Raw genomic sequence first — 57671 nt, forward strand, 5'->3', positions numbered from 1 at the left:
GCATCAGCGTGCCCGGCGCCCCGCCCTATATTCAGGCCCTGGCCGACTGGGTGACCGAGCGCAGCGGCGGTCACGGCGCCGTGCGCGAGATCTGCGACACCCTGCTCGAGGCCCAGGGCCATCGCGACGCCCTGGTCGACACCTACCTGCACCTGCAGCACTGAGCCATGACGCTGCGCCTGCCCCGTCCCGGCTTCCGGCTCTGGCTGCTGCTGGTGCTGCTGGCCCTCGGCGGCCTGCTGGTCTGGCTCGACCCCCGCGACACTCCGCGGCCCGGCCCGGTGCCCAGCGACGCGGCGGGAGAGCCGGGCCACTACCTCGAGGAGGTGCGGCTGACCCGCTTCAACGCCGAGGGCCGGGCCCACCAGCGCCTGGAGACGCCGCGCCTGGTGCACACGCCCCAAGATGACGTGACCCGCGCCGAGACCCCGGTCGCCCACGTCCACGACAGCGAAGGGCGGCTGTGGATCGCCCAGGGTGACGAGGGACGGCTCGGACCGGGCGGGGGCCCCTTGACCCTGAGCGGCAGCGCACGCCTGTTCGCCCCCGAGGAGCGCTGGCAGCTCGACACCGAGATCCTCCACGTGGATGCCGACCTGGGTCACGCCTGGAGCGAGACCCCGGCGCTGCTGCAGCAGCCCCCCCAGCGCATGAGCGGCGAGCGCTTCGACGCCTGGTTCCATGACAACCGCGCCCGCTTGACGGACAATGTGCGGGGCTACCACCCTCCGGAAGAGCCCGGCGCCACCCACGAGGACCCCGAGTCATGAGCCGACCCGTACTTCCCTCCCTCACCGCCCTGGCGCTCGGCGGCCTGCTGCTGGCCGGCACCGCGCTGCATGCCACGACGGCCACGGCCCACGACGCCCGCGCGCCCATCGAAGTCGAGGCCGACCGCCTCGACCTGGACGACCGGGCCGGCACCGCCGTCTACACCGGCGAGGTGGACATCCGCCAGGGCACCCTGCGGGTAACCGGCGACCGGGTCGAGATTCAGCGCAACGCTGCTGGCGAGCTGTCGCGGGCCATCGCCACCGGCGAACGCGCCTACCTCGAGCAGCAACCGGACCCCGCCGAGCCGGTGGTACGCGGCTGGGGTCGCACCATCGTCTACCACGTGGCCGAACGCCGCATGGAGCTGATCGACCGCGCCGAACTCCACCAGCGCGGCGACACCTTCGAGGGCGGCTATCTCGAATACTTCCTCGACCGTCGCGTGGTCCAGGCCCGCGCCGAGAGCGAGGGGGTCGAAGGCCGCCAGCGTATCCGCATGACCCTGCAGCCCGAGCAGTAAGGCAACCCCATGAAGACCCTGCGGGCCAGCCACCTGGCCAAGAGCTACAAGCGCCGCCGCGTGGTACACGACATCAGCCTGTCCATCGAGCAGGGCAGCATCGTCGGCCTGCTCGGCCCCAACGGTGCCGGCAAGACCACCTCCTTCTACATGATCGTGGGCCTGGTGCGCGCCGATGCCGGCACGGTGCATATCGACGAGCGCGACCTCTCCGGCGCCGCCATGCACGAGCGCGCCCGTGCCGGTATCGGCTACCTGCCACAGGAGGCCTCGATCTTCCGCAAGCTGTCGGTGGCCGACAACATCATGGCGATTCTCGAGACACGCAAGGACCTGGATCGCGGCGGCCGCCAGGCTCGCCTCGAGCAACTGCTGGAGGACTTCCATGTCACCCACATTCGCGACAACCTCGGCATGAGCCTCTCCGGCGGCGAGCGCCGGCGCGTGGAGATCGCCCGCGCCCTGGCCACCGAGCCCGCCTTCATCCTGCTCGACGAGCCCTTCGCCGGCGTCGACCCCATCTCGGTGGGCGAGATCAAGGGCATCATCCGCCAGCTCAAGGCCCGCGACATCGGCGTGTTGATCACCGACCACAACGTGCGCGAGACTCTGGACATCTGCGACACGGCCTATATCGTTGGCGACGGCCAGATCATCGCCGAGGGCAGCGCCGAGGCCATCCTCAGCAACCGACGGGTGCGCGAAGTCTATCTGGGCGAGGATTTTCGACTCTAGCCTTTTCTCGGCAACAACCTTCTGATATTAAGACAATTTAAACAAACCGGCACGCACATTGCGGCTGGTATGCTTATTGCAGGAAAATCAACTCCCAGCCTCTTGCAAGTCGCCCTGCCGCAGTCTAGGGTGGAGCTTTTCGGCAAATGAGCAACGCCCCTCATGGCCATGAAAGCGTCCCTGCAACTGCGTGTCGGCACCCAGCTGACCATGACTCCCCAGCTGCAGCAGGCCATCGCCCTGCTGCAGCTCTCCACCCTGGACCTGCGCCAGGAGATCCAGCAGGCGCTGGAGTCCAACCCCATGCTGGAGCTCGACGACGGCTTCGGCGAGCAGGCCGCCGGCGAGACGCCCGAGGACGACTGGAACAGCGAGATCCCCACGGAGCTCGCCGTCGACAGCGACTGGACGGACACCTATCCCGATCATGCCGCCGCCCCCAGCGGCTCCGGCGAGGGCCCCGACTTCGAGCGCCAGGCCGAGGGCCAGAGCCTCAACGGCCACCTGGCCTGGCAGCTGGCCATGACCGACCTGGAGCCGCGCCAGCGGCTGATCGCCGAGAGCCTGATCGACGCCGTCAACAGCGCCGGCTACCTGGCCCAGCCGCTGGAGGAGATTCGCGACGGCCTGCGCCAGCAGGGGCTCGACGGCCTGCCGACCCGCGAGGTCGAGCAGGTGCTGCTGCGCCTGCAGCAGTTCGAGCCCACCGGCATCTTCGCCCGGGACCTGCGCGAGTGCCTGATGCTGCAGTTGGCCACCCTGCCCGACGACACCCCCCTGCTGCCCCAGGCGCGGCGCCTGGTGCGCCAGTTCCTGGAGGCGCTGGCCGCCGATGACCGCCGCCTTCTCAAGCGTCGCCTGAGCCTCGAGGACGCGGAGCTGGACGCTGTGATCGGCCTGATCCGCACCCTCGACCCCCGCCCCGGCAGCGCCTACGGGGAGGTCGGCAGCGACTACGTCATCCCCGACCTGGTGGCCCTGCACGACCAGCGCGGTTGGCGCATCGAGCTCAACGCCGAGGCGCTGCCGCGGCTGCGCATCCAACCCGACTACATGGCACTGGTGCGCCGCGCCGACAAGAGCCAGAACAACCAGTTCCTCAAGGATCACCTGCAGGAAGCGCGCTGGCTGATGAAGAGCCTGACCAGTCGCAACGACACCCTGCTGAGAGTCGGCCGCGAGATCATGACCCGCCAGATCGACTTCCTCGAACAGGGTGAGGAGGCCATGAAACCGCTGGTGCTGGCCGATATCGCCCAGGCCGTGGAGATGCACGAATCCACCATCTCCCGGGTCACCACCCAGAAGTACATCCACACCCCGAGGGGCGTGTTCGAGCTGAAGTTCTTCTTCTCCAGCCACGTCGGCGGCGAAGGCGAGGGCGACGCCCACTCCAGCACGGCGATCCGCGCCCGCATCCGCAAACTCGTGCAGGGCGAACCCCCCCGCAAGCCGCTGTCGGACAGCCGCCTGGTGGACCTGCTCGCCGAGGATGGCATCCGCGTTGCCAGACGCACGGTGGCAAAGTACCGCGAGGCCCTGGGGATTCCCTCCTCGAGCGAACGCAAGCGCTTCAAATGAGCCCCCGGCGGGGCCATCGCCGATGCGGTGAAAAGCCGCTTTTCACCGGTCTGCGATGAACCGAAAAAAGGCGGCCGCAACAGGGGGTTTGCAAGGCAGGAAAAAGGGTTACAATCGAATCACCACACGAAGGACGAAGGAGCCTGCCATGCAAGTCAATATCACCGGCCACCATGTAGAGCTGACCGATGCCCTGCGCGACTATGTTGACGAGAAACTCACCCGCGTACAGCGTCATTACGACAACATCACCAATGTGCAGGTCACGCTCTCCGTGGAGAAAGAACGCCAGCAGGCCGCCTGCACTCTGCATGCCGCCGGTGCCGACCTTCACGCCGAGGCCATGGACTCCGACATGTACGCCGCCATCGACGCCCTGACCGACAAGCTCGACCGTCAGCTGGTCAAGCACAAGGAAAAGGCTCAGGCCCGCGCCCAGGGCGCCGGCGCCCGCTGATCCCCCATGACACTGGAAACCATTCTCCCCCCCGAACGCACTCTGTTCGGGGTTCCCGGCGGCAGCAAGAAGCGCGTGCTGGAGTTCTTCAGCACCTTCATCGCCCAGAACACCCCGAGCCTGGATAGCCAGGAGGTCTTCGACCGGCTGATCGGGCGGGAGCGACTGGGCAGCACGGGCATCGGCAACGGCGTGGCCATTCCCCATGCCAGAAGCCCCCACTGCCATGCCCCGGTGGCCGCCTTTCTCAAGCTCGCCGACCCCATCGACTTTGACGCCATCGACGGGGAGCCGGTCGACCTGGTCTTCGTGCTGCTGGTGCCCGAGGAGGCCGACGACACCCACCTGGCCCTGCTGGGACAGGTGGCCGGCATCATGAACGACGTCGAGACCCGCTCGGAACTGCGCAAGAGCGCCAGCCAGCGCGAGCTGCATGAGCGTCTCATCGAGGCAGTCCGACGACAGGCGGCGACCTGATACCCACGGAATCGGGCCACCCGGCCAGCGCAACGACCAGGAGACCCGCATGCAGCTCGTGATCATCAGCGGCCGCTCAGGCTCGGGCAAGTCGATTGCCTTGCAGGCCCTAGAGGACCTCGGCTTCTATGCCATCGACAACCTGCCCGCCATGCTGCTGGGCTCATTGGCGGACGAACTGCACAGCGGCCCCACCGAGCAGTCCAACGTTGCCGTCAGCATCGATGCCCGCAACCTGCCGCATGCCCTGGAGCGCTTCCCGCGCCTGCTCGAAGAGCTGCGCCAGCGTGGCGTCGAGTGCCAGGTCATCTACCTGACCACCGATGCCCGAATCCTGCTGGAGCGCTACTCCGCCACCCGCCGCCGTCACCCGCTGACCAAAGGCAGCAACATGACCCTGGCCGAAGCGATCGACTCCGAGGAGCAGACCCTCACTGACATTCGTGACCTGGCCGACCTGATCATCGACACCTCGCGACTGTCGGTACACGAGCTGCGGGGACGCATCGCCGACCAGGTCGCCAGCCATCGCGCCAGGCAGCTGACCCTCACCGTGGAGTCCTTCGGCTTCAAGCGCGGCGTGCCGATGGATGCCGATATCGTCTTCGATGCCCGCTGCCTGCCCAACCCCTACTGGGATCCGAGCCTGCGCTCGGGCACCGGTCAGGATGCCAATATCATTGCCTTTCTCGAGCAATATCCGCTGGTGGCCGACATGTACGCCGATATCCTGGGCTGGATCGAGCGCTGGCTGCCGGCCTACCGAGACAGCCACCGTAGCTACCTGACGGTAGCCATCGGCTGCACCGGCGGTCAGCACCGCTCGGTCTATCTGGCCGAAAAGCTGGCTCGGCAGCTGGCCAACCAGCAACCCGCGGTGCGCCTGCGTCACCGTGAGCTGGGCATCCATCGGGCCCTGACCGCCGCATCCCCGGCGCCCTCGGCACCCCCCGACCGCGAGGGATTTTGAGCGTGGCCAGTCGCAAGCTGACCCTGACCAACAAGCGCGGCCTGCACGCCCGGGCCGCCACCCGGCTGGTCCAGTGCTGCCAGCCCTTCTCCGCCCGAGTCACCGTCACCCGCGGCAGCCAGATAGCCGACGCGGCCAACATCATGTCGCTGCTGATGCTGGCCGCCCCCAACGGCACCGAACTGACCGTCAGCGCCGAGGGCGAAGACGCCGATGCGGCACTGGACGCCATCGAGGCGTTGTTCGAGGCGCGCTTCGACGAGGACCTCTAGACAACTAGCCGCCGGCGACCGTCATCTCATCGATCAGCCAGCTGCCGCTGTGGATGCTGCCGCGGGTGTCGATATCGCTGCCCACCCCCGCCAGCCCCCGGTACATGGCCTCGAGATTGCCGGCGATGGTGAACTCCTCCACCGGATACTGGATCTCGCCGTTCTCCACCCAGAAGCCGGCGGCGCCGCGCGAGTAGTCGCCGGTGACACCGTTGACCCCCTGCCCCATCAGCTCGGTGACCAGCACCCCGCGCCCCAGGCGCGCAAGCAGTGCCTCGCGGGATTCCAGCGGGGCGGCGATACGCAGGTTACGCGCCCCGCCGGCGTTGGCGGTGGTCTCCATCCCCAGGCGACGGGCACTGTAGGCAGAGAGCATGTAGCTCGCCAGGCGCCCCCCCTCGATGAAGACGTTGTTGCGGGTCTGCACGCCATCGTTGTCGAAGGGACTGCTGGCCATGGCGCCTCTTTCCATGGGCCGCTCTTCGAGACGGAACCACTCGGGAAACAGCGGCGTGTCGAGGCGCTCACAGAGAAACGACGCCTGGCGATACAGGGCGCCGCCGGCGATGGCGCTCATCAGATGGCCGATCAGCCCACTGGCCAGGCTGGGGTCGAACAGCACCGGGAGCCGCCCGGTGGCCGGGCGCCGCGCCCCCAGGCGACGCAGGGTGCGCTCGGCGGCGCTCTTGCCCACCCGTTCCGGCGCCAGCAGCTCACGCGGATCGCGGGCACTGGTGTAGTCGTAGTCGCGCTGCATGCCGCCCGCATCCTCGGCGATCAGCATGCACGACAGCGAGTGCCGGCTGCCACGCTGGCTACCCAGAAAGCCGTGGCTGTTGGCATAGACCCTCACCCCTTCGCCGCTGGACAGCGAAGCACCTTCCGACTGGCGGATGCCCGGCTCGTGGCGTCCGGCCGCCTCGCAGGCCAGTGCCAGGTCGATGGCCTGCTCGGTGGTCAACGGCCAGGGGTGGTGGACGTTGAGGTCAGGCAGCTCGGTGGCCATCAGCGCGGCATCGGCGAGCCCCGCGGCGGGGTCCTCACCGGTATGCCGGGCGATCGCCACGGCCTTTTCCACCACGGCACGAATCGACGCCTCGCTGGCATCGGTGGACGAGGCGCTGCCCTTGCGGGCCCCCACGTAGACCGTCACCGCGATCCCCTGATCGCGGGACAGTTCGACGGTCTCCACTTCGCCCTCGCGGACGCTGACACCGACCCCCTGGTCGACGCTGGCGCCCACCTCGCAGGCATCGGCGCCCAGACGGCGCGCCAGCGCCAGCGCCTGTTCGGCGCCCGCCTCAAGCTGGGTCTGCTGGGCGGCGGCATCAAAAGCCTGTGTCATGCTGGTCTCCCTTTCTCCGGCCCCGGGCCGGATCTTCTTGATGTGGCTATCAAGCCCGCCGCTGCGGGCTGGTATACTGTGCGAATTCTCAAGCCTCAATGATGGATGCGGCATGTCCCAGGATTCCCCCCGCGAGCTGCTCGCCCAGATCACGCTGTCGGATGACGACGAGCGCCCCAGCAAGTCCCAGCTCAAGCGCGAGATGCACGCCCTGCAGGCGCTGGGCGAGGCGATCATCGCCATGACCCCGGGCGAGCGCGCCCGTTTCCCGCTCTCCGACGACATGCTGGCGGCCGTCGAAGAAACCGCACGGATCCGCTCCCACGAGGGGCGGCGGCGGCACATGCAGTACGTCGGCAAGCTGATGCGCCGCGAAAACCTCGAGGCGATCCAGGCGGTCTTCGACGAGGTCGAGCACGAGGCGCGTCGTCGCGACCTGGCCTTTCACCGGCTCGAAGCCTGGCGCGACCGCCTCATCGAGGAGGGCGACGCCGCCGTTGAAGCCTTCGTCGCCGACCATCCCGACGTCGACCGCCAGACGCTGCGCCAGCTGATCCGCAATGCCCAGCGCGAACGCGAGAAGGGCAAGCCCCCCGCCAGCGCCCGCAAGCTGTTCAAGCTGATCCGCGATACGGCCGGGCTGTAGGCCGCTCGGGGCTGATCCGGCGGCAGGCCTGCGAGGAGGCGCTGTGAATACTTCCCTGTACGCTACCGATTCCCTGCGGCGCTCTCGCATCCTGCTCCGCTTGCAGGGCCGGTGCTGGCCATCCATGGCCAGCCCGTTCGGAGCAGTGCTCCTCACCCCTGGAATCGGACCTCCTCTTCGGCCTGCCCCCGGCGCCCCTCGCGTCATGGCGCCTCCAAGATTTCCCCTCCCCCCGCAAACGACGCCGAGCGAAGGCCAGACACGGCGGCGTTCGGCGAGCCAGCGGAGTTTAGGAGCCCTAAATGAGCATGGCGAGCCGAGCGCCAACGCCGTATGGGCGAGCGCAGGCACGTTCACTCACGAGGCGGTGCCACCCACGGTCAGCTCATCGAGCTTCAAGGTCGGCTGGCCGACGCCCACCGGGACGCCCTGCCCCTCCTTCCCGCAGACGCCGATTCCGGTGTCCAGTTCCATATCGTGGCCGATCATCGACACCTGGCCCATGGCCTCGGGGCCGTTGCCGATCAGGGTCGCGCCCTTCACCGGGGCGGTGATCTTCCCATCCTCGATCAGGTAGGCTTCGCTGGCCGAGAACACGAATTTCCCCGAGGTGATATCCACCTGGCCGCCGCCGAAGCTCACCGCATAGATCCCCCGCCGCACGCTCTTGATGATATCCGCGGGGTCATCCTGGCCGGCCAGCATATAGGTGTTGGTCATCCGCGGCATTGGCAGGTGGGCGAAGGACTCGCGACGGGCGTTGCCGGTGGGGGCCATACCCATCAGTCGCGCGTTGAGCTTGTCCTGCATGTAGCCGGTGAGGATGCCGTCCTCGATCAGCGGGGTGTACTGGCCCGGCGTCCCTTCGTCGTCCACGCTCAGCGAGCCGCGGCGGTCGGCCAGGGTGGCGTCGTCGACCACCGTCACCCCCGGGGCCGCGACCCGCTGCCCCATGCGCCCGGCGAAGGCCGAGCTGCCTTTGCGGTTGAAGTCGCCCTCCAGGCCGTGGCCCACCGCCTCGTGGAGCAGGATGCCGGGCCAGCCCGGCCCCAGCACCACCGGCAGCTGGCCGGCCGGGGCATCCACCGACTCCAGGTTGACCAGCGCCTGGCGCACCGCCTCCTTGGCGAAGCGCTCGGCGACGTTCTCATCGCGCAGCCGGGCCATGGCGTAGCGGCCACCGCCGCCGGCGCTGCCGCGCTCGCGGCGGCCGTTCTTGACGGCGATCACGCTGACGTTGAAGCGCACCAGCGGACGCACGTCCGCCGCCAGGCTGCCGTCGCTGGCGCGCACCAGCACCACCTCGTGCACCCCGGTGAGGGAGGCGCTGACCTGGGCCACCGACGGGTCCGCGGCGCGAGCCACCCGGTCGGCCTGCTTGAGCATGGTGATCTTCTCTTCTGCGGTGAGCCCGGAGAGCGGGTCGAGGGCCGCATAGCGTACCGTGGACTGACTGATCACCCGCGGCGCCACGGCCAGCTGGGTCCCGCTGCGCACGATGCCGGCGGCGGTGCGGCCGGTCTCGGCCAGGGCATCGGCGGTGATCTGGTTGGAGTAGGCGAACCCGGTCTTCTCGCCGGCCATGGCGCGCACCCCGACGCCGCCGTCGATGTTGTAGCCAGCCTCCTTGACCTCGCCGTCCTCCAGCACCCAGCTCTCGTGCCAGCTGCGCTGGAAGTAGAGATCGGCGTAGTCGACCCCCGGGGCCAGGACATGGCCGAGGCCGACGTCGAGGGCCTCCAGGTCCAGGCCCCCCGGGGTCAGCAGGATCTCGGCGGCGGTATCGAGCAGGGCATGCGGTCGTGATGTCATTCGGCACTTTCCAGTGTGATCTGCGGCGCGTCCCAGGGACCGCGCACGCGGTAGTGAATTCGGGTGACCCGGTCGATGGCACCGCCAAACAGGCGGTCGGCGATGAACAGCGCACCGCCCACCACCGGCGCACCGGCGATGACCGCGGCCAGCGCCAGATTGCGACTCACCGGGACTGTGACGCCCAGGCGCTGATCGAGTTCCCGTCGCACCAGGTCGACGCTGCCCTCCAGGGTGAAGGAGGTGGCCGGCCCCTCGATGGCGACCGGCCCACGGGTTTCAAGAACGCCCTCGTAGAGGGTAGCGCCTCCGTCCACGCTGTCGAAAGCGGTACCCTGCCCGGTCACGTCGGAGAAGTCCAGCCGCAGCCGACGCACCAGGTTGTCCACGTTGAACAACCCGATCAGCCGCGCCGAGGGCGACTCCACATTGACGAAACGCCCGTTGCGCAGCGCCACATCGACACTGCCACGCGAGCGGGCCAGGGCAAACTGCCAGGGCGCACCCGGCCAGGCCAGCTGGCTGCGTACCCGGGTCTCGCCGCTGCGAATGGTCACCGGCTGCCCCAGCCGCTCCAGCGCCGTGCCCAGGTCGCGCCCATCCAGGTCGAGCCGGGCCCGGGTCAGGCTGGAACCGGCCCCGGCGGCCTCCCACACCAGATCTCCCCGCGCCGACACCTGGCCCAGGGTCAGGCCCAGCGGGGCGATGCTCAGCCGATCACGGCCGGCGGACCAATAGGCGGTGAAGGGCCCGAAACGCCGACCCCGACGCTCGATATCGGCGATACGCAGCCGGCCATCGGGCAGACGGGTCACCCAGCCCGGCAGCGCCACCGGCTCGGGCGCCGCCACCGCCACTTCATCGAGCAGCTCACCGGGCGAATCGTCCTCCTGGGCCAGAAAACCGTCCAGCGACAGCCGCGACAGGGCGATATCCAGCGGCATGTCGAGCCGTGGGCGATAGTCGAGATGGCCCGCCACCAGGCTGCCGTCCAGGGCCACTCGCCAGCCGCCGCCCACCTGCGCCTCGGCCCTGGCGTCCAGCGAGCCGATACAGCCGTCGGGCCCCATCAGGCAGGAGACCCATAGCTCCAGGCGGCGCAGCGCCGCTCTTTCTGCCGTGGGAAGGTGCGCCTCATCGACCAGGGGCGCCAGGGCCCGCCCCCAGGCGACAGGGTCGAGGCGCGGCTGCTCGATCGCCACCTCCCAGCCTTCGGCCTGGGGCCAGCTCGGCGCCGCAGGCAGGCGCCCCAGCCACAGCTGGCCCTGCCCCACGGTCGAGCCGGGGCGGTGGCGGCGCCAGCGCAGCAGGACATCACGTCCCAGCTCCGCACGCAGCTGCGGCCCGTCGAGATCCACGTCCACACGCAGGGGGCGAACCGCACCGGCCGACTTGCCCAGTGGCTCGGGCAGGTCGATGGCCACGCCGCTCAGGTCGCTGCGCAGCGCCAGGGAGTTGCCGGCATCACCCAGCGCCAGCCGGCCTCGCCAGGCCAGGCGTCCGGAAAGGCGCTCGTCGAGTGCCCCCGCGCCGCCCAGGGCGAGGAATCGTGCCACCTGGGCGGTGCCCGACAGGTCGATGCCGCCGGCCCGGGTATCGACATCGGCCGATACGGGCCCGCCCAGCAGCTGCGCCTGAAGCCGACCCTCGAGCCCGCCGTCCTCACCGCGCTGCCGCCAGGCCAGCGGCCCACTCAGGTCCTGGAACACCAGGCCCAGCGAGCGCTGCTCGAGCCGCTCGAACGCCACCTCGGTGTCGATATCGAGTTGGAAGGCCTCGGGCGCTCCCAGGCGCATGTCCAGCGCTAAGTCCCCCTCGGCGCGTCCCGCTCCCCGCCAGTCGTCGAGCAGGCGCATGCCGTCCACCGGCAGCGCCCGCAGATAGCGGCGCAGGGACTCGGCATCGGCGGCCAGCTCGCCGCTCACCCGCAGACGATCGTCATCCAGGGTCACCCGCCCCCGGCGAGCCTCGACGCCGTGGCTCTCGGCGTACGTCACCTCGCCCTCCAGGCTGCCCACGCCCACCCGCAGCTGCCCCTCTACCGCCTCCAGCGCCGGCCAGCCGGGGGCAAAGGCCAGGCGCCCTCGCTCGATGGCCAGGTTGAGATCCAGCTTGGGGGCGAGCGGCTCGGCGGCGGCGAACAGCGGCAGGTGCAGCTGCAGGCTGCCCGCCGGCACATAGCCCGCTACCCCGTCGGCCAGCCAGTCGTTGAGGGCATCGCCCAGTACGCCCACGGGCAGCCAGTCGACCAGCGGCCGCTCCAGGGCGTCGGCATCACGGAAGCGCAGGTCCAGGCCGAGACCGCCGGCGACGCCCCCGCCCACCGCCAGGCCGAACCCGCCCTCGACCTCGGCGCCCTGCCAGCCGGCGCGCAGCCCTCGTCCGCTAACGAAGGTACGCGGTCCGTCATAGGACCAGGCCACCTCGCCGCTGGCATGGGACAGCGCCATGGGCGCGGCGAACACCTCGGGGAAATTCAGGGTGGCGTCCCCCGCGCCGACGAAGCGCACGCGGCCGGTGAGGTCGCGGGCTTCGACCCAGGCGTCGATGGGGCCGCCGCCCGGGGCCTGCCCCCAGGGCGACACCTCGACGCCGTAAACCGCCGCACGAGCCAACCAATGGCCCTGCTCGAGGCCGAACCCCAGGCCCTCGACGCGGCCGCGCGGCGCCAGGGTCTCGATCACTCGCGTCAGCCCCTCCGGCAGCGGGACCCGATCGCGCCAGGCCGCCAGCGAGGCCAGGTCGAACTCGCTAGTGTTGAGCCACCAGTCGTCGCCGCGATGGCGCAGGTGCCAGTGCCGCGGCAGCGCCGGGCCCGGCGCCTCCGCCAGTTCGCTGGGTTCGGCCCAGTCGACGGTGCCGGCATCCCCCTGCAGCCAGGCGTCCCAGCCGGCCTCGCTGCGCAGCCACTGGCCGCGAGCCTCGACGCCCTCCAGAGCAACGATCTCGTCGTCATGGCGAAATGCCAGGCGCGGCACGTCGAGATCGAGCCGCGCATCGACCAGGGCGCCGCGGTGCCAGCGTCCCCACAGCCGGGCCTCCCCCTGGGCCTCCTCCAGTCGCAGGGGGTCATTACGGGTGAATACCTCCACCAGATCGATCAGGGTATCCAGGCGCATGTCGGCCTGCAGTGCGGCGCTGAAGTCGCTCAGCCCACCGGGGCCGGGGAAGACCTCCAGGACCGCCTGCAGCGAGGCCTCCCGCTGGCCGGCCAGATGCACCTCGCCCTCGAGATGGGCGTGGCGGGCATCGCCGGTCATCAGCACCCGCGGGGCGAGCAGTTCGACACGGCGCTCGCGGCCGTGCAGCACCAGCCTCAGGTCCTCGACCCAGGCGCGCTGGCGCAGCAGCACCCCGACCCAGAAATCCAGGCGCTCGAAGTTAAATTCGGTCTCGGGGCGCAGCTCGGGGGGAATCTCAGCGGGATCGGGCCAGTGCCAGCCGCCCCGTTCATCCTGATAGAGGTGCAGGGTGAGCCCGCGCAGCCGGGCATCCTCCACCACCGGGATGCCTTCGCGCAGGCTGGCGCCGGTGTCCAGGCGCAAGCGGGCGTGCTCGGCTTCCAGTAGCGGAAGCGACCCGCGGCTTTCGGCGGTGCGGATGGTCAGCTCCCCGGCCTCGAGCTGGGGGTCCAGGCCGTAGAGCCCCGCCTGCAGATGCCCCAGCTCGACCTGGGCGTTGAAGCGCGCCGCCAGCAGCGACTCCAGCCGCGGCGCCTGGCTATCCACCTGCATCAGTGCCAGACGCAGCACCAGCAGGGCCAGGGCCAGCAGCGTCAGAACGATCGCCGCCAGGGTCAGCGTCCAGCGGCTCAGCAGGCGTATCGGATGCATCGGCTCACATCAGCACGATGTCGTACTGCTCCTGGGAGTAGTGGTTTTCGACCTGGAAGCGAATGGTCTTGCCGATGAAGGTCTCCAGGTCGGCCACCGCCGCAGAGTCCTCATCGAGCAGGCGATCCACTACCGCCTGGGACGCCAGCACCATGTAGGTTTCTGCATTGTAGGCGCGCTCCTCGCGCAGGATCTCGCGAAAGATCTCGTAGCACACCGTCTCGGCGGTCTTCAGGGTGCCGCGCCCGCTACAGGTTGGACAGGCTTCGCACAGCGTCTGCTCCAAGCTTTCGCGGGTGCGCTTGCGCGTCAGCTGGACCAGCCCCAGCTCGGTGACCCCGGTGCACTTGGTCTTGGCATGGTCGCGCTCCAGCGCCTTCTCCAACACCCGCAGCACCTGGCGCTGGTGCTCGGGATCCTCCATGTCGATGAAATCGATGATGATGATCCCGCCCAGGTTGCGCAGGCGCAGCTGGCGGGCGATGGCGTTGGCCGCCTCGAGGTTGGTCTTAAAGATGGTCTCCTCGAGGTTGCGATGGCCCACGTAGCCGCCGGTGTTGACGTCGATGGTGGTCATCGCCTCGGTGGGGTCGATCACCAGGTAGCCGCCGGACTTGAGCTGCACCTTGCGCCCCAGGGCCTTCTGGATCTCGTCCTCGACGCTGTAGAGGTCGAAGATCGGCCGCTCACCGGGATAGTATTCGATGCGCGCCGAGGAGTCGGGCATGAACTCCCGGGCGAACTCCACCAGCTTGACGTAGTTCTCACGGGAGTCGATGCGCACCTTCTCGATATCGTCGCGCATCAGGTCCCGCAGGGTGCGGATGAACAGCGGCAGGTCGTCGTAGATCACGCTGGGCGCCGGGGCGGTGATCTTGCGCTCGCTGACCTTGCGCCACAGCCGCAGCAGGAAGTGCATGTCGGCGTAGAGCTCCTCGTTGCCGATGCTCTCCGCCGCGGTGCGCACGATGAAGCCGCCGGTCACCTCCAGCTCCTGCTCGGCCTGCACCTGTTCGAGGCGTTCGCGCAGGCGCTCGCGTTCGCGCTCGTCCTCGATGCGCTGGGAGACCCCGTGGTGCGGCGAGTCGGGCATGTAGACCAGGTAGCGCGACGGCACCGACAGGTGGGTCGTCAGCCGCGCCCCCTTGGAGCCGATGGGGTCCTTGGTCACCTGCACCACCAGCGCCTGGCCCTCATGCAGCAGTTGGCCGATGGAGACCTGCTCATCGGCCGGGGTGCCGACGGGCATCACCTCATGGGCGTGGATGAAGGCCGCGCGATCCAGGCCGATGTCGACGAACGCCGCCTGCATGCCCGGCAGCACCCGCACCACTCGCCCCTTGTAGATATTGCCGACGATGCCGCGCCGCCGGGTCCGCTCGATGAGCGCCTCCTGCAGCACGCCGTTTTCCACCACGGCGACGCGGGTTTCCATCGGCGTCAGGTTGATCAATACTTCGCCGCTCATGCGGAAATCCTTATCCAGTCCAGTCTCGGGGCATTATGACACACTGTTATCGCGAGTCGGCCCTGCACCAGAGGGGAACCCCCTGGCGCGCCAGCAGCTCGGCGGTCTCGAACAGCGGCAGCCCGACCACCGCCGAGTGACTGCCCTCGATGCGCGCGACGAACACCGCCGCCAGCCCCTGGATGGCATAGCCGCCGGCCTTGTCGGCGGGCTCACCGGTGGCCCAGTAGGCATCGATCTCGGCGGCGGCGATCTCGCGCATCACCACCCGGGTCGTCACGCAGCGCTCGAGCACACCGGCGGGGCCGCTCACCGCCACCGCGGTGAGCACCTCGTGGTCGCGTCCCGACAGCGAGCCCAGCATGGCGGCGGCGTGGGCCTGGTCGCGGGGCTTGCCGAGGATCTCACCGTCGCACACCACGGCGGTGTCCGAGCCCAGGGTGGGCAGGGTCGTGCCGCGGGCGCCGGCGCAGGCCTTCTCCCGGGCCAGGCGGGTCACATAGGCCACCGCCGCCTCTCCCGGCCGCGGCGTCTCGTCGATGTCCACTGGCCTGACCTCCACCGCCACGCCGATCGACGCCAGCAGCTCGCGGCGGCGCGGCGAGGCCGACGCGAGGCATAGCACCGGCGGACAGGGGGCGGCAGGGGGGCGATGAATGGCGGCCATAATGACTCCCGGACTCACGCAGCGCCGGCCAGCCGACGCTCCATGGCCTGGAACATGGTGGTCAGCCAGGGCCACAGGACGGCGCCGATCAGCGACGGCAGCAGAAAGGAAAGGTGCATCGAGAAGGGACCGAACAGGGTGCGCAGCCACTGCTCGACCAGCTGTACCAGCCCCAGCAGCACCAGGATCAGCAGCGACTGCTGGAGCAGCGAATAGGCACGAAAGCGCGGATAGATCAGCGCGGCCAGGAAGGCCAGCAACGACAGCGTCAGGGCGTTCTGGCCAAGCGGCGCCCCCTCGATCAGGTCGAGCAGGATCCCCAGCACGAAGCCGTGAAAGACCCCGACCCGGGACGGCGCCGACATGCACCAGTAGATCAGCATCAGCCCCAGCCAGTCGGGGCGCCAGATCTGCCAGCCATCGGCCAGCGGCATCACCTGCAGGCACAGCGCCAACAGCAGCGTCAGCCACACCCAGGGCAGCGCGGTAGCGGGGGCAGCGGCCATCAGCCGGATTCCTCCGTGTCGGGCGCCTCGATCAGCGCATCAGGGGGCTCGTCGCCGGGCAGCTCGCGATCCCAGCCCGCATCGTCGGGCACCGGGGCGGGCTCAGGCGGAAACAGCAGCAGGAAGTGGCGCGAGCGCTGCAGCCGGGCCACCGGCGCGGCCGCGACGCGGGCGAAGGGCTGGCCGGGGTCGTGCTCCACCTCGGTGACCCGCGCCACCGGGTAGCCCGGCGGAAAGCGTCCGGCCAGCCCCGAGGTGACCAGCAGGTCGCCCACGCGAATATCGGCGGTATCCGGCACGTGGAGCACACTCAGGGCATCGTACTGGCCGGTGCCCTGGACCACGAAGCGCAGGCCGTTGCGGTTGACCTGAACCGGCAGCGCGTGGCTGGCGTCGGCCACCATCAGTACCCGGCTGGAGTAGGCCGACACCGCCGTGACCTGGCCCACCAGGCCCGAGGCATCCATCACCGGCTGGCCGACAAAGACCCCGTTGCGGCGCCCGCGATCGATCACCATCTGCTGGGCGAAAGGGTCGCTGTCCAGGGAGAGCAGCTCGGCGGTGATGTAGGGCACTTCGTTGCGCGCCGCCGCTCCGAGCAGTTCACGCAAGCGGACGTTCTCGGCGGTCAGGCTCGACATGTGCTGTACGCGGTGGGAGAGGTGCAGGATCTGCTCGCGCAAGCGACGATTCTCCTCCACCAGGGCACGCTGCTCGGACAGCGCCAGCGCCCCCCAGGTCAGGACATCGCTGGGCACGCTGACCACCCACTGGATCGGCGCCACCACCGTGGAGAGCTGGGCCCGCACCTCTTCCATGCGGGTGAAACGGTGGTCAACGAACATCAACGCGGAAGCGGCGATCGCACACAGCAGCATGCGATAGCCCGGCACCGATCCGTGCGAGAACAGCGGTTTGATAGCAGCCCCCCTCCCCCTTAACTCTCTTGCATCATATCACCTCAGTGAAGCGCTGAAGCCGTCGCCGAGCGAGATGAAGCACGAGGCGCACGGCGCCCAGCAACCGGAGCCTATGGGATATAGGTGAGGATTGCGTGATACGGCATCCCGGGCACCGCGCAACGAAGTGATTCGCTCGCGCGGGCAGGATTCAGTGCTTCACTAGTCGCTGGACAATAGCTCGAAGGTATGCCGGTCGATCATCTCCAGCGCCTTGCCGCCGCCGCGCGCCACGCAGGTCAGCGGATCCTCGGCGACGATCACCGGCAGGCCGGTCTCCTCGGCGATCAGCTTGTCCAGGTCGCGCAGCAGGGCGCCGCCGCCGGTCAGCACCAGGCCCCGCTCGGCGATATCCGAGGCGAGCTCCGGGGGCGACTGCTCCAGGGCGCTCTTCACCGCCGAGACGATGGAGGCCAGGGTCTCCTGGAGGGCATCGAGAATTTCGTGGGAGTTGAGCGTGAAGCTGCGCGGAATGCCCTCGGCCAGATTGCGGCCGCGCACGTCGATCTCGCGCAGCTCGCCGCCGGGGTAGGCGCAGCCGATCTCTTCCTTGATGCGCTCGGCGGTGGCCTCGCCGATCAGGCTGCCGTAGTGGCGGCGCACATAGCCGGTAATCGCCTCATCGAAGCGGTCGCCGCCGACGCGAATCGACTCGGAGTAGACCACGCCGTTGAGCGAGATGATGGCGATCTCGGTGGTGCCACCGCCGATATCCACCACCATCGAGCCCTGGGCGTCGTCCACCGGCAGACCGGCGCCGATCGCCGCAGCCATGGGTTCTTCGATCAGGAACACCTCGCGGGCGCCGGCGCCTTCCGCCGACTCCTTGATGGCACGCCGCTCGACCTGGGTCGACATGCAGGGCACGCACACCAGCACCCGCGGGCTCGGGGTAAGGAAGGTGCTCTGATGGACTTTGCGGATGAAGTGCTGGAGCATCTGCTCGGTGACGGTGAAGTCGGCGATCACCCCGTCCTTCATGGGGCGAATGGCCGTGATATTGCCCGGCGTGCGGCCCAGCATGCGCTTGGCATCGGCGCCCACCGCGGCCACGCTGCGCATATTGCCGGACTGGCGAATTGCCACCACCGACGGCTCATCGAGCACGATGCCGCGACCGCGCACGTAAATCAGTGTATTGGCCGTTCCCAGATCGATCGAAAGATCGCTGGAGAACAGCCCCCTCAAACGTTTGAACATGGACGTGGTTACCTAGTGCAGACCGGGGACCCTGTGCGGAGGCAAACGGTACCATCGCGGCCCCCCCGCGGCAAGCGAGATGCCGCGGCCGCAGCGCCCCGCCAAGACTGCCCGTGACCGGCTCAATGTGGTACATTTTGCGGTTATTTCCCACCTGCAACCCTTGCGAGGACACCCAGCCCATGGCGCTTGAACACGCAGACGTGCAGCGGGCCGCCCACCTGGCCCGCCTCGGCCTGAACGACGACGATGCCGCCCGCTATGTCGACGACCTCGGCCGCATCCTCGAGATGGTCGACCAGCTGCAGGCGCTGGATACCGAGGGCGTCGCCCCCCTGGCCCACCCGCTGGACGCCACCCAGCGCCTGCGCGCCGACGAAGTCACCGAAACCGACCAGCGCGAGCGTTTCCAGCACTGCGCCCCGGCGGTGGAAAACGGTCTCTATCTGGTGCCGCGGGTGGTCGAGTGATCGACGCTCTCTCCGCGCTATCTCCGTTAACGGCACGCCTTCATGGAGCCATGCCGCATGCATGACAAGACCCTTGCCGAACTCGCCCGCGGCCTCGACGCCGGCGAGTTCTCCAGCCGCGAGCTGACCCAGCATCTGCTCGGGCGCATAGACCGCCTCGACGGTGAACTCAACAGCTTCATCACCGTGACCTTCGACCAGGCCCTGGCCGAAGCCGAAGCCGCCGACGCGGCGCGCGCCAAGGGCGACGCCGGCCCGCTCACCGGCCTGCCGCTGGCGCTGAAGGACATCTTCTGCACCCGCGACGTCAAGACCAGCTGCGGCTCGAAGATGCTCGACAGCTTCGTCTCGCCCTACGACGCCACCGTGGTGGAACGGCTCAAGGCCGCCGGCACCGTGAGCCTGGGCAAGACCAACATGGACGAGTTCGCCATGGGCTCCTCCAACGAGAACAGCTTCTTTGGGCCGGTGAAGAATCCCTGGGACCTCGCCGCCGTCCCCGGCGGCTCCTCCGGCGGCAGCGCCGCGGCGGTAGCCGCGGGCCTGGTACCGGCGGCCATGGGCACCGATACCGGCGGCTCGATCCGCCAGCCGGCGGCCTTCTGCGGCATCACCGGCCTCAAGCCCACCTACGGACGGGTATCGCGCTACGGCATGATCGCCTATGCCTCGAGCCTCGACCAGGCCGGCCCCATGGCGCGCAGCGCCGAGGACTGCGCCCTGCTGCTGGGTGCCATCGCCGGCCACGACCTGCGCGACTCCACCAGCGTGGCCCGCGGCGTGCCTGACTATCTCGCGGAGCTCAACGCCCCACTCTCCGGTCTCAAGATCGGCCTGCCGCGGGAGTATTTCGGCGACGGCCTGGATCCCGAGGTGGAGGCCGCCACCCGCGCGGCGATCCAGGCGTTCGAGACGCTGGGCGCCACGGTGCGCGAGGTCAGCCTGCCGCACACCCACTACGCGATTCCCGCCTACTACGTGATCGCGCCGGCCGAGGCCTCCTCGAACCTGTCACGCTACGACGGGGTGCGCTTCGGTCACCGCTGCGACAACCCCGCCGACCTGATCGACCTCTACAAGCGCTCCCGCGCCGAGGGCTTCGGCGACGAGGTAAAGCGGCGCATCCTGATCGGCACCCATACCCTCTCGGAGGGCTTCTTCGATGCTTACTACAAGAAGGCCCAGCAGGTACGCCGACTGATTCGCCAGGACTTCCTCGACGCCTTCGAGGAAGTGGACGTGCTGATGGGCCCCGCCTCCCCTACCCCGGCCTTTGACCTGGGTGCCAACAAGGACCCGGTGTCGATGTACCTGCAGGACATCTACACCATTGCGGTGAACCTGGCGGGCATCCCCGGCATCAGCGTGCCGGCGGGCTTCGTCGGAAACCGCCCGCTGGGGCTGCAGATACTGGGCACCCACTTCGCCGAAGCGCAGCTGCTCAACGTCGCCCACCAGTTCCAGCAGGCCACCGACTGGCACCGCCGCCGTCCCGCCTTCGCCGAGGAGACCGCCTGATGCAATGGGAAACCGTGATCGGGCTGGAGGTGCACGTCCAGCTCGCGACCCGCTCGAAGATCTTTTCCGGCGCCTCCACCGCCTTCGGCGCCGAACCCAACACCCAGGCCTGCGCCGTGGACCTGGGCCTGCCCGGCGTCTTGCCGGTGCTCAATGAGCAGGCGGTGGCCATGGCCGTGCAGTTCGGCCTGGCGATCCACGCCGAGATTCCCGAGGTCTCGGTGTTCGACCGCAAGAACTACTTCTACCCCGACCTGCCCAAGGGCTACCAGACCAGCCAGATGTACCATCCCATCGTTGGCGCCGGCGAGGTGGAGATCAGCCTGGAGGACGGCACCACCAAGCGCATTCGCGTCCATCACGCCCACCTGGAGGAGGACGCCGGTAAGTCGCTGCACGAGGATTTTCATGGCATGACCGGGGTCGACCTCAACCGGGCCGGCACCCCGCTGCTGGAGATCGTCTCCGAGCCGGACCTGCGCTCGGCGAAGGAGGCAGCGGCCTACCTCAAGGCGATTCACTCGATCGTGACGTACTTGGGGATCTCGGACGGCAACATGGCCGAGGGCTCCATGCGCTGCGACGTCAACGTCTCGGTGCGCCCTAGCGGCCAGGAGGCGTTCGGCACCCGCGCCGAGATCAAGAACGTCAACTCCTTCCGCTTCGTGGAGCGTGCCATCGCCTTCGAGGTGGAGCGCCAGATTGAGCTGATCGAGGATGGCGGCCAGGTGGTCCAGGAGACCCGCCTGTTCGACCCCGAGCGCGACGAGACCCGCAGCATGCGCACCAAAGAGGAAGCCAACGACTATCGCTACTTCCCCTGCCCCGACCTGCTGCCGGTGGTGCTCGACCAGGCCTACGTCGACCATCTGCGCGACAACCTGCCGGAGCTGCCCGCCGACAAGCGCACCCGCTTCGAGACCGAGCTCGGGCTCTCCGCCTACGACGCCAGCGTGCTCTCCGCCACCCGCGAGATGGCCGACTTTTTCGAGGAAGTGAAGGACGTCTGCGGCGATGCCAAGCAGGCCGCCAACTGGGTCCAGGGCGAGCTGGCCGGCGCGCTCAACCGCGAGGGGCTCTCGATCACCGACAGCCCGGTCTCGGCCCACCAGCTCGGCGAGCTGGTCGGCCGCGTGATCGACGACACCATCAACGGCAAGGCCGCCAAGCAGGTCTTCCAGGCCCTGTGGAACGGCCAGGGGGCCAGCGCCGACGAAGTAATCGAAGCCAAGGGACTCAAGCAGGTCACCGACAGCGGCGCCATCGAAGCGATGATCGACCAGGTGATCGCCGACAGCCCGGCCCAGGTGGCCCAGTACCGCGACGCCGAACCCGAGAAGCGCGGCAAGATGATCGGCTACTTCGTCGGCCAGGTGATGAAGGCCTCCCGGGGCACCGCCAATCCCCAGCAGGTCAATGCGCTCCTCAAGGAGAAGCTCGACGCCCTCTGCTGAGCCGCTCCGAGCCCGTGCCGTTCGGCGGTTCGCCGCCGACCGGCACGCGCACACTTTGGGGCCCCACCACACTGCGAGAGGAGACCCGGATGTCCGATGATGTGGGCGCTAGGCTGCGCGCCCTGCGCACCCTGCGCGGCATTTCCCAGCGCGAGCTGGCCAAGCGCTGCGGCGTGACCCATTCCAGCCTGTCACTGATCGAACAGGGCAAGGTCAGCCCCTCGATCAGCTCACTCAAGAAGATCCTCGACGCCATTCCCATCAGCGTTGGCGACTTCTTCACCATGGACCTGGAGAGCCGCGACCAGGTCTTCTACTCCGCTGGCGAGCTGGCCGACATGGGCAGCGGCGAGGTGATTTTCAAGCTAGTGGGGGCCAATCGGCAGGCTCGGGCACTCTCCTTTATGATCGAAACCTATCCGCCGGGCACCGACACCGGCCGCGAGATGATCGCCCATCAGGGCGAGGAAGCCGGCGTGATACTCGAAGGAGAGATCGAAATCACCGTGGGCGCCGAGACCCGAGTCCTGGGCCCCGGCGAGGCCTACTATTTCGACACCAATGTGCCCCACCGCTTCCGCAACACGGCCAAGGCACCCTGCCGACTGGTGAGCTGCTGCACCCCTGCCAAGGCGTTCTAGCCCACCGGTAAGTCCGACGACTCCCACTAGCGCACCCATAAAAAAGCCGGCCCCGTCGCCGAGGCCGGCAAGCCACAATGGGCAGACAACCCATCTCAGTGCATCGCTTCGTTCTATAGCGTCCCTCAGCCCTGCAGGGACATCCACACGGTCTTGAGTTCGGTGTACTCCGCCAGGCTATGGTGCGACTTGTCGCGACCGTTGCCGGACTGTTTGACGCCGCCGAAGGGCACCGTCTGATCGCCCCCGGCCCAGTTATTGACGAAGACCTGGCCGGAATGAAGCCTGCGCGACACCCGCATGATGCGATCGATATCCTGGCTCCAGAGCCCCGCGGCCAGGCCGTAGTCGCTGTCGTTGGCCATGGCCACGGCCTCCTCCTCGCTGTCGAAGCCGAACACCGAGAGCACCGGACCGAAGATCTCCTCGCGGCCGATGGTCATGGCCGGGGTGACGCCGTCGAAGACGGTGGGCGGAATAAAGTAGCCGGGGCCTTCGAGGGACGCACCGCCGGCGCGCAGTTGGGCGCCCTCCTCGCGGCCCTTGGCGATATAGTCCAGCACCCGGCGATACTGGGTCTCGTCCACCATGGCGCCCATAAAGCTCTCGGGATCCAGGGGATTCCCGGGCTGCATGGCCTTGGCGGCCTCGACCACCTTGTCGACGAAGGCCTCGCGGATCGAGTTCTCCACCAAGAGCCGGGAGCCGGCGATGCACACCTCGCCCTGGTTATGGAAGATCGCCGCGGCGGCGCGCTTGGCCACCTTGTCCAGGTTCTTGCAGTCGGCGAAGACGATATTGGGGCTCTTGCCGCCACACTCCAGATAGACCCGCTTGAGGTTGGACTGACCGGCGTACTGCATCAGCTGCTTGCCCACCTGGGTGGAGCCGGTAAAGGACAGGCAGTCGACCTCCATGGAGAGCGCGAGTGCCTTGCCCGCGGTATGGCCGTAACCCGGCAGCACCTGGAAGACGCCCCTTGGCAGGCCCGCCTCCTTGGCCAGCCCGGCCAGGCGCAGGGCCGACAACGGCGACTTCTCCGAGGGCTTCAAGATCACGCAGTTGCCGGCGGCCAGCGCCGGGGCGATCTTCCAGGCGGTCATCATCAGCGGGAAATTCCACGGCACGATGGAGGCCACCACCCCCAGGGGCTCGCGCAGCACCAGGCCCAGGCTGTCGTCGCCGGTGGGGGCCACCTCGCCATAGACCTTGTCGATGGACTCCGCCTGGTGACGAATGCTGCCGATGGCACCGGCCATATCGCCGAGCGAGCTCGACACCGGCTTGCCCATGTCCAGGGTATCGAGCAGCGCCAGCTCGTCCTTGTGGGCCTCCATCAGCTCGGCGAGCCGGAGCAGCACCCGCTTGCGCTTGGCCGGCGCCAGCCGCGCCCAGTCGCCCCGGGCATGGGCGGCCCGGGCCGCGGCCACCGCGAGCTCGGCATCGGCGGCGTCACAGCTGGCGACATGAGCCAGGGTCTCGCCGCTGGCCGGGTTGAGGGTTTCCAGGGTCTCACCGCTGGCGGCATCGACGAAGGCGTCGTCGATAAAGGCGCGGGTCTCCAGGCTCGGGATCAGCGTCTCGGCCAGGGCCTGCCAGTCGGCGCGGTTCTGGGGGCGTTTGCTCGTGGTCATACGGTCTCCTCCGGCTGCGGGGTCCGGGCCAGGCGCGCTGCGGTAGCGTCCAGCGCCGTCCGGGCCTTGCTCACCAATTCGTCGATTTCGGCGTGGCTGATCACCAGGGGCGGTGAAATGATCATGGTATCACCCACCGAGCGCATCACCAGGCCACTCTCGAAACAGAGGTCGCGGCACAGGTTGCCGGCCTCCAGGGTCTTGTCGAAGCGCTCGCCGCTGGCCGGATCGACAAGCTCCACCGCGCCCATCAGCCCCAGGGAGCGGGCCTGGCCCACCAGCGGATGCTCGGCCAACTCGCTCCAGCGCTTGGCCAGGTAGGGACCGAGATCGTCACGGACCCGCTGCACCACGCCTTCGGCCTCCATCAGCTCCAGGTTCTTCAGCGCCACGGCGGCACAGGCGGGGTGCCCGGAGTAGGTGAAGCCGTGGAAGAACTCGCCGCCCTCCTCGATCAGGGTCTCGGCCACCCGATCGCCCACCAGCACCCCGCCGATGGGCAGGTAGCCGGAAGAGAGCCCCTTGGCGATGGGCATCAGATCCGGCTTGAGGTCATAGTGAACGCTGCCGAACCACTCGCCCAGGCGCCCGAAGCCGCAGATCACCTCATCGGCCACCAGCAGGATGTCATACTTGGCCAGCACCGCCTTGACCGCCGGCCAGTAGCTCTCCGGCGGCATGATGGCGCCGCCGGCGCCCTGCACCGGCTCGGCGATAAAGGCGCCTACGTTCTCCTCGCCGAGCGCCTGAATCTTCGCCTCCAGGGCCTCGGCACACTCGCGGCCGAAGGCCTCGGGGCTCATATCGCGCCCTTCACCAAACCAGTAGGGCTGGCGAATATGAGCGATATTCGGCACGCAAGGACCGCCCTGGCCATGCATGGGCGCCATGCCGCCCAGGCTCATGCCGGCCAGAGTGGAGCCGTGGTAGCCGTTTTCGCGGCCGATGATCCACTGCTTCTCCGGCTTCCCCTTGAGCGCCCAGTAGCGGCGCACCATGCGCAGCACGGTGTCGTTGGCCTCGGAGCCGGAGCCGGTAAAGAAGACATGATTGATATGCGCCGGTGCCAGCTGCACCAGCTTCTCGGCCAGCCTCACCGCCGGCGGATGGGTGGTCTTGAAGAAGTTGTTGTAGTAGGGCAGCTGTTCCAGCTGGGCCGTGGCCGCCTCCACCAGTTCCCGGCGACCATACCCCAGGTTGACGCACCACAGGCCGGCCATGCCGTCGAGGATGCGGTGGCCTTCGCTGTCATAGATATAGACGCCCTCGGCGCGCTCTATGATACGGCTGCCCTCCTCGCCCAGCGCCTTGAAGTCGGTGAAGGGGTGCAGGTGATGGGCACGATCCAGGGCCTGATAGTCACGGGTATTCATGGTATGTCTCCGCAAAGGGCCCTCAGGCCAGTTGGGTGGTGGAGTGAGCGGCGCCCCGATGGGCGCGGCAGGCCGCGGCAAAGCCGCGGAACAGGGCGTCGTGGAGGGCATGCTCCCGGGGCTGCCACTCCGGGTGCCACTGCACCGCTAGGGCGAAGGTGACGGCATCCGCCACCGATACCGCCTCGATCAGGCCGTCCGGCGCCCAGGCCTCGGCCACCAGGCCCTCGCCCAGGCGGTCGACGCCCTGCTGGTGCAGGGAGTTGACCCGCGAGCGGGTGTCGCCGAACAGCCGCGCCAGGGCACCCTCGGCGCGCAGCTCCAGGTCGTGCGCCGGCGCATACTGAGCCGCCTTATCGGCGCCGCCGGGCTCGCGGTGATCGAGCATGTCGGGCACTTCCTGCACCGCCTGATGCAGGCTGCCGCCGAAGGCCACATTGAGCTCCTGGAAGCCGCGACAGATGCCGAACAGCGGCAGCTTCAGAGCCAGGGCCGCGTGGATCCAGGTCAGGGCGGCGGCGTCGCGATGCCGGTCGTCGCGGGTATTCTGCAGCGCGCGCTCGGCGCCATAGCGATGGGGCTCCACATTGGTATAGCTGCCGGTCAGCAGCAACCCATCGATCCGGGAGAGCAGGGCCCGGGCCGCCTCGCGATCGTTCTCCTGATCGCTCCATACCGGCAGGATCACCGGATTGAGCCCATACTCACGCAGGGCGCTCAGGTACTTGTCGGTCACCATCTGGGCGGCGTGCCCCTCCACCACACGGCGGCAGGCGATCACCCCCACCAGGGGTCGTGTCGTCATGGCTGGCTCCTCGCAGGGTCGCTCAGGCGTTGTTATGGTTTACTCAACATACCGACGTTGATTTATCTTGCCAAGCCTCCTGACGAGAAAATCCGCATGATTGACATTAAATACTTGTTTTTAAAATGAATTAACCCAGATAATCCAAAAGTCTAAGATGCGGAAAAGCGTAAAGAATTTGACAACATCCACCCATCAAGAAAGGATAAAGGTCATCAACAACGACCATAAGCCCATAGGTGAGTGCCATGTCTTCCCCCCCCACCGATGACGTCCAAGTCTTTCTCGACCGCCACCCTGAGATCGACAGCTTCGACCTGCTGATCAGCGACCTCAATGGCGTCATCCGCGGCAAGCGCATCCCCCGGGACAACCTGGTCAAGGCCTATAGCAGCGGCATCGCCCTGCCCGCTTCCGTCTTCGCCCTGGATATCAACGGCAATACCATCGAGGAGACCGGCCTGGGACTCGCCACCGGCGACGGCGACCGCCTCTGCCGACCGATCCCCGGCAGTCTGATGCCGGTACCCTGGCTGCGCGGCGGCCGCCAGGGTCAGCTACTGATGACCATGGTGGAGCCCGACGAGTCGCCCTTTTTCGCCGACCCCCGCCAGGTGCTCACCCGGGTGCTCAAGCGCCTGACCGCCATGGGCCTGACCCCGGTGGTAGCCCTGGAACTGGAGTTCTACCTGGTGGATCGCCAGCGTAACGAGGCGGGTCTGATCCAGCCGCCCCGCTCTCCGGGCAGCGGCGAGCGGGCCACCCAGAGCCAGCTCTACTCCATGCTGGAGCTGGACGAGTACGCCGACTTCCTGGAGGAGATCCAGAGCGCTGCCGAAATCCAGGGCCTGCCCCTGGACACCGCCCTCAAGGAGTGCGCCCCGGGGCAGTTCGAGGTCAACCTGATCCACTGTGACGATGCTCTCAAGGCGTGTGACAGCGCAACGCTGCTTAAGCGGCTGATCAAGGGCGTGGCCCTCAAGCACGGCTTCGAGGCCACCTTCATGGCCAAGCCCTATGGCCAGGAGGCCGGCAACGGCACCCATGCGCATATCAGCCTGCTCGACGCCGAGGGCAACAACGTCTTCAGCGAGCCCGGCGACGATGTGCTCGGCAGCTCCCGCCTCAACCAGGCGGTGGCCGGTCTGCTCGAGCGCATGCCCAGTTCCATGGCGCTCTTCGCTCCCAACCTCAACTCCTTCCGGCGCTTCCAGCCGGGACTCTACGTGCCCATGGCCCCCACCTGGGGCTTCGACAACCGCTCGGTGGCCCTGCGCGTTCCCTCCGGGCCGCGGGCGGCGCGACGCATCGAGCACCGGGTGGCCGGCGCCGACGTCAATCCCTACCTGCTGCTGGCCACCCTGCTGGCCTCCCTGCATGACGGCCTGACCCGCGAGCTGGCCCCGCCACCGGCGATCACCGGCAACGCCTACGAGCAGGTGGAGAGCAGCCTGACCAACAGCTGGCAGCAGGCCCTGGACCAACTGGAGGCGGACGAGGTGTTGGGCGAGGCCCTGGGTCGCGACTTTATCCGCGTCTTCGTGGCCAACCGCCGCGCCGAGCGGGCCCAGGCCATGCAGGCGGTGAGTCAGCTGGAGTACGACTGGTATCTACGCCACGTCTGATCGCTGGCTGAAAAGTGGCTGCGCTCGGCCATGCGGCGTTAAAAATCGGCTCGCACGCGAGCCCGGTCCGTCTTTTCGCCGATTTTTGCCTTGCGACCCACAAGGATGTGGGAAGTGCGTGGGCCCGTCGGGAACGGGCCTAGCCTGACCATCGCTCGCTCACTTTTCACCTCAGCGACTCTCTCAGCGCACAACACCAAAAAAACACGGATTCTCCGGCTCGCGATGCGAGCCGGCGGGCCGGGATTTGCCCATCCAACGACCACCACAACAACGAGGCAACCTCCATGGAAACCCCAAAACGACGACTCTGGCTGACCGGCCTGCTGCTCCTGCTGTTGATGGCCGCCGGCCCCCTGCTGGCCGATGAGCGCCTGTCGCCCCCCGGCCTGCTCCTTCAGGGCGTGGGCTTCGAGATCACCGTTGGCGCCGACGCCGATCACCGCCTGTCCCTGAATGGCCGGCCGCTGACACTGGTCGAAGGCGAAGACGGCCAGTGGTTCGCCGAGGCGACCCTCGGCGAAAGCGCCGGGGTGTTGGAGCTCTTCGATGGCCAGGGCCAGCTGCTCGAACGCCAGGAACTCTCGGCGATTCCCGCCTGGCTCTCCCTGGTGCCGGCGCTGACCGCCATCGGCATCGCCCTGGTCTTCCGCCAGGTGATCGTGGCGCTCTTCCTGGGCATCCTGCTAGGGGGCTGGATCTACCACGGCATGAGCGCCGCGGCCCTGTTCACCGCCTTCAACGAGACGGTCAGCGTGCACCTGCTGGAGGCCGCCAGCGACAGCGAACATATGGCGGTGGTGCTCTTCTGCCTGCTGATCGGCGGCATGGTGGGGATCATCTCGCGCAACGGCGGCACCCAGGGCATTGCGGCGCGCATCACCCGCTATGTCCGCAACCGCCGCCAGGCCCAGACCACCACCGGCCTGCTGGGGCTGGCGATCTTCTTCGACGACTACGCCAATGCGCTGATCGTTGGCAACACCATGCGCAATATCTGCGACACGCTGCGCATCTCCCGGGCCAAACTCGCCTATATCGTCGACTGCACGGCGGCGCCGGTCTCGGCGGTGCTGCTGGTGACCACCTGGATCGGCTTCCAGGTGGGGCTGATCCAGCAGGCCATGAGCGATATCGACGGCTGGAACGAGTCCGCCTACAGCGTCTTTATCCAGGCCCTGCCCTATAACTTCTACCCCTTCCTGGCGGTGGCCTTCGTCTTCATGCTGGTGTGGAGTCGTCGCGACTTCGGCCCCATGCTCGCCGCCGAACGCCGTGCTCTGGCCGGCCAGGCCAGCCGTTCGCCGCTCACGGCCCGCGAGGCGGTGGTGGAGGAGGCCGAGATCGAGACCAAGCCGGGCATCGCCCTGCGCGCCGTCAACGCGGTGATTCCCATGCTGGTGCTGGTGGCCTTCACCATCGGCGGGATCTACACCACCGGGGTCGCCGAACTGGGCGCGGGGGATCACGGCCTCTGGGACATCTTCGGGGAGGGCGACGCCTTCGCCGCCATGATGTGGGGGTCGCTGGCCGCCTGCGTCACCGCCGTGGTGATGACCCTGGCCCAGCGCCTGATGACCATGAGCGAGACCACCCACTACTGGTTCGAGGGGGTCAAGTCGATGCTGCTGCCGCTGACCATCCTGATGATGGCCTGGGCCCTGGCCAACGTGAACGCCAGCCTGGGCACCAGCGACTTCCTGATCGCCGCCTTGGGCGAGGCGCTCTCGCCCCAGTGGCTGCCGGCCGCCATCTTCACCCTGGCCGCCTTTACCGCCTTCGCCACCGGCTCCTCCTGGGGGGTAATGGGGATCATGATGCCGCTGACCATTCCCCTGGCCTGGGCGATCCTCGACCTGCATGGCCTGGCGGGCACCGCCGAGGGCATGCCGCTGCTCTACGCCTCGGTGGCCGGGGTGCTGGCCGGTGCGGTCTGGGGCGACCACTGCTCGCCGCTGGCCGAGTCGACCCTGCTGGCGGCCATGGCCAGCGGCTGCGACCTGATCGAGCATGTGCGCACCCAACTGCCCTATGCCCTGCTGGTGGGCGTGGTGGCGCTGCTGTTCGGCACCGTGGCGGTGGGCCATGGCGTCAGTTGGTGGCTGGGCCTGATCGCTGGCCTGGGCGTGCTGACCCTGGCCCTGCGCCTGCTGGGCAAGCGCGCCGAGGAGAGCGTGGCCGAGGCGAGCCCCGCTCTCGCCAAGTAAGGGCATCGCCCACGGAAACGCCCAGGGACCGCGACTGCGGCCCCTGGGCGTTTTGGGTATGGTTCGGGCGTCGCTGTAGGGTTGCCCGAATGACGGGATCTAGATCCCCAGCTTATCGCGGGTGGAGTAATACCAGGCGCCCAGCGCCGAGAAGGGCACCCGCAGCAGGCGCCCGCCCGGGAAGGGCAGGTGCGGCAGACCGGCGAAGGCGTCGAAGCGCTCGCTCTCGCCGCGCAGCGTCTCGGCGATCAGCTTGCCGGCCAGGTGCGAGCAGGTGACGCCATGACCGGAGTAGCCCTGAGCGAAGTAGACATTGTCGTTGAGCCGGCCGAACTGGGGCAGGCGATTGAGCGTCAGCAGGAAGTTACCGCTCCAGGCGTAGTCCACCTTGACGTCGGCCAGCTGCGGGAAGGTCTTCGCCAGCTTGGGACGAATCACCGATTCGATGCTGGCCAGGTCCTGGCCGCCATAGCTGACGCCGCCGCCGTAGAGCAGGCGATTGTCGGCGGTGAGGCGGTAGTAGTCGAGCAGGTAGTTGCAGTCCTCCACCGCCATGTCGTTGGGCAACAGCGCCCGGGCGGTGGCCTCGTCCAGGGGCTCGGTGGTGATGATCTGGGTGCCGCAGGGCATCGACTTGTTCTCAAGCTGCGGCAGCAGGCCCTGCATATAGGCGTTGCCCGCCATCACCACCCGCTGGGCGCGCACCTCGCCGCCGGGAGTGGTCAACACCACCGGCTCGCCGTGGGTCAGCTTGGTCACCGGGCTCTGCTCGAAGATCACCCCGCCCAGGGACTCGAAGGCGGCAGCCTGGCCCAGCACCAGGTTGAGGGGATGGATATGGCCCCCGGAGTGGTCGATCAGGGCGCCGGTATAGCGCTCGCTTCCCACCTCCCGCTTGACCGCCTCGCCCTCCAGCAGCTCCAGCTGGTCGTGACCGTAGCGCTCCCAGAGCGCCTTGTGCTCGCGCAGCCCCTCGAGCTGCTTAGCATTGCAGGCGGCAAAGAGGTTGCCCTCCTTGAGGTCGCAGGCAATCTCGTACTCGGCGATTCGGCTGCGAATGATGCGATTGCCCTCGAAGGCCATGCTGCCCAGGGCCCGGGCGGTCTCGTCGCCATACTTGGTCTCGATTACGTCCATGTCGCGGCTATAGCTGTTGACCAGCTGGCCGCCGTTGCGCCCGGAGGCGCCGAAGCCGACCCGGGCCGCCTCCAGCACCACCACCGACTGGCCCTGTTCGGCCAGGTGCAGGGCGGCGGAGATGCCGGTGAAGCCGGCCCCCACCACGCAGATATCGCACTCCACCCGGCCGCTGACCGGAGGGCGCTCGGGACTGGGGCTGGCGGAGGCGGCATAGTAGGAGGCCACATGATGGGCAGGCTGCTGGGCGGACATCGATCGCTCCTCTGGATGTTGATTATTTTAACCATGCTAGCATAACCCATCGGCGCAATGACCCGCCAGGCAGCTAAAATAATCGAAAAAATCCCGACAGCATCAAGCCATCGGGATATCAAGGCGACGCCCTGGCGTCGAACATTCCACTACACTCTATTGACGGTCAGGCCTCCTGGGCCTGCATCTTCAGCGCCTGTCGGCGCTTGGCCTCGCTGCGGCGCATAAAGTACCAGGCCAGGAAGGTGGCCAGCGATACCGCCAGGATGATCAGGGTGGCCAGGGCATTGATCTTCGGCGAGACGCCCAGGCGCACCGAGGAGAAGACCACCATGGGCAGGGTCGTGGCCCCGGGCCCGGAGACGAAGCTGGCGATCACCAGGTCGTCCAGGGAGAGGGTGAAGGCCAACAGCCAGCCGGCGGCCAGCGCCGGGGCGATCACCGGCAGGGTGATCTGGAAGAAGGTCTTCACCGGGGGGGCCCCCAGATCCATGGCCGCCTCCTCCAGGGAGAGGTCCACCTCGCGCAGCCGTGACGACACCACCACCGCCACATAGGCGCTACAGAAGGTGGTATGGGCGATCCAGATGGTCACCATGCCGCGATCCGCCGGCCAGCCGATCAGCTGCGCCATATGCACGAAGAGCAGCAGCAGCGACAGGCCGGTGATCACCTCCGGCATCACCAAAGGCGCGGTGATCATGCTGGAGAGCGCCGTCTTGCCGCGAAAGCGCCCGAAGCGCACCATCACGAAGGCGGCGAGCGTCCCCAGGCAGACCGCCATGCTGGCGGAGAAGAAGGCGATACGCAGGCTGGTCCAGACCGCCGAGAGGATCTGCGGGTCACGCAGCAGCTCGAGATACCAGTGTCCGGAGAAGCCCGCCCAGACCGTCACCAGCCGCGAGGCGTTGAAGGAGTAGATCACCAGGATCAGCATCGGCAGGTAGAGGAACACCAGCCCCAGGATCAGCATCACCGTGGTAAAGGATGGCTTTCTCATGGTCACTCCTTGAGTTCACGGGACTGATAGCGATGGAAGAGCGCGATGGGAATCAGCAGCAGGCCCAGCATCACCATGGCCAGCGCCGAGGCCACCGGCCAGTCGCGGTTGTTGAAGAACTCCTCCCACAGCACCTTGCCGATCATCAGGGTATTGGGGCCGCCCAGCAGCTCGGGGATCACGTACTCCCCCACCGCCGGAATGAAGACCAGCATGGAACCGGCGATGATCCCCCCCTTGGAGAGCGGCAGGGTCACCTTGAGAAAGGTATTGAGGCTGCGCGACCCCAGATCCGAGGCGGCCTCCAGCAGGGAGCCGTCGAGCCGGGTCAGGTTGGCGTAGAGGGGCAGCACCATAAAGGGCAGGTAGGCGTAGACGATGCCGAGAATCACCGCGAAGTTGGTGTTCATCATGCGAATCGGCGAGTCGATCAGCCCCAGCCACAGCAGGGTGTTGTTGATCAGGCCGTTGTTGCTGAGGATGCCCATCCAGGCATAGACCCGGATCAGAAAGGAGGTCCAGGAGGGCAGCATCACCAGCAGCAGCAGCACCAGCTGCCAGTGGGCCGGGGCCCGGGCCATGGCATAGGCCATGGGGTAGCCGATCAGCAGGCAGACCAGGGTCGAGACAAAGGCGATCTTCAGCGAGCCCCAGTAGGCCGTCACATAGAGGCTGTCGGACATCAGGAAGAGGTAGTTGCCGAAGGTCACCACCAGGCTCAGGGTCTCGGCGCCGAAATCCAGCATGGTGCTGTAGGGCGGAATGGCGATGGCCGCCTCGGAGAGACTGATCTTGAGCACGATGCCGAAGGGCAGCAGAAAGAACAGGGTCAGCCATAGCAGGGGCACGGCGATGACCCAGCCACGGCGGGGCTTGAGCCACCGCCGCAGGCGTTGCGACGTCAGGGCAGGCATAATGGGCCTCCGAAGGGGAAGGAAGAACCAGGGGCGCGGCGCGTCCAGCGAAAGTGGTAGCGAGCTAGTCGCGCAGGACCACGGCGCTGCGCTCGTCCCAATGGATATAGACCGCATCGCCCCAGCTGGGGCGCTCGCTGCGCCGGGTGGTGTTAGCCAGACTCACCTTGACCAGGTGCCCCTGCCCGGTGCGCACGAAGTAGACCGAGAGGCCGCCCAGGTAGGCGATATCCTCCACCGTCCCGGCGGCCCAGTTGAAGTCCCCCGCGGGCCGCTCACGGCTCATCAGGGTCTTCTCCGGACGCACCGCCACCCAGACCCCGCGTTCATCGGCGGGGGTGCTGATGCCGTGATCGATGCGGATGCGCCGCCCCAGCTCGGGGCTGTCGATGACGCAGTGGTCCGCCTCGTCCACCACGATCTCCCCGGCGAACAGGTTCACGGTGCCGACGAACTCCGCCACCATGCGGTTGGCCGGGCTCTCGTAGACGTCCATGGGCGAGCCCACCTGGACGATCCAGCCGTCGGACATGATCGCCACCCGGTCGGCCATGGTCATGGCCTCCTCCTGGTCGTGGGTGACCATGATGCAGGTCACCCCGACCCGCTCGAGGATCTCCACCACCTCCAGCTGCATCTCGGTGCGCAGCTTCTTGTCCAGTGCCCCCATAGGCTCGTCGAGCAGCAGCAGGCGGGGACGCTTGGCCAGGGAGCGTGCCAGGGCCACTCGCTGGCGCTGACCGCCGGAGAGCTGGTGGGGCTTGCGCTTGGCATAGCCCTCCATATGCACCAGCTTGAGCATCTCGGCGACCCGCTCACGGATCTCCGCCTTGGGCAGCTTGTCCTGCTTGAGGCCGAAGGCGATATTCTCGGCCACCGTCATATGCGGGAAGAGCGCATAGGACTGGAACATCATGTTGATGGCCCGCTCGTAGGGGGGCGTACGGGAGATATCCTGCCCCTCCAGCAGGATCTGCCCTTCGCTGGGCTTCTCGAAGCCGGCCAGCATGCGCAGCAGCGTCGATTTGCCGGAGCCGGAGCCCCCCAGCAGGGCGAATATCTCGCCGCGGCGAATGGTCAGGTTGACGTCATCCACCGCCAGCACCTCATCGAAGCGCTTGCTGACGCGGCGGATCTCCATCAGCGTCTCCTGCTGGACACGCGAACTCTTGCCCGATGACGGCGTGGTCTCGCTCGTCGGGCGCGCCTGGGCCTGGGTATCGGCCAGGGTCATGGGTTGGGTCATTGCACGTCTCTCCAGGACATCCGCGAAGGAAAAGCGGCCGCCCCGCTGGTCGGGGCGGCGCGCCGATCAGTTACCGGACTTGACCCGGTTCCAGGTGCGGGTGATCACCCGCTGGGCGGAGAGCGGCTTGGCCTGGGCCACGTAGAGCTTCTCCATCACCTCCTCGGTGGGATAGATGGAGGGATCATTGAGGATCTCCTCGGGCAGGTACTCATTGGCCGCCCGGTTGGGGTTGGCGTAAAGCACATACTCGGTGATCCCGGCGGCGACCTGCGGCTCAAGGATGAAGTTGATAAAGGCGTGGGCGTTTTCCGGATTCGGCGCATCGGCGGGAATCGCCATCATGTCGAACCACAGCGCCGCCCCCTCCTTGGGAATGATGTAGTCGATCACGTGACCGTTGCCCGCCTCCTCGGCCCGGTCGGCGGCCTGGAAGACATCGCCGGAGTAGCCGGCGGCCACGCAAAGGTCGCCATTGGCCAGGTCGGAGATATAGCGGGAGGAGTGGAAGTAGGTGACATGCTCGCGCACCGCGCCGATCACCTCACCGGCCCGGGCGATGTCGTCGCCGTCGTTGCTATGGGGGTCGAGACCCAGGTACGCCATCGCCGCCGGCAGCATCTCGTCGCCGGAATCGAGCATGGAGATGCCGCAGCCCGCCGCATGCAGGGCCCCGGTCACCTCCGGGTCAAAGAGCAGCGACCAGGAGTCCAGTGGGGCGTCATCGCCGAGAATCTCGCGTACCTTGCCCACGTTATAGCCGATGCCGTTGGTGCCCCACATATAGGGAACGGAGTAGTGGCTGCCAGGGTCGACGTTCTCCAACTGGGCCAGCAGGGTCGGCTCCAGGTTGACCATGTTGGGCAGCCGCTGATGGTCGAGCTTGCCGTAGACACCGGCCGCCATCTGCCGCACCAGGTAGTGGTTGGAGGGCACCACCACGTCATAGCCGGAGCGCCCGGAGAGCAGCGCTGCCTCCAGCACCTCGTTGCTGTCGTAGACGTCGTAGGTGACGCGGATGCCGGTCTCGGCGGTAAAGCGCTCCAGGGTATCCTCGGCGATATAGTCAGACCAGTTATAGATCCGCACCTCGTTGGCCTGGGCGGCCGTGGCGGCCAGGGTCAGGGAGGCCGCGGCAACGGCCAGTGACAGCTTGCGTTGGTAGGACATCTTGGCACCTCAGTATCGTTGTTGTTGGTTCTCCGGGAACCCCTCTCCCAGCCTATCCGGCTCGCTTCCTGAACCTCTCAACGAGACGAGCCGGCTGGCCGGGCCTTACACGCTAAGCAGCAGGAACTCCCGCTCCCAGGAGCTGATCACCCGCTTGAAGTTCTCGTTCTCCACCCGCTTCACCGCCACGTAGCCGCGCAGGAACTTGCCGCCCAGGAACTCCTCCAGCTCGGCGCAGCCCTCCATGCGCTCCAGGGCATGCTCCAGGGTGAAGGGCAGGCGCATATTGCGGCGTTCGAAGGCGCGACCCTGCACCGGGGCGGTGGGGTTGATGCCGTGGATCATGCCGATATAGCCGCACAGCAGGCTTGCCGCGATGGCCAGGTAGGCATTGGCATCGGCGCCGGGCAGGCGATTCTCCACCCGCCGGTTCTGTGGCGTGGAGTCGGGCACCCGCAGGCCGCAGGTGCGGTTCTCCTCCCCCCACTCGACGTTGACCGGCGCCGAGGTGTCGGGCAGGAAGCGGCGGAAGGAGTTGACGTTGGGCGCCATCAGCGGCAACGCCTCGGGAATATAGCGCTGCAGGCCGCCGATATGGTGCAGGAACCGCTCGCTCATGGTGCCGTCATCGTTGGAGAAGACGCTGCGACCGGTATCGGCATCCAGCACACTCTGGTGGATATGCATGGCGCTGCCCGGCTCGTTGGTCACCGGCTTGGCCATGAAGGTGGCCGCCACGTCGTGCTTGAGCGCCGACTCGCGCAAGGTGCGCTTGAACAGGAAGACCTGATCCGCCAGCACCAGGGGGTCGCCGTGACGGAAGTTGACCTCCATCTGGGCGGTCCCCTCCTCGTGGATCAGGGTATCGATATCCAGCCCCTGGGCCTCGCACCAGTCGTACATGTCCTCGAACAGCGGGTCGAACTCGTTGGCGGCGTCGATGGAGAAGGACTGGCGGCCGGTTTCCTGGCGACCGCTACGGCCGATGGGCGGCTGCAGCGGCAGGTCCGGGTCCTCGCAGCGCTTGGTCAGGTAGAACTCCATCTCCGGTGCCACCACCGGCTTCCAGCCCTGGGCCGCATAGAGCGCCAGCACCTTCTTGAGCTGGTTGCGGCAGGAAAGCTCGATGGGATTGCCCTGCTTGTCGAAACAGTCGTGGATCACCTGGGCGGTGGGTTCCAGCGCCCAGGGCACCGGATAGGCGGCGGAGAGATCCGGCTTGCAGATCATGTCGATATCCGCCGGGTCGAGCAGGGAGTAGTAGATATCGTCTTCCACATAGTCGCCGGTGACGGTCTGCAGCAGCACGCTCTCGGGCAGCCGCATGCCCTTCTCGGCGACGAACTTGGAGACCGGGGCGATCTTGCCCCGGGCGATGCCGGTGATATCGCTGACCAGGCACTCCACCTCAGTGATCCGACGCTCCTTGAGCCAACTCTCAAGATCTTTCATAACAGCCTCGTGTCTCGGCACGGCGGAGGAGTCCGCCGCCCTCGTTTTCGTTATAACCGGTCGCGCAGCTTGTAGAAGGCGGTGGCCAACATCAGCAGCGGGGTGCGCAGCCGCTCGCCGCCGGGGAAATGCCGGTGAGGCATGGCGGCGAAGGCATCGAAGCGCGTGCTCTGGCCGCCGATGGCCTCGGCCATCAGCTTGCCGGCGAGCCCGGCCAGCGCCATGCCGTGGCCGGAGTAGCCCTGGGCATAGTAGAGATTGCCGCCCAGACGCCCAAAGTCCGGCGCACGGTTCAGGGTGATGGCCACGTCGCCGCCCCAGCGATAGTCGATGGGCACCCCCGCCAGCACCGGGAAGAGGCGGGCGATCTTGGCATCCATACGTGCCTGAAGGCCGCGGGGCTCGCGACCGTCATAGCTGACCTGGCCACCATAGATCAGCCGCCGGTCGCCGCTGAGCCGGTAGTAGTCGAGGACGAAGTTGGCATCCGCCAGGGCATCGTTCTGGGGCAGCACCTGGGCGGCCTGGGCCTCGCTGAGGGGGGCGGTGGCGATCATATAGTTGGCGGCGCGCATGATGCGGCCGTCCAGTTGGGGAATCAGGCCACCGAGATAGGCATTGCCGGCCACCACCACGAAGTCGGCGGTGACACTGCCCTGGGCGGTGCGCACCCGGGCCGGAGCACCCTCCTTCACGTCCAGCACGGCGCTATGCTCATGGAGACGCACCCCGGCCCACTGGGCGGCTCGAGCCAGGCCCAGGGTGTAGTTGAGGGGGTGTAGGTGGCCCCCCTCACTCTCGTAGAGGGCGCCGGGGTAGGCGTCGCTAACCACATGCTCGCGCAGGGCATCGCCCTCCAGCCAGCTCAGGGCCCGATAGTCGTAGTCCCGGGCCAGGCGGTCGCGGAAGTCGCAAAGCTCCTTGATATGGCGGCGCTTCACCGCCGCGTGCAGATAGCCCCAACTGAGGTCGCAGGGAATGGCGTGGCGCTCCACCAGCTCGGCGGTGAGGCGCACCGCTTCACGGCTCATCTCCCAGATCTCCCGGGCAACCGACAGGCCCAGGGCCTTTTCCACGGTGGTGATATCGGTGCCCAGTCCCGGCAGGATCTGGCCACCGCTGCGCCCGGAAGCACCGAAGCCGATCTCGTTGGCCTCCAGCAGCACCACCGAATGGCCGCGCTCGGCCAGGTGCAGGGCCGCCGAGCAGCCGGTGATACCGCCGCCGATCACGCAGATATCGGCACGCGTCTCGTGATTCAAGGGGGGGCGAGGGGCGAGTTCCACCGCTACGCTATCCCGATAGTAGGAGCGGGGACCGGCACGGAGTGACGCATCGGTGGTCATGCAGACCTTCCTGGTAGAGGATGGCATCGCGGCCATCAGGGTTGTTGTTGAAATAGTTGACCACATCACCGGAATGGGTCGCGGCTTACCCTGCCGCTTACTGCCCCCTAGTCTGGCACCACACCCGGGTAACATGTCAAGTATTTAACACCAATCCTCTCTCTCCCATCGCTAACGTCCGCCTAACGGATTACGAAAACATCATCAATATCAGAAAATTATAAGAATATCGACAAATCAACGAAGGCTGCTTATCGGTTACAACATCGCCATGGCGCAAGTGAATCCGATTAGCCGAGATGGCACCGGAGACCTGAAACAGCGACGCCCTTCATGGTGAATATCCTATACCTTATTGGCTCACCAACCTCTCGAAGGAAGGGGCGTCCCGGCTCGCCGGCTGGCAAAGCGGCTCGCCATCAGCATAGCCCGCGCCCTGGCAAGGGGATAGCCAGGGAATGAAGGCCTCCCGCGTTACCGCCCCCGGCGAGTCGAGGCACTTCTCAAGCTAGCCGCGCTTCAAGCGCTCAATCTCCACCCGCAGCGCCTCGGCCTCCTCGGTCAGGGCCGCATTGGCGCGCATGTCGCCGTTGCGGGATGCCAGCATCGCCTCCTCCAATTTGCGCTCATAGGCTTTCTGCAGCCGCTTGGCCGGATTGCGTCTGAACCAGGCAAACATACGAACACCCCCTCTAATTTTGTACAAGAAATTCACAAGTGCCACTCCAGTGCGGCCGACCCGCACGCGTCGACACTCCGTCACAATACCCCATCAATCACCTGAACAGCCAATGCTTTTCCGTACTCCAGCGACAGCGAGATGCTTGTCGAAAAAAACGAATGCTGGATTGCAAAATTAACATTTGTATAGGAATCGTACAGGACATATCGTGTTCTCCGTTCCCTTGCCTGCACCTGCCAGGTGAAGCTCACGCCACGAAGGACAACAACCATGAAGACACTCTCGGCCCGCCTTGCCCATCTGGGCATCCGCACCCGACTGATGGGCGGCTTCTCCGCCGTGCTTGCCCTGATCGTGCTCCTCACCGCGATCGGCATCCACCAGGTCAACCGCATCGACCACAGCCTGACCACCATCAACGACATTAACGGCGTCAAGCTGCGCCACGCCATCGACTGGCGAGGCAGCGTACATGACCGCGCCATCCTGCTGCGCGACATGACCCTGGTGTCGACGCCAAGCGATCTTCAGGCGCTGCTGGACGCCTACCGGCAACTGGAAACGGACTACGCCCAGGCCGACCGAGGGATGGCCGAGGTCCTGACCGCCAACGCAGATGGCGTGACGGCTACCGAGCGCCAGATGCTCGACGCAATAGACGACCAGGCGCAGCGCACCAACGCCCTGGCCGAGCGCATCATTGAGCAGCGCCAGCAGGGCGACCTCGAGAGCCCTCGCCGTCTGCTGCTGGCCGAGGCCGGCCCCGCCTTTTTCCAGTGGTTGGACGATATCAACGGCTTCATCGATCATCAGGAGACCCAGAACGCCACCACCACGGCCGACGCCCGGGACACCGCCGAGGGGTTCCAGATGCTGATGCTGGGCCTGTGCCTGGCCGCCCTGCTGGCGGGTGGGGCGATCGCCTACCTGCTCTCGCGTCAGCTGCTGCGCGAACTGGGCGCCGAGCCCCGCGAGGTACGCGCCTTCGCCGAGGCGATCGGTCGCGGCAAACTGGCCACGGACGGACGCCTGCGCAAGAACGACGAGCGCAGCATCATGGCCGCCCAGGTCAAGATGGCCCGCCAACTGCAGGGCATCGTCACCCAGGTTCGCGCCGCCGCCGAGGCCGTGGCCGGCAACAGCGAGCAGATCGCCGAGGGCAATACGGACCTGGCCTCGCGCACCCAACAGCAGGCCAGCGCCCTGACCCAGACCGCCTCGGCCATGGAGCAGCTCAACGGCACCGTGGTACAGAACACCGAGAACGCCGGCCAGGCCAGCCGCGAAGCCGAGAACGCCTCGCACACGGCACGCCAGGGCGGCGCAGCCGTGGAACAAATGACGGCCACCATGAACGAGCTCGACGAGAGCGCCGGCGAGATCGCCAGCATCATCTCGACCATCGACGACATCGCCTTTCAGACCAATATCCTGGCACTCAACGCCTCAGTGGAGGCGGCGCGAGCCGGCGAGCACGGCCGAGGGTTCGCCGTGGTCGCCGCCGAAGTGCGCAAGCTGGCCCAGAAGAGTGCCGATGCCGCCAGCGAGATCAATGGGCTGATCACCGGCAACGTGGAGCGGGTAAAGAGCGGCAACGCCCGGGCCGTCGAGGCCCGCCAGGCCACCGAGCAGATCATCGAGGCCATCGCGCGGGTCAGCCAGCTGATGCACGAGATCAGCCAGGCCAGCGTCGAACAGAGCGCCGGGGTGCAGGAAGCCGGCACCGCCGTGGCCGAGATGGATCGGGTGACCCAGCAAAACGCCACGCTGGTAGGCGAGAGTGCGACGGCGGCCGGCAACCTGCGTCAGCATGCGCGCCAGCTGATGACTGCCATGGCGGCCTTCCAGCTACCGTCCCACGGCCAGGCCGCGGGGCAGGTCGAAGGCTGGAAAAATACCGACCCCCAGCCGACCACGCAGCCCGTCACCCACCGGCTTCCACAGGCGGACAGCAAGCCTCAGCCGGAATGGACGAGCTTCTGAACCGCCCATGATGGGAGTCGAAGCCGACTACTGCGCAGCGCCCTCGTCCGGCACCGCCGTACGGGGGCGCCCGCCGTCGAGCTCCAACCCTGCCCGCTCGACCAGCTCGGCGGGCAGCTCCTTTTTCACCGCCACGCCCAGCTCCTGGAACTCCGCGGCCTGCTTGATCAGGTTGCCCCGCCCGTTGACCAGTTGGCCCATGGCGCGGTCGTAGCTGTCGCGGGCGCCGTCGAGGCGAGCCTGTACTTCCTGCATGCTCTCGAGAAACAGGCGCAGCTTGTTGTAGAACTTCTCGGCGCGGCTGGCCAGTTCGGCGCTGTGGCGGCTCTGGTCCTCGAAGCGCCACAGCTGGCGCACGATGTTCAGGCTGGTCAGCAGGGTGGTCGGGGTGGTCACCAGCACGTTGGCCTCCACGGCCCGCTGATAGAGGGCTTCGTCGTGCTTGAGCGCCTCGACGTAGGCCGACTCCACCGGGATGAACATGATCACCACGTCGGGCGAGTTGAGCCCCGGCAGGTCGTAGTAGTGCTTGTCGGCGAGCTCCGCGATGCGCTCGCCCACGGCCGTGGCATGGGCCGCCAGGGCCAGCTCACGTTCGCGCTCCTCCTGCGCATTGACATAGCGCACATAGGCCGAAAGCGAGGTCTTGGCGTCGATCACCAGATGCTTGCCCTGAGGCAGGTAAACCACCGCGTCGGGGCGTCGACGCCCGTCGGCGGTGGCAAAGCTGACCTCGCGCCGGTAATCCTTGCCGAGGCGCAGGCCGGAGCCCTCCAGGACGTTCTCCAGTATCAGCTCGCCCCAGTTGCCCTGCACTTTCTTCTGTCCCTGCAGCGCCCGGGTCAACCGTTCGGCCTGGTCGGTGATCTCTCGGTTGAGCCCCTGCAGGTGCCTGAGCTCGGCCCGCAGACCGGCGCGCTGCTCGGTGTCGTGGCGATGGATCGTCTCGACCTTCTCGCGAAAGCCCTTCATCTCCGCCTGGATCGGCTGCAGCAGGCCGCTGATGCGCTGCTGGGAGAGCTCGGAGAAGGCCCGCCCCTTGCGCTCGAGGATCTCGTTGGCCAGGTTCTCGAACTCCTGGCGCAGCTGATCGCGGCTGTCGCGCAGCAGGGCCAACTGAGCCTCGAAGTGCTGCTGTTTCTGCTCCAGGGTCGTGGCCAGGCGCGCCTCGCTCACCTGCACCTCGCCCAGTTCACGCTGAAGCCGGTCGAGGCGCTGCTCACGCTCAGCCAGCCGCTCGCGCAGCTCGGCCAGGGCGGCCCGGTGCCGCTTGGCATCGGCACGCCCTCGCCTGCCCGCGAGCAGCCCGGCCAGAGCGAAGGCGAGCAGGAACGCCACCAACGCCGAGAGCGCCATGGCATTGCCGGTGGGAAGGGATACCAGCAGCGTTGTCAGATCGTTCAAGCGTCAATCTCCTGGCGTGGCATGAGTGGGGCGGGCGAAAGTCTCCCCAAAAGGGTCGACTCTGTCACCCCTTGTACTCACATACCGGCCGAATGAGAACGCATCCCTTCCCGCCGCTCCGGGAAAGGCGGCCGAGAGGCAGGCGTCAACGCGGGGGCATGGTATCGTGACGGCTCGGCACCACTGACCTACGGCCTTATGCTCGACTTCCTTGCCCGCCCCGAAAGCCATGCCTGGCATCAGCAGCTGGCTCGCCTGCTGCGCACCGCGGCGACGCCCGACTTCCCCGCCAGGCTCGATCACTCCCTGCGCGAGCTGGTCGGTCACGAAACCGTGTTGATCAATGCCTATCGCGGCCGTCGGCGACCGCTGCTCATCCATGACGACTACCCCCCGCATCGCCGCGAGCAGGGTATCGAGCGCTATCTGAACAAGGCCTATCTGCTCGATCCCTTTTTCACGGCCGTGAACGACGGCCTGGATCAGGGCGCCCATCGCCTGCGCGAGTTGGCCCCGGATCGCTTCGAGGCCAGTGAGTACTACGCCCACTACTATCGCGCCCTTGGCCTGGTCGATGAAGTGGGCATCTTCTGCCGGGTCGAAGAGGATGTAGTCATTGCCGTGTCGCTGGGATTCGAGGCCAAGTCACCGCCGCTCACCCGCCGCGCCCTGCAGGCCTTGCGCTACTTGTCACCCATCGTAGAAGCGCTGCTGATCGAGTACTGGAAATGGCAGGGAAGTCAGTTCCAGCAGCGTCTCGCGGAGCAGGAGCCGGTGGAAGCCGCACTGGCCAGCTTCGGCGCCGCGGTGCTGACGGCAAGGGAGCAGGAGATCGTCCGGCTGCTGCTGGCCGGCCACTCCACGAAATCGGCAGCCCGGGTACTCGATATCAGCGACGGCACGGTCAAGGTTCACCGTAAGCATATCTATCAGCGTCTCGACGTCTCCAGCCAGTCGCAGCTCTTCCGGCTGTTCCTCGATCACGTGGCGCTGGTGTCGCGCCAGCAGAGCTCATGACGACCACAGCGAAAAAGCCGGCCCCCAAGCAATAGGAGCCGGCATATCGGAGTCGCCATCTAGACCAGGGAAGAAGAGTCTTCGCCTGTCTTGGGGCCTGGTTCTCAATTATGCGGTCATGCCGATTCCGCCAGATTCGCGCGCTCCAGCAAGGCCTCCAGGAGCACCTGGGCGCCCAGGGCGCAGTGCTCCGGGGTGGCGTACTCCGCCTCGTTATGGCTGATGCCGTCGCGGCAGGGAATAAAGATCATCGAGGTGGGGGCGACCCGGGAGACATAGACGGCGTCGTGGCCGGCCCCGCTCATCATGCGCCGGTAGGGCACGCCCTGGGCCCGGGAGGCCCGCTCCACGGCATCGATGCAGCCGGTATCGAAGTCCACCACCGGTGAGGCCCAGATCCGCTCGCTCGCGGTCTCGACGCCGAAGGCCTCGGTGAGCGCGGCTAGCTCCCGGTCGAAGCGCACCTCCAGGGCGTCCAACTCGGCCTCCACCACGTGGCGCAGATCCACGGTGAGGCGCACCTCGCCGGGAATCACGTTGCGGGATGGACTCGCGATCTCCAGGCAGCCAAAGGTAACCTTGGTGTCGCCGCTGATATCCGCCTGAGCATGGGCCTGCAGGCGATCGATCAGGCGGGCGCACGCGGCCAGGGCATCGCGACGATAGGCCATGGGAGTGGGGCCCGCATGGGCCGGCTGGCCGCGCAGGGTGACGTCGAACCAGCGCATGCCCTGGACGCCGGTGACCACGCCAATGGCCTCGCCGTTCTCCTCCAGCACTGGCCCCTGCTCGATATGCAGTTCGAGAAACCCCGCCAGGCGCGGCTCTCCCACCGGCAGATCGCCATTGAAACCGGTCACGGCTAGCGCCTCGCCCAGCGTCACACCATCGCGATCGCGACGCGCCAGGGTCGACTCGACGCTGAACACGCCGGCATAGGTACCGGAGGCGACCATGGCCGGTGCGAAACGGCTGCCCTCCTCGTTGGTCCACACCACCAGCTCCAGCGGCCGCTGGGTGACGATGCCGTGATCATCGAGGGTGCGAAACACCTCGAGCCCCGCCAGCACCCCGAGGACGCCATCGAAACGCCCGCCCTTGGGCTGGGTATCCAGGTGACTGCCAACGCCAATCGGATCGAGGTCGTTACGCCTGCCGGCACGGCGCAGAAACATATTGCCGACGCCATCGACGCGCAGCGTGCAGCCCAGCGCCCGACACCATTCGATCAGCAAACGACGCCCGGCGGCGTCCTCCTCGGTAAGTGCCAAGCGGTGACTGCCGCCGTTGGGGCTGGGGCCGATCTCGGCCATGGCCATCAGGCTCGACCAGAGCCGCTGGCCGTCGATGGAAACCGTCATGGATGCCTCCCTTGTCGTTGTGAAACGTGCCTGTTCGGGCTTCGAATGGCTACACCTTAGGCAGCCCCCAGGCCGTACCGATATACCCCAATCAGGATATATTCCCCGCCTCGCAGCCCTCGCTAGTCTGGTCCCGACCTCAACGACTCATCTCAACAACGACATCAGACAAGCGAGGCGAGACCATGACGATCGAGACCCCTACCCCGCCCCGGACCTTTGACGCCCAGGCGCTGTGGCAGAAGGACAAGGATCATTTCATTCACCCCTTCACCGACTACAGCGTCTTCCATGACAAGGGCTGCGACCTGATCACCGACAGCGACGGCATCTACGTCGAGGACGTCCACGGCAACCGTTTTATCGATGGCATCGCCGGCCTGTGGTGCGTCAACGTGGGCCACGGCCGCGCCGAGATCGGCCAGGCCATGGCCGACCAGGCCACCCGCATGGCCTACTTCTCCACCTTCAACAACCTCTCCAACGCCCCGGCGGCGGAGCTGGCCTCCAAGCTCGCCGAGCTGGCCCCGGCCCATCTCAACCACGTCTTCTTCAGCTGCGGCGGCTCGGCGGCAAACGACGCCACCATCCGCCTGGTACATTACTACTTCAACCGCCTTGGCAAGCCCAACAAGAAGCGCATCCTGTCGCGCAACAACGCCTACCACGGCACCACCTACATGGCGGCAAGCCTCACCGGCATCGCCAGCAACAACTGGGCGTTCGATACCCTCGACCACCTGGTGACCCACCTCAGCGAAGCCAACCTCTACCGCCGCCCGGCGAGGATGAGCGAGGCGGATTATTGCGACCAGCTGGTGGCCGAACTCGAGGACACCATCGCCGAGATCGGCGCCGAGAATATCGCCGCCTTTATCGCCGAGCCGATCATGGGCGCCGGCGGCGTGCTGATGGCCCCCCAGGGCTACCACGCCCGCATGCAGGCCGTGTGTCGCGCCAACGAGATCCTGTTTATTGCCGACGAGGTGGTCACCGGCTTCGGCCGCCTGGGTCACTTCTTCGCCTCCGAAGCGGTGTTCGATACCCAGCCGGACATCATCAACTGTGCCAAGGGGCTGTCGTCGGGCTATGCCCCCCTGGGGGCCACCCTGATCTCCGACAAGCTCTTCGAGGTACTGGGCACCCCCCAGCGAAAGGGCGGCGTGCTGAGCACCGGCTTCACCTACTCCGGCCATCCGGTGAGCTGCGCGGCGGCGCTGAAGAACATCGAGATCATCGAGCGCGAACGAATCTGCGAGAACGTCCGTGAGGTGGGCCCCTACCTGGAGCGGAAACTCAAGACTCTGGCGGATCACGAGACGGTGGGCGATGTGCGCGGCAGCCACTTTATGCTGGCCATCGAGAACGTCGCCGACAAGGCCACCAAGGAGCTGCTGCCGGTGGAAGCGCGGGTCGGCGACCGGGTCGCCGCCGAGGCCCAACAGCGCGGCCTGATCATCCGCCCGGTGGGGCACCTCAATATCATCTCGCCGCCGCTGATCTGGGACCGCGACACCGTGGATCGGGTGGTGGCGATCCTCGACGAGGCCTTCGCCGCGACCACGGCATGCCTGCGCGCCGACGGCTATCTATGAAAGCTGCTTTCACCACTCGGCACGGGAGATGAGCTTTTCCGGCGGCAAGTCTGCGCGAGGGCGCTGTGAACCCATCCATGGGCGCTACTTTTGCCATCCCTGGCAAAAGACCCTCGCTTCGTCTTGCCCCCGGCGCTCATCTCTCTGCGCCAAGGCCGGCTGACCGGCTCTTGAGACATCGACCACAACGATAATAGAGAGAGTTGTATGGAAACCTTTGGCGCCTGGAGCCTGCTCCCCACCCTGGTAGTGCTGGGCATGGCCATTATCACCCGCCGCACCATCGAGTCGCTGATGGCCGGGGCCCTGGTGGGCCTGCTGATGATCGACCCCAGCACCGTGGTCACCCAGGGCTCGGATATCCTGCTCACAGTACTGGGCAACGACACCGTCACCTGGATCATCCTGGTCTGCGGGCTGTTCGGCAGCCTGATCGCCCTGCTGGTCAAGACCGGCGGCGTACTCAGCTTCGGCGACGCCGTCACCCGGCGCATCCATAGCCGCCGCCAGAGCCTGCTGGCCACCTGGATGCTGGGGCTGGTGATCTTCGTCGACGACTACCTCAATGCGCTGACCATCAGCGCCTCGATGAAGAAGATCACCGACCGCTTCAAGGTCTCCCGGGAGAAGCTCGCCTATATCGTCGACTCCACGGCGGCGCCGATCTGCATCCTGGTGCCCTTCTCCACCTGGGCGGTGTTCTTCGCCGGCCTGCTGGAGGAGAACGACGTAGCCGGCAACGGCATGGGCCTCTATATCGAGGCGATTCCCTATATGTTCTACGCCTGGGTGGCCGCCGCCGTGGTGCCCCTGGTGGCGCTGGGCTGGATTCCCAACCTCGGCCCCATGAAGGCCGCCGAGGCCCGCGCCGCCGCCGGCCAGCTGATGCCTGACGGCGTCGACGACAATGCCCTGGAGGTCGAGGACACCGGCGGCAAGCGCCCGCACCTGCTCAACTTCCTGCTGCCCATCGCCACCCTGATCTTCTTCACCTGGTACTTCGAGATCGACATCCTGCGCGGCGTGATCGTGGCCCTGGCCGTGACCCTGGTGCTGATCGCCAGCCAGAAGCTGCTCAGCTTCCACGATACCTTCGACACCGCCCTGGACGGTTTCAAGGCGATGATCATGCCGCTCGGCACCCTGGTGGCCGGCTTCACCCTCAAGGAGGTCAACGATGTGCTGGGGCTCACCGACTACGTGATCGCCACCGTCCAGCCGCTGATGTCCCCGGGCATGCTGCCGGCGGTGGTCTTCGTCACCATGGCCTTCCTGGCCTTCGCCACCGGCTCCTTCTGGGGCATCTTCGCCGTGGCCATGCCCATCGTGCTGCCGCTGGCGGCCAGCATGGACAGCCATATGCCGCTAGTGATCGGCGCCCTGATCTCCGCCAGCGCCTTCGGCAGCCACGCCTGCTTCTACGGCGACTCCACGGTGCTCTCCGCCCAGGGCAGCGGCTGCACCCCCATGGCCCACGCCCTGACCCAGCTGCCCTATGTGCTGATCGCCGCCGTCATCGCCGCCGCGATCTTCCTGATGGTCGGCCACCTGTGAGACCCGCTATGAACCAGCCAATCCTCGATACCGTCACCGCCGAGACCACGCCCCGGGCCCAGGGCTTCGCCATGCCCGCCGAGTTCGCTCCCCACGACGCCTGCTGGATGCTCTGGCCCCAGCGTCCCGACACTTGGCGCTATGGGGCTAAGCCAGCCCAGCAGGCCTTCGCCGAAGTGGCCTGCGCCATCGCCGAGAGCGAGACGGTGTTCGTCGGCGTCAACGACGACCAGTACGAGAACGCCCGCAACCAGTTGCCCGCCCATATCCGCGTGGTGGAGCTCTCCAGCAACGACGCCTGGATGCGCGACATGGGCCCCACCTTTCTGACCCACCCGGACGGCCGCCTGGCCATGGTGGACTGGGTGTTCAACGCCTGGGGCGGCCTCAAGGGGGGCCTCTACTTCCCCTGGGACAAGGACAAGCGCATCCGCACCAAGATCGCCGAGATGCTCGGCATCCCGCGCTTCGAGGCGCCGGTGGTGCTGGAGGGCGGCGCCATCCATGTGGATGGCGAGGGCACCCTGCTCACCACCGAGGAGTGTCTGCTCAATCCCAACCGCAACCCGGGAATGAGCCGCGACGAGATGGAGCAGGTGCTGGGCGACACCCTGGGCATCGACAAGGTGATCTGGCTGCCGCGGGGCTGCCATCTGGACGAAACCGATGGCCACGTGGACAACCTCTGCTGCTTCGTCGCCCCGGGCCAGGTGGCCCTGACCTGGTGCGACGACGACGCGGACCCCCAGGCCGCCATCTCCCGGGAGGCGCTGGCGGTGCTGGAGGCCGCCACCGACGCCCGGGGCCGGCCGTTGACCGTGCACAAGCTGCCCCAGCCCGGCCCGCTGTATATCGCCGAGGACGAGGCCAGCGGCCTGGACCGCCTCAACAGCTCCCATCCGCGCCAGCCCGGCGACCGCATGGCAGGCTCCTACGTCAACTTCTATATCGGCAACTCGGTGGTGGTGATGCCCTTCCTGGATCCCGCCCACGACGAGGCGGCCTGGGGGATCCTCCAGGGGCTCTTTCCCGACAAGCAGGTAGTGGGTGTGCCGGCCCGTGAGATCCTGCTGGGTGGCGGCAATATCCACTGTATTACCCAGCAGCAGCCAAAGGCCCCGCGGGCATGAATGATGGCCGAGCCGCCGACACGCGAGGCGCCGGCCACCCGGAAGCGCCGCAGGCCTGCCTCTCACGTCAGCCGGGCCTGGCGCAGCAACGCGGCCGCCGCCCATGGGCGGCGGCCTTTCATATGCGTCAGGTCTGAGCGCGGGCCAAGCAAGGCAACACGCCCCCGGGTCGACCCCGAGGGTCGCCTATCCCTCGCTTTGCGCGTCATCCAGAGCGGCCTGCCACTGCACTTCGCCCTCCACCACCGGCAGCCGCTCTGCCTGGGGGGCGCTGTCCATGCGGCGCGACTTGACCTCGCCGTCGACGCGATAGGTGACGTCGTAGCCGAGGTGCTCCTCATGGCTCTCCATCACGGTATTGCACTGCCGCTCGGTGACGCTCTGGGTCTGCATTTGCGTCTGGGTACGGGGCTGGGCCTGCCCCGCCTGGGCGTGCTGGTGGGCCTCGACACGGTTCTGCACCTCGCGGCCGGCCAGGCCCCCGCCCACGGCACCGGCCACCGTGGCCAGCTTCTTGCCGCTGCCGCCGCCTACCTGGTTGCCCAGCAGGCCGCCGACGATGGCGCCCGCCGCAGTACCAACGATGCGGTGCGGGTCGTGACTCCCGGCCGCCTGGCCGGACTGGGCAACGGGCACCTCCACCGGCACTTCCCGGTTCACCACCACGTCCTGGCACACCTCGCGGGGGCGTTCCACGCTGCGGGTCGCCGCCTCGACGCCGAGGATCTCGGCGAACTGCGCTGCACTCTCGTCAGGCTGCTGAACCTGCCAGGCGCCCAGCGCCAAGCCGCCCAGCCCGAATACGGCCAGGGTGGTACCGACCACGATCGATTTGCTCATCTGTCACCTCCAGGGGCTTCTTGGCGCATCGCACGGCGCCCGTTCCGATGGATGGCATCGGCTCCGGGAGATGTGAGACCAGAACAGGGTTGCGGGAACGAGGGGCGCCTCCTGCGCCGCCTCCATAGGAGTATAGGCCCCCTGGATTGGGGAAACAGTGCCGAGGCGACACTTGCACATTAGCTGACCCGGCGTCGCCAGACGGTGACAGCTCGCTCGGCTGCCACCGTCGGGCGGGACTCAGCCCTTGGGGATATCCTTGGTAGGATCGTGGAACGGCTTGGCCACCACCACGGCGTCCTGCATGCCGGTGTTGGCCTCGATGCGCAGCGGCGTGCCCAGCTCGGCATGGGCCGTCGGCACCATGGCATAGCCGACATTGCGCTCCTGGCGCGGCGAATGGGTGGCCGAGGTCACCTTGCCGATGCGCTCGCCGGTGTCATCAAAGACGGGAAAGACATCGATCATGGCGCCATCGGTGAAGTAGCCGACGCTGGGGCCGTCGATCTCCACCCCCACCAGCTTGCGCGACACCCCCTCGGCCTTGATCCGCTCCAGGGCGGCGCGGCCGATGAAGTCGTCATCCCCGCGCAGGTCGACCATCCAGTCGTAGCCCATGCCCACCTCGAAGGGGTTGGTGTCGTACCAGATGTCGCAGCCGAAGGCGAGAATGCCGCCCTCGATGCGGCGGATATGGCAGGGGCCGATCACCTGCATGCCGTGGGGACGGCCGGCCTCGAAGACCCGCTGCCAGAGCGCCTCGCCGTAACGGCTGGCATCACGCAGGTAGATCTCGTAGCCGATCTCGCCGGAGTAGCCGGTGCGCGAGATCACCACCGACATGCCGTCAAGGGTCGCCTCCATGAGGTAGTAATAGGCCATCTCCAGCACCCGCTCGCCGAACAGGTCCACCATTACCGCCTTGGCCTTGGGGCCCTGCACCTGCACCGGCGCCACGTCCACTTCCCGGATGGTGACATCGAAGTCGGAGCCGTGGGCCAGCCCCTGGCACCACAGCATCACGTCGCTGTCGGCCAGCGAGAGCCAGAAGCGGTTCTCCTCGATGCGCAGCAGCACCGGGTCGTTGATGATGCCGCCGTCGGGGGCGGTGACGAAGACGTACTTGCACTGCCCCACCTGGCACTGGCGCATGTCACGGGGGACCAGGCGCTGGACGAAGGCGAAGGCGTCGGGGCCACTGATCTCGATCTGACGCTCCACACCCACGTCCCACAGGGTGACGCCCTGGACCAGCGCCCAGTACTCGTCCACCGGGTCGGTGTAGAGGCGCGGATGGTAGTGGTGGTTGTAGACGCTGTACTTGCGCACCCCGTGGCGCCGGGAAGCATAGAAGAAGGGGGACTTGCGTATCCGGGGATACAGCAGGATCTCGGGAGCCGCCTGACTGTGCCCGATGTGCTCGGCAAGCTGGGACATGGGGGTCACTCCTCTTTACGTGTCGTGCCAGCATGATTCACGCTCGAATCACCATCGCCGGCGATCCTTGTCTTCGACCCTAGCCCAGCCCCACGCCGCCGTATCGCTACCGGCGTCGAAGACTTTGGTATCGGCGACAGCCGCCGGCAGACTGTCGCCCCCAGCTAAATCTGGGGCGCCAGAGGATAGCGGGGCGCTCGGTTCCTGCGGCTACAGTAGGGTGTAACAGCGCGACTGGCGCGGCCAGCGAGTCACCACGGGGGAGCGGTCATGGCAACACTACCCAAGCGAGCGGACGCGGTGATCATCGGCCAGGGAGGCATCGTCGGCGCCTCGGTGGCCCACCACTTGATCGAGCAGGGCTGGGAGAACCTCGTCGGCCTGGACAGCTCCGCCATTCCCACCGACGTCGGCTCCACCTCCCACGCCTCCGATTTCTGCTACATGACCGCCCACGACCCGATGTCGTGCTACACCACCACCTATAGCCGCCGCTTCTATGAGGCCCGCGGTCACTACAGCCGGGTCGGCGGCCTGGAGGTGGCGCGGGTCGGTGACGACGCCCGCCTCGCGGAACTCAAGCGCAAGGTGGCCTCGGGCAAGGCCTTCGGCACCAACGCCCGCATGATCGGGCCCGACGAGGCGGTCGAGCGCTTCCCCCTGCTGCAGCGGGAACTGATCCAGGGCGCCCTCTGGGACCCGGACGCCGGCCTGGTGGTGCCGCGCTCCCAGCAGGTGGCCGGCGAGCTGATCGAGGAGGCGGTGGCCGGGGGGCGGCTGCGGGTCTTCGCCGACACCCCGGCCCTGGATATCGACGTGAAGGACGGCCGAGTGCGCGGTGTCGACACCCCTCGGGGCTATATCGAAACGCCATTGGTGATCGTCACCGCCGGAATCTGGGGACCGATCCCCGCCGCCATGGGGGGCGCCGCCCTGCCGCTGATGCCGGTGGAGCACCCCTTGATGTTCTTCGGCCCCTTCGACGCTTTCGCCGGCAGCGGCCGCGAGATCGGCTACCCGCTGCTCCGGGACCAGGGCAACTCGGCCTATATGCGCGACACCGGCGACCCCCGCACCACCGAGGGCGGCCAGCTCGAGTGGGGCTACTACGAGCCGACGCAACCGCGCCTGGTGCACCCCCGCGACATCCTTGGGCGCGACCAGGCGCGGCTGTCGCCCTCCATGCGCGACCTCGACATCGACCAGGTGGCCGACGCCTTCCCCCGGGCCGTGGAGCTGACCCCGGTGCTCGGCGAGCTGGGCTGGGACGAGAAGCACTCCTTCAACGGCCTGCTGTCGGTCACGGTCGACGGCGGCTCGCTGATCGGCGAATCCCCGGAGACCCGCGGGCTCTGGTTCTGCGAGGCGGTCTGGGTCAAGGATGGCCCGGGGATGGGCAAGGTGCTAGCCGACTGGATCACCCAGGGCCGTACCGAGCTCGACCCTCACGGCATCGATATCGCCCGCTTCTATCCGGTGCAGAAGACGCCGGACTACGTGCTGGGACGCTGCCGCGAGATCGCCTGCAAGATCTACGACCCGCCGGTCCACCCCCGCGAGCCCTTCGAGACCGGCCGCAACCTGCGGCGCGGCCCCTTCTGGCCCCGGGAGAAGGAGCTCGGCGGCTACTTCATGGAGACCGCGGGCTGGGAGCGGGCCCACGGCTATGCGGCCAACGAGTCCCGGCTGAGCCGCTACGCCGAGCGCATTCCCGAGCGCCCCAACGAGTGGGACGCCCGACACTTCTGGTGGGTCTCCAACGCCGAGCACCTCGCCCTGAGCGAGGACGTGGGCATGATCAACCTCTCCCACTTCGCCATCTACGACCTCACTGGCCCCGACGCCGAGGCGCTGCTGGAGTATCTCTCGGTGGCCAAGGTGGGGGGCGACACGCCGCCGGGCAAGGGGGTCTACACCCACTTCCTGGACGCCTTCGGCGGCGTCCACTCAGACCTGACCATCGTGCGCCTGGCACCCGACACCTTCCGAGTCATCTGCGGCGGCGACACCGGCCCCCGCGACCGGGTCTGGATCACCCGCATGGCCGAGGACCGGGGGCTTAATCGCGTCCACCTCGAGGATCGGACCGACGGGCTGGCTACCCTGGGGCTGTGGGGCCCCAATGCGCGGCGCACCCTGCAGGCGCTGGCGGACGACCCCCAGGCGCTCTCCCCCGAGCGCTTCCCCTTCGCCACGGCCCGCGAGATCCGCGTGCGGGGGCTGCCGGTATGGGCCTTTCGCATCTCCTACGTGGGCGAGCAGGGCTGGGAGCTCTACACCCCCTTCAGCTACGGGCTCGCCCTGTGGGACCTGCTGTTCGAGCAGGGCGTCATCCCGGTGGGCATCGAGACCTACGCCAACAGCCGCCGCCTGGAGAAGAGCCTGCGGCTGCAAAACGTCGACCTGCTCACCGAGTACAACCTCCTGGAAGCGGGCCTGGCCCGGCCCCGGGTCAAGCCCGCCGACTTTCACGGCAAGGCCGCCCACCTGGAGCAGCGCAACCGGGAACGACAGCCCGCCTACCTGTGCACCCTGACCCTGCGCGAACACCGGGACGCCCTGGGCGTGGCCCGCTACCCGGTGGGGCATTCGCCGATCCTCGACCCGGCCAGCGGCGAGGTGCTGGTGGACGCCCTGGGGCGGCGCTCCTACGTGACCAGCATCGCCTACGGCCCCTCGGTGGGCGAGATCATCGCCCTGGGCTACCTGCCGGTGGAGCACGCCCGGGTCGGTCATACCCTGAGCATGGAGTACTTCGGCGAGCACTACCCGCTCCGGGTCGAAGCCGTGGGCTACCGGGCCCTCTACGACCCCGATAACCAGCGACCCAAGAGCTGACCCGCCAAGGCCGCCACGCCGATCGCCCTCAGCGCTCGCCCTGCGGCGCGTCCTGGGCTGGACCGGCCTGGGGCGCGACCTCGGATTCGTCGGGCTGACGGTCGCGGCGGCGCTTGCGCTCCCCGCTCGGCGAATGCCCGAAGCGGTCGTGGTAACACTTGGAGAAGTGGGGCGGGGAAATGAACCCGCAGGCCAGCGCCACCTCGGTGATCGGCATATGGGTCTGGCGCAGCAGCAGCCGGGCCCGCGCCAGGCGCAGCTCCAGGTAGTACTTCAGCGGCGGGCAGTCGACGTAGCGCTGGAACAGCCGCTCCAGCTGGCGCCGCGACAGATCGGCATAGCTCGCCAGTTCGTCCAGGGAGAGCGGCTCCTGGAGGTTGGCCTCCATCAGGGTGGCGACCTCCTCCAGCTTGGGATGGCTATGCCCCAGGCGCACCCGCAGCGGCAGACGCTGGTGATCCCCGGTTCCGCGAATCCGCTCGTGGATGAACTCCTCGGCGATGGCCTCGGCCAGCTCCAGCCCCTGCTGGCGAGCGATCAGGGTCAGCATCATGTCCAGCGGGGCGATCCCGCCGGAGCTGGTGTAGCGGTCGCGATCCAGCACGAACAGCTCCGTGGTGAAGGTCACCGCCGGAAACAGCAGCGCCTCTTGGATGCTCGAAAAATGCTCCCAGTGCAGGGTACAGCGATAGCCGTCGAGCAGCCCCGCCTTGGCGAGCACATAGCCGCCGGTGCAGACCGCCCCCAGGGGCGTGCGGCCCGCGGCGAGCCGGCGCAGCCAGACGAGCGTGTCGCGCTCGCAGTGGTCCTGAACCTCGACGCCGGCACACACCAGCAGCAGGTCCAGCGCCGGGGCATCGGCCATGGCGTGATCCGCCGCCGTCGCCAGACCGCTGCTGGCGCGCACCGGGGCGCCGTCGCGACTCACCAGGTGCCAGGCATAGAGGGGCCGGTCGCTGAGGTGGTTGGCCATGCGCAGCGGCTCCAGCGCCGCGGAGAAGGCCAGCTGGGAGAACCCCGGAACCAGCAGGAAGCCGATATTGCGCTTGTCAGGTGACGGCGCGGCAGCGGGAGCCATGGGACCTCCTCAGGCTGGGTATCAGTCAAACTAAGATTACCGACAACCGATGCATCGCGATAGTTGCGCCAACCAACGCCAGGGCCGAGAGTCAAATAGCGCATGCCTGCGCCCTCGACCCGGCGACTGTCGCTGCGACGACGCCGCCCGACGCCGGCACGCAAACCCGAACGAGCGGCAGCGCGAATACTGGGCGTACGGTCATACGACGCGCGGATCGACACTTCAGGAGGCAGGGCGATGGCGACGCATTCCCCCGATATCCAGCCGACGCAGCCGCGGCTGCCCGACAACCTCAACATCGCCCGCGGCGCACGGCTGTGGCCGATCGAGGAGATCGCCCACCGCCTGGGACTTCCCGGGGAGGCGGTGGAGCCCTATGGCCGCGGCATCGCCAAGCTGGACCTCTCCGCCGTGGATGCCCTGGCCGCACGGCCCAGGGGGCGCTACGTGGTGGTCTCGGCGATCACCCCCACTCCGCTCGGCGAGGGCAAGACCACCACCGCCATCGGCCTGGTCCAGGGCCTGCAGCAGCGCGGCCATACCGCCACCGTGACCCTGCGCCAGCCCTCCCTGGGCCCGACCCTGGGGCTCAAGGGCGGCGCTGCCGGCGGCGGCTACAGCCAGGTGGTGCCGATGGAGCGCATCAACCTGCACCTGACCGGCGACATCCACGCGGTGACCGCCGCCCACAACCTGCTCGCCGCCATGATCGACAGCCACCTCTACCATGGCCGCGGGGTCGACCTGGACCCCGAGAGCGTGTGCTGGCCGCGGGTGATGGACCTCAACGACCGCGCCCTGCGCCGGATCGTCATCGGGCTCGGCCCCCGCGCCGACGGCGTCACCCGCCAGAGCGGCTTCGAGATCACCGCCGCCTCCGAGGTCATGGCGGTGCTCGCCCTGGCCGACTCGGTGGTGGACCTGCGCCGCCGCCTGGGACGCATCGTGGTGGGCCAGACCCGCCAGGGGGAGGCGGTGACCGCCGAGGCGATCGGCGCCGCCGGTGCCATGACCGCCCTGCTCAAGGAGGCGATCAAGCCCAACCTGCTGCAGACCCTGGAGCACGCCCCGGCGCTGATCCACACCGGGCCCTTCGGCAATATCGCCCACGGCAACTCCTCGATACTGGCCGACCGCATCGGCCTGCACGGCAGCGACTTCCTGGTCACCGAGGCGGGCTTCGGCGCGGACATGGGGGCGGAGCGCTTCTTCAACATCAAGTGCCGCGCCTCGGGCCTGGTACCGGATGCGGCGGTGCTGGTGGTCACCGTGCGGGCCCTGAAGTACCACTCCGGACGCTACGCGGTGACCCCCGGCAGGCCGCTGCCCGAGGGCATGCAGGCGGAAAGCCCCGAGGACGTGCGGGCCGGGGCGTCCAACCTGCTCAAGCAGATCGACAACATCCGCGCCCACGGCGTCACCCCGGTGGTGGCGATCAACGCCTTCCCGAGCGACTTCGCCAGCGAACACGCAGCCATCGTCGACATCGCCCGGAAGGCCGGGGTCAGCGCCGCCGTCTCGACCCATGTCCGCGACGGCGGCGCCGGCGCGGTGGAACTGGCCGAGGCGCTGATCGAGGCCATCGACGTGGCCGACGAAGCCGGGAACGGCTTCCGCTTTCTCTACCCCGACGAGATGCCCCTGGACGCCAAGATCGAGCGCATCGCCACCCGGATCTACGGCGCCGCCGACGTGGCCTTCAGCCCCGAGGCCCGCCGCCAGCTCGACGCCTACCAGCAGCAGGGTCACGGCCGGCTGCCGGTATGCGTCGCCAAGACCCACCTGTCGCTCACCGCGGATGCTACCCGGCCCGGCGCGCCCGAGGGCTGGACCCTGCCGGTGCGCGAGGTGCGGCTCTCCGCCGGCGCCGGCTTCGTCTACGCCCTGTGCGGCGATATCCGCACCATGCCGGGCCTGGGCGCCGACCCCGCCGCGGCGCACATCGACGTCGACGCCAACGGCGAGATCACCGGGCTGTTTTAAGCCTGGTCCGAAAAGTTGGCAAGCGGCAGGCAGCCTAGACGCTCAGCAGCAGAAACTCCCGCTCCCAGGAGCTGATCACTCGCTTATAGTTCTCGTTCTCCACCCGCTTCACCGCCACGTAGCCGGTCACGAACCGCTGCCCCATATGGCGCTGTAGCTCGCTGCAGTGCTCCATGCGCTCCAGCGCCTGCTCCAGGGTAAAGGGCAGGCGCATGTTGCGTCGCTCGAAGGCGCGTCCCTGCACCGGCGCCGAGGGATTGAGCCCATGTACCATGCCGAGATAGCCGCACAGCAGGC

The 57671-nt window shown here is 67.6% G+C and carries 48 protein-coding genes (2 of these 48 running past the window's edge); 23 read left to right on the forward strand and 25 right to left on the reverse strand.

Annotation, left to right across the window (positions count from 1 at the left end; all coding sequences use genetic code 11):
• The 9 genes from HOP52_RS01535 to HOP52_RS01575 form a co-directional block, all read left to right on the forward strand.
• Positions 1-164, forward strand: partial view of a KdsC family phosphatase gene (locus HOP52_RS01535; RefSeq protein WP_238975270.1) — the end only. Its footprint begins 394 nt before the window's first position; only the last 164 of its 558 coding nucleotides appear in the window; the start codon falls outside the window, past its left edge; the stop codon is at positions 162-164.
• Between the two features lie 3 nt (positions 165-167).
• Complete coding sequence (gene lptC, locus HOP52_RS01540) at positions 168-770, forward strand: LPS export ABC transporter periplasmic protein LptC (protein ID WP_238975272.1); 603 nt, start codon at positions 168-170, stop codon at positions 768-770.
• A complete protein-coding gene (gene lptA, locus HOP52_RS01545) occupies positions 767-1294 on the forward strand; it encodes a lipopolysaccharide transport periplasmic protein LptA (protein ID WP_238975274.1) in 528 nt (175 codons plus the stop codon). The genes lptC and lptA overlap by 4 nt, the downstream gene beginning before the upstream one ends.
• Before the next feature lie 9 nt (positions 1295-1303).
• Positions 1304-2029, forward strand: coding sequence for an LPS export ABC transporter ATP-binding protein (gene lptB / locus HOP52_RS01550; protein ID WP_238975277.1), 726 nt, complete (start codon positions 1304-1306; stop codon positions 2027-2029).
• 162 nt (positions 2030-2191) lie between these two features.
• On the forward strand, positions 2192-3610 hold the full coding sequence (locus HOP52_RS01555) for an RNA polymerase factor sigma-54 (RefSeq protein ID WP_238975279.1): 1419 nt from the start codon (positions 2192-2194) through the stop codon (positions 3608-3610).
• 148 nt (positions 3611-3758) lie between these two features.
• The gene (hpf, locus tag HOP52_RS01560) at positions 3759-4067 is read left to right on the forward strand and encodes a ribosome hibernation-promoting factor, HPF/YfiA family (protein ID WP_238975282.1); all 309 of its coding nucleotides are present in this window, start codon (positions 3759-3761) and stop codon (positions 4065-4067) included.
• A gap of 6 nt (positions 4068-4073) precedes the next feature.
• Entirely contained in the window at positions 4074-4544 is a 471-nt protein-coding gene (gene ptsN / locus HOP52_RS01565; protein WP_238975284.1) for a PTS IIA-like nitrogen regulatory protein PtsN, read from the forward strand.
• Positions 4545-4593: 49 nt separating this feature from the next.
• Positions 4594-5514: an RNase adapter RapZ gene (gene rapZ / locus HOP52_RS01570; protein WP_238975286.1), complete on the forward strand. Its 921-nt coding sequence runs from the start codon at positions 4594-4596 to the stop codon at positions 5512-5514.
• Positions 5515-5516: 2 nt separating this feature from the next.
• Positions 5517-5786: an HPr family phosphocarrier protein gene (locus tag HOP52_RS01575; protein WP_238975289.1), complete on the forward strand. Its 270-nt coding sequence runs from the start codon at positions 5517-5519 to the stop codon at positions 5784-5786.
• Between the two features lie 4 nt (positions 5787-5790).
• On the opposite strand, the gene pmbA is transcribed toward HOP52_RS01575, so the two are convergent.
• Positions 5791-7131 carry a metalloprotease PmbA gene (pmbA, locus tag HOP52_RS01580; protein ID WP_238975291.1) on the reverse strand — a complete coding sequence of 447 codons (1341 nt, stop codon included), beginning with the start codon at positions 7129-7131 and terminating at the stop codon, positions 5791-5793.
• A gap of 112 nt (positions 7132-7243) precedes the next feature.
• Here pmbA and yjgA point away from each other — a divergent pair, with 112 nt between their 5' ends.
• Positions 7244-7777 carry a ribosome biogenesis factor YjgA gene (gene yjgA, locus HOP52_RS01585; RefSeq protein WP_238975293.1) on the forward strand — a complete coding sequence of 178 codons (534 nt, stop codon included), beginning with the start codon at positions 7244-7246 and terminating at the stop codon, positions 7775-7777.
• 357 nt (positions 7778-8134) lie between these two features.
• Here yjgA and tldD read toward each other — a convergent pair whose 3' ends face one another.
• From tldD to HOP52_RS01620, 7 genes are all read right to left on the reverse strand, one after another.
• Complete coding sequence (gene tldD / locus HOP52_RS01590; protein WP_238975294.1) at positions 8135-9589, reverse strand: metalloprotease TldD; 1455 nt, start codon at positions 9587-9589, stop codon at positions 8135-8137.
• Positions 9586-13422, reverse strand: a complete 3837-nt coding sequence (locus HOP52_RS01595) for a YhdP family phospholipid transporter (RefSeq protein ID WP_238975296.1) — start codon at positions 13420-13422, stop codon at positions 9586-9588. The genes tldD and HOP52_RS01595 overlap by 4 nt, the downstream gene beginning before the upstream one ends.
• Positions 13423-13426: 4 nt before the next feature.
• Positions 13427-14890 carry a ribonuclease G gene (gene rng / locus HOP52_RS01600; RefSeq protein WP_238975298.1) on the reverse strand — a complete coding sequence of 488 codons (1464 nt, stop codon included), beginning with the start codon at positions 14888-14890 and terminating at the stop codon, positions 13427-13429.
• A gap of 46 nt (positions 14891-14936) precedes the next feature.
• Positions 14937-15557 (reverse strand): Maf family protein, encoded by a 621-nt coding sequence (locus HOP52_RS01605; protein WP_238975301.1) that lies wholly within the window; start codon positions 15555-15557, stop codon positions 14937-14939.
• A 14-nt stretch (positions 15558-15571) separates the two neighbouring features.
• Positions 15572-16063 carry a rod shape-determining protein MreD gene (gene mreD, locus HOP52_RS01610; protein ID WP_238975303.1) on the reverse strand — a complete coding sequence of 164 codons (492 nt, stop codon included), beginning with the start codon at positions 16061-16063 and terminating at the stop codon, positions 15572-15574.
• Positions 16063-16941 (reverse strand): rod shape-determining protein MreC, encoded by an 879-nt coding sequence (mreC, locus tag HOP52_RS01615; RefSeq protein ID WP_238975306.1) that lies wholly within the window; start codon positions 16939-16941, stop codon positions 16063-16065. The genes mreD and mreC overlap by 1 nt, the downstream gene beginning before the upstream one ends.
• A gap of 243 nt (positions 16942-17184) precedes the next feature.
• Positions 17185-18222: a rod shape-determining protein gene (locus tag HOP52_RS01620; RefSeq protein ID WP_134845468.1), complete on the reverse strand. Its 1038-nt coding sequence runs from the start codon at positions 18220-18222 to the stop codon at positions 17185-17187.
• A gap of 182 nt (positions 18223-18404) precedes the next feature.
• Between HOP52_RS01620 and gatC the strand changes: the two genes are divergently transcribed.
• From gatC to HOP52_RS01640, 4 genes are all read left to right on the forward strand, one after another.
• Positions 18405-18692, forward strand: a complete 288-nt coding sequence (gatC, locus tag HOP52_RS01625) for an Asp-tRNA(Asn)/Glu-tRNA(Gln) amidotransferase subunit GatC (protein ID WP_238975308.1) — start codon at positions 18405-18407, stop codon at positions 18690-18692.
• Between the two features lie 57 nt (positions 18693-18749).
• Complete coding sequence (gene gatA / locus HOP52_RS01630; protein ID WP_238975310.1) at positions 18750-20210, forward strand: Asp-tRNA(Asn)/Glu-tRNA(Gln) amidotransferase subunit GatA; 1461 nt, start codon at positions 18750-18752, stop codon at positions 20208-20210.
• Positions 20210-21664 carry an Asp-tRNA(Asn)/Glu-tRNA(Gln) amidotransferase subunit GatB gene (gene gatB / locus HOP52_RS01635; protein ID WP_238975312.1) on the forward strand — a complete coding sequence of 485 codons (1455 nt, stop codon included), beginning with the start codon at positions 20210-20212 and terminating at the stop codon, positions 21662-21664. The genes gatA and gatB overlap by 1 nt, the downstream gene beginning before the upstream one ends.
• 89 nt (positions 21665-21753) lie before the next feature.
• On the forward strand, positions 21754-22305 hold the full coding sequence (locus HOP52_RS01640; protein ID WP_238975314.1) for a cupin domain-containing protein: 552 nt from the start codon (positions 21754-21756) through the stop codon (positions 22303-22305).
• A 125-nt stretch (positions 22306-22430) separates the two neighbouring features.
• On the opposite strand, the gene HOP52_RS01645 is transcribed toward HOP52_RS01640, so the two are convergent.
• From HOP52_RS01645 to HOP52_RS01655, 3 genes are read right to left on the reverse strand one after another with little or no spacing between them, the layout of a single operon-like run.
• Positions 22431-23939: an aldehyde dehydrogenase gene (locus HOP52_RS01645; protein ID WP_238975316.1), complete on the reverse strand. Its 1509-nt coding sequence runs from the start codon at positions 23937-23939 to the stop codon at positions 22431-22433.
• Complete coding sequence (locus HOP52_RS01650) at positions 23936-25312, reverse strand: aspartate aminotransferase family protein (protein WP_238975317.1); 1377 nt, start codon at positions 25310-25312, stop codon at positions 23936-23938. Before HOP52_RS01650 ends, HOP52_RS01645 begins: the two co-directional genes overlap by 4 nt.
• A gap of 22 nt (positions 25313-25334) precedes the next feature.
• Positions 25335-26117, reverse strand: a complete 783-nt coding sequence (locus tag HOP52_RS01655) for a gamma-glutamyl-gamma-aminobutyrate hydrolase family protein (RefSeq protein ID WP_238975318.1) — start codon at positions 26115-26117, stop codon at positions 25335-25337.
• A gap of 248 nt (positions 26118-26365) precedes the next feature.
• Between HOP52_RS01655 and HOP52_RS01660 the strand changes: the two genes are divergently transcribed.
• Together HOP52_RS01660 and HOP52_RS01665 are read left to right on the forward strand one after the other, a co-directional pair.
• The gene (locus tag HOP52_RS01660) at positions 26366-27742 is read left to right on the forward strand and encodes a glutamine synthetase family protein (RefSeq protein ID WP_238975319.1); all 1377 of its coding nucleotides are present in this window, start codon (positions 26366-26368) and stop codon (positions 27740-27742) included.
• A gap of 287 nt (positions 27743-28029) precedes the next feature.
• Positions 28030-29949, forward strand: coding sequence for a Na+/H+ antiporter NhaC family protein (locus HOP52_RS01665; protein WP_238975320.1), 1920 nt, complete (start codon positions 28030-28032; stop codon positions 29947-29949).
• A 99-nt stretch (positions 29950-30048) separates the two neighbouring features.
• On the opposite strand, the gene HOP52_RS01670 is transcribed toward HOP52_RS01665, so the two are convergent.
• The 8 genes from HOP52_RS01670 to HOP52_RS01705 form a co-directional block, all read right to left on the reverse strand.
• On the reverse strand, positions 30049-31341 hold the full coding sequence (locus HOP52_RS01670) for an NAD(P)/FAD-dependent oxidoreductase (RefSeq protein ID WP_238975321.1): 1293 nt from the start codon (positions 31339-31341) through the stop codon (positions 30049-30051).
• Between the two features lie 166 nt (positions 31342-31507).
• On the reverse strand, positions 31508-32341 hold the full coding sequence (locus HOP52_RS01675) for an ABC transporter permease subunit (protein WP_238975322.1): 834 nt from the start codon (positions 32339-32341) through the stop codon (positions 31508-31510).
• A gap of 2 nt (positions 32342-32343) precedes the next feature.
• Positions 32344-33255: an ABC transporter permease subunit gene (locus tag HOP52_RS01680; protein WP_238975323.1), complete on the reverse strand. Its 912-nt coding sequence runs from the start codon at positions 33253-33255 to the stop codon at positions 32344-32346.
• Between the two features lie 64 nt (positions 33256-33319).
• Complete coding sequence (locus HOP52_RS01685; RefSeq protein ID WP_459076821.1) at positions 33320-34501, reverse strand: ABC transporter ATP-binding protein; 1182 nt, start codon at positions 34499-34501, stop codon at positions 33320-33322.
• Between the two features lie 66 nt (positions 34502-34567).
• Positions 34568-35671 carry a polyamine ABC transporter substrate-binding protein gene (locus HOP52_RS01690; RefSeq protein ID WP_238975324.1) on the reverse strand — a complete coding sequence of 368 codons (1104 nt, stop codon included), beginning with the start codon at positions 35669-35671 and terminating at the stop codon, positions 34568-34570.
• 105 nt (positions 35672-35776) lie between these two features.
• Positions 35777-37123, reverse strand: coding sequence for a glutamine synthetase family protein (locus tag HOP52_RS01695; RefSeq protein ID WP_238975325.1), 1347 nt, complete (start codon positions 37121-37123; stop codon positions 35777-35779).
• Positions 37124-37173: 50 nt separating this feature from the next.
• Positions 37174-38469 carry an NAD(P)/FAD-dependent oxidoreductase gene (locus HOP52_RS01700; protein WP_238975326.1) on the reverse strand — a complete coding sequence of 432 codons (1296 nt, stop codon included), beginning with the start codon at positions 38467-38469 and terminating at the stop codon, positions 37174-37176.
• Positions 38470-38977: 508 nt separating this feature from the next.
• A complete protein-coding gene (locus tag HOP52_RS01705) occupies positions 38978-39148 on the reverse strand; it encodes a DUF6435 family protein (RefSeq protein WP_238975327.1) in 171 nt (56 codons plus the stop codon).
• 273 nt (positions 39149-39421) lie between these two features.
• Here HOP52_RS01705 and HOP52_RS01710 point away from each other — a divergent pair, with 273 nt between their 5' ends.
• Positions 39422-41134 carry a methyl-accepting chemotaxis protein gene (locus tag HOP52_RS01710; RefSeq protein WP_238975328.1) on the forward strand — a complete coding sequence of 571 codons (1713 nt, stop codon included), beginning with the start codon at positions 39422-39424 and terminating at the stop codon, positions 41132-41134.
• A 27-nt stretch (positions 41135-41161) separates the two neighbouring features.
• Here the strand turns inward: HOP52_RS01710 and HOP52_RS01715 are convergent, their stop codons facing one another.
• Positions 41162-42538, reverse strand: a complete 1377-nt coding sequence (locus tag HOP52_RS01715; protein WP_238975329.1) for a DNA recombination protein RmuC — start codon at positions 42536-42538, stop codon at positions 41162-41164.
• Between the two features lie 198 nt (positions 42539-42736).
• On the opposite strand from HOP52_RS01715, the gene HOP52_RS01720 reads away from it, so the two are divergent.
• Complete coding sequence (locus tag HOP52_RS01720; protein WP_238975330.1) at positions 42737-43555, forward strand: helix-turn-helix transcriptional regulator; 819 nt, start codon at positions 42737-42739, stop codon at positions 43553-43555.
• Between the two features lie 116 nt (positions 43556-43671).
• Here HOP52_RS01720 and HOP52_RS01725 read toward each other — a convergent pair whose 3' ends face one another.
• The gene (locus HOP52_RS01725; protein WP_238975331.1) at positions 43672-44916 is read right to left on the reverse strand and encodes a Zn-dependent hydrolase; all 1245 of its coding nucleotides are present in this window, start codon (positions 44914-44916) and stop codon (positions 43672-43674) included.
• A gap of 185 nt (positions 44917-45101) precedes the next feature.
• On the opposite strand from HOP52_RS01725, the gene HOP52_RS01730 reads away from it, so the two are divergent.
• From HOP52_RS01730 to aguA, 3 genes are all read left to right on the forward strand, one after another.
• Entirely contained in the window at positions 45102-46511 is a 1410-nt protein-coding gene (locus HOP52_RS01730; RefSeq protein ID WP_238975332.1) for an aminotransferase, read from the forward strand.
• A 207-nt stretch (positions 46512-46718) separates the two neighbouring features.
• Positions 46719-48065, forward strand: a complete 1347-nt coding sequence (locus tag HOP52_RS01735) for a Na+/H+ antiporter NhaC family protein (RefSeq protein ID WP_238975333.1) — start codon at positions 46719-46721, stop codon at positions 48063-48065.
• 8 nt (positions 48066-48073) lie between these two features.
• Positions 48074-49195, forward strand: a complete 1122-nt coding sequence (aguA, locus tag HOP52_RS01740; protein ID WP_238975334.1) for an agmatine deiminase — start codon at positions 48074-48076, stop codon at positions 49193-49195.
• Positions 49196-49381: 186 nt separating this feature from the next.
• Here the strand turns inward: aguA and HOP52_RS01745 are convergent, their stop codons facing one another.
• A complete protein-coding gene (locus HOP52_RS01745) occupies positions 49382-50035 on the reverse strand; it encodes a glycine zipper 2TM domain-containing protein (protein ID WP_238975335.1) in 654 nt (217 codons plus the stop codon).
• Positions 50036-50275: 240 nt separating this feature from the next.
• Positions 50276-51472 (reverse strand): glycine cleavage T C-terminal barrel domain-containing protein, encoded by a 1197-nt coding sequence (locus HOP52_RS01750; protein ID WP_238975336.1) that lies wholly within the window; start codon positions 51470-51472, stop codon positions 50276-50278.
• Positions 51473-51742: 270 nt separating this feature from the next.
• On the opposite strand from HOP52_RS01750, the gene HOP52_RS01755 reads away from it, so the two are divergent.
• On the forward strand, positions 51743-54310 hold the full coding sequence (locus HOP52_RS01755) for a GcvT family protein (protein ID WP_238975337.1): 2568 nt from the start codon (positions 51743-51745) through the stop codon (positions 54308-54310).
• A gap of 28 nt (positions 54311-54338) precedes the next feature.
• Here the strand turns inward: HOP52_RS01755 and HOP52_RS01760 are convergent, their stop codons facing one another.
• The gene (locus tag HOP52_RS01760; protein ID WP_238975338.1) at positions 54339-55388 is read right to left on the reverse strand and encodes a GlxA family transcriptional regulator; all 1050 of its coding nucleotides are present in this window, start codon (positions 55386-55388) and stop codon (positions 54339-54341) included.
• Positions 55389-55628: 240 nt separating this feature from the next.
• On the opposite strand from HOP52_RS01760, the gene HOP52_RS01765 reads away from it, so the two are divergent.
• Positions 55629-57374 (forward strand): formate--tetrahydrofolate ligase, encoded by a 1746-nt coding sequence (locus tag HOP52_RS01765; protein WP_238975339.1) that lies wholly within the window; start codon positions 55629-55631, stop codon positions 57372-57374.
• Between the two features lie 34 nt (positions 57375-57408).
• Here the strand turns inward: HOP52_RS01765 and HOP52_RS01770 are convergent, their stop codons facing one another.
• Positions 57409-57671, reverse strand: partial view of a glutamine synthetase family protein gene (locus tag HOP52_RS01770; protein ID WP_238975340.1) — the 3' portion only. 1084 nt of this gene lie beyond the right edge of the window; the window shows 263 of its 1347 coding nt (coding positions 1085-1347); its start codon lies beyond the right edge, outside the window; the stop codon is at positions 57409-57411.

The organism is Billgrantia campisalis (assembly GCF_022341425.1).
In the GTDB taxonomy this organism is placed as follows: Bacteria; Pseudomonadota; Gammaproteobacteria; order Pseudomonadales; family Halomonadaceae; genus Halomonas; species Halomonas campisalis.

Bases quoted from the DNA above. Each gene is read 5' to 3' on its own strand.
- lptC (WP_238975272.1), top strand. From the start codon at position 168: ATGACGCTGCGCCTGCCCCGTCCCGGCTTCCGGCTCTGGCTGCTGCTG.
- lptA (WP_238975274.1), top strand. From the start codon at position 767: ATGAGCCGACCCGTACTTCCCTCCCTCACCGCCCTGGCGCTCGGCGGC.
- lptB (WP_238975277.1), top strand. From the start codon at position 1,304: ATGAAGACCCTGCGGGCCAGCCACCTGGCCAAGAGCTACAAGCGCCGC.
- HOP52_RS01555 (WP_238975279.1), top strand. From the start codon at position 2,192: ATGGCCATGAAAGCGTCCCTGCAACTGCGTGTCGGCACCCAGCTGACC.
- hpf (WP_238975282.1), top strand. From the start codon at position 3,759: ATGCAAGTCAATATCACCGGCCACCATGTAGAGCTGACCGATGCCCTG.
- ptsN (WP_238975284.1), top strand. From the start codon at position 4,074: ATGACACTGGAAACCATTCTCCCCCCCGAACGCACTCTGTTCGGGGTT.
- rapZ (WP_238975286.1), top strand. From the start codon at position 4,594: ATGCAGCTCGTGATCATCAGCGGCCGCTCAGGCTCGGGCAAGTCGATT.
- pmbA (WP_238975291.1), bottom strand. From the start codon at position 7,131: ATGACACAGGCTTTTGATGCCGCCGCCCAGCAGACCCAGCTTGAGGCG.
- yjgA (WP_238975293.1), top strand. From the start codon at position 7,244: ATGTCCCAGGATTCCCCCCGCGAGCTGCTCGCCCAGATCACGCTGTCG.
- tldD (WP_238975294.1), bottom strand. From the start codon at position 9,589: ATGACATCACGACCGCATGCCCTGCTCGATACCGCCGCCGAGATCCTG.
- HOP52_RS01595 (WP_238975296.1), bottom strand. From the start codon at position 13,422: ATGCATCCGATACGCCTGCTGAGCCGCTGGACGCTGACCCTGGCGGCG.
- rng (WP_238975298.1), bottom strand. From the start codon at position 14,890: ATGAGCGGCGAAGTATTGATCAACCTGACGCCGATGGAAACCCGCGTC.
- HOP52_RS01605 (WP_238975301.1), bottom strand. From the start codon at position 15,557: ATGGCCGCCATTCATCGCCCCCCTGCCGCCCCCTGTCCGCCGGTGCTA.
- mreD (WP_238975303.1), bottom strand. From the start codon at position 16,063: ATGGCCGCTGCCCCCGCTACCGCGCTGCCCTGGGTGTGGCTGACGCTG.
- mreC (WP_238975306.1), bottom strand. From the start codon at position 16,941: ATGCTGCTGTGTGCGATCGCCGCTTCCGCGTTGATGTTCGTTGACCAC.
- HOP52_RS01620 (WP_134845468.1), bottom strand. From the start codon at position 18,222: ATGTTCAAACGTTTGAGGGGGCTGTTCTCCAGCGATCTTTCGATCGAT.
- gatC (WP_238975308.1), top strand. From the start codon at position 18,405: ATGGCGCTTGAACACGCAGACGTGCAGCGGGCCGCCCACCTGGCCCGC.
- gatA (WP_238975310.1), top strand. From the start codon at position 18,750: ATGCATGACAAGACCCTTGCCGAACTCGCCCGCGGCCTCGACGCCGGC.
- gatB (WP_238975312.1), top strand. From the start codon at position 20,210: ATGCAATGGGAAACCGTGATCGGGCTGGAGGTGCACGTCCAGCTCGCG.
- HOP52_RS01640 (WP_238975314.1), top strand. From the start codon at position 21,754: ATGTCCGATGATGTGGGCGCTAGGCTGCGCGCCCTGCGCACCCTGCGC.
- HOP52_RS01645 (WP_238975316.1), bottom strand. From the start codon at position 23,939: ATGACCACGAGCAAACGCCCCCAGAACCGCGCCGACTGGCAGGCCCTG.
- HOP52_RS01650 (WP_238975317.1), bottom strand. From the start codon at position 25,312: ATGAATACCCGTGACTATCAGGCCCTGGATCGTGCCCATCACCTGCAC.
- HOP52_RS01655 (WP_238975318.1), bottom strand. From the start codon at position 26,117: ATGACGACACGACCCCTGGTGGGGGTGATCGCCTGCCGCCGTGTGGTG.
- HOP52_RS01660 (WP_238975319.1), top strand. From the start codon at position 26,366: ATGTCTTCCCCCCCCACCGATGACGTCCAAGTCTTTCTCGACCGCCAC.
- HOP52_RS01665 (WP_238975320.1), top strand. From the start codon at position 28,030: ATGGAAACCCCAAAACGACGACTCTGGCTGACCGGCCTGCTGCTCCTG.
- HOP52_RS01670 (WP_238975321.1), bottom strand. From the start codon at position 31,341: ATGTCCGCCCAGCAGCCTGCCCATCATGTGGCCTCCTACTATGCCGCC.
- HOP52_RS01675 (WP_238975322.1), bottom strand. From the start codon at position 32,341: ATGAGAAAGCCATCCTTTACCACGGTGATGCTGATCCTGGGGCTGGTG.
- HOP52_RS01680 (WP_238975323.1), bottom strand. From the start codon at position 33,255: ATGCCTGCCCTGACGTCGCAACGCCTGCGGCGGTGGCTCAAGCCCCGC.
- HOP52_RS01685 (WP_459076821.1), bottom strand. From the start codon at position 34,501: ATGACCCAACCCATGACCCTGGCCGATACCCAGGCCCAGGCGCGCCCG.
- HOP52_RS01690 (WP_238975324.1), bottom strand. From the start codon at position 35,671: ATGTCCTACCAACGCAAGCTGTCACTGGCCGTTGCCGCGGCCTCCCTG.
- HOP52_RS01695 (WP_238975325.1), bottom strand. From the start codon at position 37,123: ATGAAAGATCTTGAGAGTTGGCTCAAGGAGCGTCGGATCACTGAGGTG.
- HOP52_RS01700 (WP_238975326.1), bottom strand. From the start codon at position 38,469: ATGACCACCGATGCGTCACTCCGTGCCGGTCCCCGCTCCTACTATCGG.
- HOP52_RS01705 (WP_238975327.1), bottom strand. From the start codon at position 39,148: ATGTTTGCCTGGTTCAGACGCAATCCGGCCAAGCGGCTGCAGAAAGCC.
- HOP52_RS01710 (WP_238975328.1), top strand. From the start codon at position 39,422: ATGAAGACACTCTCGGCCCGCCTTGCCCATCTGGGCATCCGCACCCGA.
- HOP52_RS01720 (WP_238975330.1), top strand. From the start codon at position 42,737: ATGCTCGACTTCCTTGCCCGCCCCGAAAGCCATGCCTGGCATCAGCAG.
- HOP52_RS01725 (WP_238975331.1), bottom strand. From the start codon at position 44,916: ATGACGGTTTCCATCGACGGCCAGCGGCTCTGGTCGAGCCTGATGGCC.
- HOP52_RS01730 (WP_238975332.1), top strand. From the start codon at position 45,102: ATGACGATCGAGACCCCTACCCCGCCCCGGACCTTTGACGCCCAGGCG.
- HOP52_RS01735 (WP_238975333.1), top strand. From the start codon at position 46,719: ATGGAAACCTTTGGCGCCTGGAGCCTGCTCCCCACCCTGGTAGTGCTG.
- aguA (WP_238975334.1), top strand. From the start codon at position 48,074: ATGAACCAGCCAATCCTCGATACCGTCACCGCCGAGACCACGCCCCGG.
- HOP52_RS01745 (WP_238975335.1), bottom strand. From the start codon at position 50,035: ATGAGCAAATCGATCGTGGTCGGTACCACCCTGGCCGTATTCGGGCTG.
- HOP52_RS01750 (WP_238975336.1), bottom strand. From the start codon at position 51,472: ATGTCCCAGCTTGCCGAGCACATCGGGCACAGTCAGGCGGCTCCCGAG.
- HOP52_RS01755 (WP_238975337.1), top strand. From the start codon at position 51,743: ATGGCAACACTACCCAAGCGAGCGGACGCGGTGATCATCGGCCAGGGA.
- HOP52_RS01760 (WP_238975338.1), bottom strand. From the start codon at position 55,388: ATGGCTCCCGCTGCCGCGCCGTCACCTGACAAGCGCAATATCGGCTTC.
- HOP52_RS01765 (WP_238975339.1), top strand. From the start codon at position 55,629: ATGGCGACGCATTCCCCCGATATCCAGCCGACGCAGCCGCGGCTGCCC.